The organism is [Clostridium] scindens ATCC 35704 (genome assembly GCF_004295125.1).
Classification (GTDB): domain Bacteria; phylum Bacillota; class Clostridia; order Lachnospirales; family Lachnospiraceae; genus Clostridium_AP; species Clostridium_AP scindens.
On the sequence record NZ_CP036170.1, the window covers coordinates 1,190,001 to 1,247,671 of the forward strand.

Annotated in this window: 49 protein-coding genes, 8 tRNA genes, 1 rRNA gene and 1 pseudogene (2 of these 59 cut by a window edge); 46 read left to right on the top strand and 13 right to left on the bottom strand. The window is 45.9% G+C overall.

All coding sequences use genetic code 11. The annotated features are described in order from the left end of the window. The 11 genes from HDCHBGLK_RS06145 to HDCHBGLK_RS06200 all read left to right on the top strand — a co-directional run. Nucleotides 1–38 (top strand) — tRNA-Ala (locus HDCHBGLK_RS06145) (it extends 35 nt beyond the left edge of the window). Between the two features lie 227 nt (nt 39–265). Next, a 23S ribosomal RNA gene (locus tag HDCHBGLK_RS06155) occupies nt 266–3,161 on the top strand. A 93-nt stretch (nt 3,162–3,254) separates the two neighbouring features. After that, nucleotides 3,255–3,328 (top strand) — tRNA-Asp (locus HDCHBGLK_RS06160). Nucleotides 3,329–3,335: 7 nt separating this feature from the next. Next, nucleotides 3,336–3,408, top strand: a tRNA-Val gene (locus tag HDCHBGLK_RS06165). Nucleotides 3,409–3,420: 12 nt separating this feature from the next. After that, a tRNA-Tyr gene (locus HDCHBGLK_RS06170) sits at nt 3,421–3,502 on the top strand. Nucleotides 3,503–3,542: 40 nt separating this feature from the next. Next, nucleotides 3,543–3,615, top strand: a tRNA-Thr gene (locus tag HDCHBGLK_RS06175). A 19-nt stretch (nt 3,616–3,634) separates the two neighbouring features. Next, nucleotides 3,635–3,708, top strand: a tRNA-Met gene (locus HDCHBGLK_RS06180). Nucleotides 3,709–3,746: 38 nt separating this feature from the next. Next, nucleotides 3,747–3,819, top strand: a tRNA-Phe gene (locus tag HDCHBGLK_RS06185). A gap of 24 nt (nt 3,820–3,843) precedes the next feature. Further along, nucleotides 3,844–3,916: transfer RNA gene (locus tag HDCHBGLK_RS06190), tRNA-Lys, on the top strand. Nucleotides 3,917–4,191: 275 nt separating this feature from the next. Beyond that, nucleotides 4,192–6,732: a cation-translocating P-type ATPase gene (locus HDCHBGLK_RS06195; protein ID WP_004605541.1), complete on the top strand. Its 2,541-nt coding sequence runs from the start codon at nt 4,192–4,194 to the stop codon at nt 6,730–6,732. A 14-nt stretch (nt 6,733–6,746) separates the two neighbouring features. Continuing rightward, nucleotides 6,747–7,907, top strand: coding sequence for an AI-2E family transporter (locus HDCHBGLK_RS06200; protein WP_004605542.1), 1,161 nt, complete (start codon nt 6,747–6,749; stop codon nt 7,905–7,907). A 127-nt stretch (nt 7,908–8,034) separates the two neighbouring features. Here the strand turns inward: HDCHBGLK_RS06200 and HDCHBGLK_RS06205 are convergent, their stop codons facing one another. The 4 genes from HDCHBGLK_RS06205 to HDCHBGLK_RS06220 all read right to left on the bottom strand — a co-directional run bounded on the left by HDCHBGLK_RS06205 (nt 8,035) and on the right by HDCHBGLK_RS06220 (nt 11,779). After that, nucleotides 8,035–8,643: a hypothetical protein gene (locus HDCHBGLK_RS06205; RefSeq protein ID WP_004605543.1), complete on the bottom strand. Its 609-nt coding sequence runs from the start codon at nt 8,641–8,643 to the stop codon at nt 8,035–8,037. A 118-nt stretch (nt 8,644–8,761) separates the two neighbouring features. After that, on the bottom strand, nt 8,762–9,736 hold the full coding sequence (locus tag HDCHBGLK_RS06210; RefSeq protein ID WP_004605544.1) for a dipeptidase: 975 nt from the start codon (nt 9,734–9,736) through the stop codon (nt 8,762–8,764). A gap of 101 nt (nt 9,737–9,837) precedes the next feature. Further along, nucleotides 9,838–11,076, bottom strand: coding sequence for a DUF819 family protein (locus tag HDCHBGLK_RS06215; RefSeq protein ID WP_004605545.1), 1,239 nt, complete (start codon nt 11,074–11,076; stop codon nt 9,838–9,840). A 232-nt stretch (nt 11,077–11,308) separates the two neighbouring features. After that, nucleotides 11,309–11,779: a hypothetical protein gene (locus HDCHBGLK_RS06220; RefSeq protein WP_039909377.1), complete on the bottom strand. Its 471-nt coding sequence runs from the start codon at nt 11,777–11,779 to the stop codon at nt 11,309–11,311. 147 nt (nt 11,780–11,926) lie between these two features. On the opposite strand from HDCHBGLK_RS06220, the gene HDCHBGLK_RS06225 reads away from it, so the two are divergent. The 5 genes from HDCHBGLK_RS06225 (at nt 11,927) to HDCHBGLK_RS06245 (ending at nt 19,250) form a co-directional block, all read left to right on the top strand. Further along, nucleotides 11,927–12,460 carry a spore maturation protein gene (locus HDCHBGLK_RS06225; RefSeq protein WP_004605547.1) on the top strand — a complete coding sequence of 178 codons (534 nt, stop codon included), beginning with the start codon at nt 11,927–11,929 and terminating at the stop codon, nt 12,458–12,460. A gap of 124 nt (nt 12,461–12,584) precedes the next feature. After that, the gene (locus tag HDCHBGLK_RS06230; protein WP_039909378.1) at nt 12,585–13,949 is read left to right on the top strand and encodes a Wadjet anti-phage system protein JetA family protein; all 1,365 of its coding nucleotides are present in this window, start codon (nt 12,585–12,587) and stop codon (nt 13,947–13,949) included. Further along, nucleotides 13,946–14,590: a DUF4194 domain-containing protein gene (locus HDCHBGLK_RS06235; protein WP_004605549.1), complete on the top strand. Its 645-nt coding sequence runs from the start codon at nt 13,946–13,948 to the stop codon at nt 14,588–14,590. Before HDCHBGLK_RS06230 ends, HDCHBGLK_RS06235 begins: the two co-directional genes overlap by 4 nt. Then, nucleotides 14,541–17,885, top strand: a complete 3,345-nt coding sequence (locus HDCHBGLK_RS06240; RefSeq protein WP_009248952.1) for an ATP-binding protein — start codon at nt 14,541–14,543, stop codon at nt 17,883–17,885. The genes HDCHBGLK_RS06235 and HDCHBGLK_RS06240 overlap by 50 nt, the downstream gene beginning before the upstream one ends. Before the next feature lie 126 nt (nt 17,886–18,011). Beyond that, nucleotides 18,012–19,250 carry a Wadjet anti-phage system protein JetD domain-containing protein gene (locus HDCHBGLK_RS06245; protein WP_004605551.1) on the top strand — a complete coding sequence of 413 codons (1,239 nt, stop codon included), beginning with the start codon at nt 18,012–18,014 and terminating at the stop codon, nt 19,248–19,250. A gap of 613 nt (nt 19,251–19,863) precedes the next feature. Here HDCHBGLK_RS06245 and HDCHBGLK_RS06250 read toward each other — a convergent pair. Continuing rightward, complete coding sequence (locus HDCHBGLK_RS06250) at nt 19,864–21,600, bottom strand: DUF885 domain-containing protein (protein WP_004605552.1); 1,737 nt, start codon at nt 21,598–21,600, stop codon at nt 19,864–19,866. A 124-nt stretch (nt 21,601–21,724) separates the two neighbouring features. Here HDCHBGLK_RS06250 and HDCHBGLK_RS06255 point away from each other — a divergent pair, with 124 nt between their 5' ends. The 21 genes and pseudogenes from HDCHBGLK_RS06255 to HDCHBGLK_RS06355 all read left to right on the top strand — a co-directional run bounded on the left by HDCHBGLK_RS06255 (nt 21,725) and on the right by HDCHBGLK_RS06355 (nt 38,014). Continuing rightward, nucleotides 21,725–22,432, top strand: a complete 708-nt coding sequence (locus tag HDCHBGLK_RS06255; protein ID WP_004605553.1) for a LytR/AlgR family response regulator transcription factor — start codon at nt 21,725–21,727, stop codon at nt 22,430–22,432. A gap of 58 nt (nt 22,433–22,490) precedes the next feature. Next, on the top strand, nt 22,491–22,751 hold the full coding sequence (locus tag HDCHBGLK_RS06260; protein ID WP_009248947.1) for a hypothetical protein: 261 nt from the start codon (nt 22,491–22,493) through the stop codon (nt 22,749–22,751). A 40-nt stretch (nt 22,752–22,791) separates the two neighbouring features. Beyond that, on the top strand, nt 22,792–22,965 hold the full coding sequence (locus tag HDCHBGLK_RS18930) for a hypothetical protein (RefSeq protein WP_004605555.1): 174 nt from the start codon (nt 22,792–22,794) through the stop codon (nt 22,963–22,965). 95 nt (nt 22,966–23,060) lie between these two features. Then, entirely contained in the window at nt 23,061–23,684 is a 624-nt protein-coding gene (locus HDCHBGLK_RS06265; RefSeq protein WP_004605556.1) for a hypothetical protein, read from the top strand. Between the two features lie 129 nt (nt 23,685–23,813). Beyond that, the gene (locus HDCHBGLK_RS06270; RefSeq protein WP_004605557.1) at nt 23,814–23,963 is read left to right on the top strand and encodes an ATP-binding protein; all 150 of its coding nucleotides are present in this window, start codon (nt 23,814–23,816) and stop codon (nt 23,961–23,963) included. A 157-nt stretch (nt 23,964–24,120) separates the two neighbouring features. Then, nucleotides 24,121–24,285: a DUF3788 family protein gene (locus HDCHBGLK_RS06275; RefSeq protein ID WP_004605558.1), complete on the top strand. Its 165-nt coding sequence runs from the start codon at nt 24,121–24,123 to the stop codon at nt 24,283–24,285. 217 nt (nt 24,286–24,502) lie between these two features. Beyond that, on the top strand, nt 24,503–24,871 hold the full coding sequence (locus HDCHBGLK_RS06280; protein ID WP_004605559.1) for a hypothetical protein: 369 nt from the start codon (nt 24,503–24,505) through the stop codon (nt 24,869–24,871). 400 nt (nt 24,872–25,271) lie between these two features. Further along, nucleotides 25,272–25,563 (top strand): annotated as a pseudogene (locus HDCHBGLK_RS19965) (MBL fold metallo-hydrolase); the annotation flags it as partial. Between the two features lie 87 nt (nt 25,564–25,650). Continuing rightward, the gene (locus HDCHBGLK_RS06295) at nt 25,651–26,115 is read left to right on the top strand and encodes a VOC family protein (protein WP_004605563.1); all 465 of its coding nucleotides are present in this window, start codon (nt 25,651–25,653) and stop codon (nt 26,113–26,115) included. A 138-nt stretch (nt 26,116–26,253) separates the two neighbouring features. Further along, nucleotides 26,254–26,496 (top strand): GyrI-like domain-containing protein, encoded by a 243-nt coding sequence (locus tag HDCHBGLK_RS20250; protein WP_174722014.1) that lies wholly within the window; start codon nt 26,254–26,256, stop codon nt 26,494–26,496. An 84-nt stretch (nt 26,497–26,580) separates the two neighbouring features. Beyond that, a complete protein-coding gene (locus tag HDCHBGLK_RS06310; protein ID WP_039909380.1) occupies nt 26,581–27,099 on the top strand; it encodes a dihydrofolate reductase in 519 nt (172 codons plus the stop codon). Nucleotides 27,100–27,773: 674 nt separating this feature from the next. Next, the gene (locus tag HDCHBGLK_RS19270) at nt 27,774–28,073 is read left to right on the top strand and encodes a YdcF family protein (RefSeq protein ID WP_230104855.1); all 300 of its coding nucleotides are present in this window, start codon (nt 27,774–27,776) and stop codon (nt 28,071–28,073) included. Nucleotides 28,074–28,237: 164 nt separating this feature from the next. Continuing rightward, nucleotides 28,238–28,360: a hypothetical protein gene (locus tag HDCHBGLK_RS19545; RefSeq protein WP_004605572.1), complete on the top strand. Its 123-nt coding sequence runs from the start codon at nt 28,238–28,240 to the stop codon at nt 28,358–28,360. A 476-nt stretch (nt 28,361–28,836) separates the two neighbouring features. Continuing rightward, complete coding sequence (metG, locus tag HDCHBGLK_RS06320) at nt 28,837–30,750, top strand: methionine--tRNA ligase (protein ID WP_004605574.1); 1,914 nt, start codon at nt 28,837–28,839, stop codon at nt 30,748–30,750. Nucleotides 30,751–30,851: 101 nt separating this feature from the next. Further along, nucleotides 30,852–31,838, top strand: a complete 987-nt coding sequence (locus HDCHBGLK_RS06325; RefSeq protein ID WP_009248942.1) for a diaminopimelate dehydrogenase — start codon at nt 30,852–30,854, stop codon at nt 31,836–31,838. Nucleotides 31,839–31,857: 19 nt separating this feature from the next. Further along, nucleotides 31,858–32,619, top strand: a complete 762-nt coding sequence (locus tag HDCHBGLK_RS06330; RefSeq protein ID WP_004605576.1) for a TatD family hydrolase — start codon at nt 31,858–31,860, stop codon at nt 32,617–32,619. Between the two features lie 191 nt (nt 32,620–32,810). Further along, the gene (gene rsmA / locus HDCHBGLK_RS06335; protein ID WP_004605578.1) at nt 32,811–33,686 is read left to right on the top strand and encodes a 16S rRNA (adenine(1518)-N(6)/adenine(1519)-N(6))-dimethyltransferase RsmA; all 876 of its coding nucleotides are present in this window, start codon (nt 32,811–32,813) and stop codon (nt 33,684–33,686) included. Between the two features lie 50 nt (nt 33,687–33,736). Further along, entirely contained in the window at nt 33,737–35,116 is a 1,380-nt protein-coding gene (locus HDCHBGLK_RS06340) for a citrate/2-methylcitrate synthase (RefSeq protein ID WP_004605579.1), read from the top strand. Then, entirely contained in the window at nt 35,117–36,055 is a 939-nt protein-coding gene (locus HDCHBGLK_RS06345; protein WP_004605580.1) for an alpha/beta fold hydrolase, read from the top strand. It begins immediately after the preceding gene. Nucleotides 36,056–36,148: 93 nt separating this feature from the next. Next, on the top strand, nt 36,149–36,949 hold the full coding sequence (gene hdhA, locus HDCHBGLK_RS06350; RefSeq protein ID WP_009248940.1) for a 7alpha-hydroxysteroid dehydrogenase: 801 nt from the start codon (nt 36,149–36,151) through the stop codon (nt 36,947–36,949). 576 nt (nt 36,950–37,525) lie between these two features. Continuing rightward, nucleotides 37,526–38,014 (top strand): IS3 family transposase, encoded by a 489-nt coding sequence (locus HDCHBGLK_RS06355; RefSeq protein WP_004605582.1) that lies wholly within the window; start codon nt 37,526–37,528, stop codon nt 38,012–38,014. Between the two features lie 135 nt (nt 38,015–38,149). Here the strand turns inward: HDCHBGLK_RS06355 and HDCHBGLK_RS19275 are convergent, their stop codons facing one another. The 4 genes from HDCHBGLK_RS19275 to tnpA all read right to left on the bottom strand — a co-directional run bounded on the left by HDCHBGLK_RS19275 (nt 38,150) and on the right by tnpA (nt 41,026). Then, nucleotides 38,150–38,245, bottom strand: coding sequence for a putative holin-like toxin (locus tag HDCHBGLK_RS19275; RefSeq protein ID WP_268258599.1), 96 nt, complete (start codon nt 38,243–38,245; stop codon nt 38,150–38,152). 202 nt (nt 38,246–38,447) lie between these two features. Further along, nucleotides 38,448–40,070, bottom strand: coding sequence for an IS66 family transposase (tnpC, locus tag HDCHBGLK_RS06360; RefSeq protein WP_130574567.1), 1,623 nt, complete (start codon nt 40,068–40,070; stop codon nt 38,448–38,450). Between the two features lie 289 nt (nt 40,071–40,359). After that, on the bottom strand, nt 40,360–40,719 hold the full coding sequence (gene tnpB / locus HDCHBGLK_RS06365; protein ID WP_004605487.1) for an IS66 family insertion sequence element accessory protein TnpB: 360 nt from the start codon (nt 40,717–40,719) through the stop codon (nt 40,360–40,362). Further along, nucleotides 40,709–41,026, bottom strand: coding sequence for an IS66 family insertion sequence element accessory protein TnpA (gene tnpA / locus HDCHBGLK_RS06370; protein ID WP_233440741.1), 318 nt, complete (start codon nt 41,024–41,026; stop codon nt 40,709–40,711). Before tnpA ends, tnpB begins: the two co-directional genes overlap by 11 nt. Nucleotides 41,027–41,739: 713 nt before the next feature. Here tnpA and HDCHBGLK_RS06375 point away from each other — a divergent pair. Beyond that, nucleotides 41,740–42,120, top strand: coding sequence for a GNAT family N-acetyltransferase (locus HDCHBGLK_RS06375; protein ID WP_009248914.1), 381 nt, complete (start codon nt 41,740–41,742; stop codon nt 42,118–42,120). A gap of 408 nt (nt 42,121–42,528) precedes the next feature. On the opposite strand, the gene HDCHBGLK_RS06380 is transcribed toward HDCHBGLK_RS06375, so the two are convergent. Then, nucleotides 42,529–42,879: a sporulation initiation factor Spo0A C-terminal domain-containing protein gene (locus HDCHBGLK_RS06380; protein ID WP_004607125.1), complete on the bottom strand. Its 351-nt coding sequence runs from the start codon at nt 42,877–42,879 to the stop codon at nt 42,529–42,531. Between the two features lie 186 nt (nt 42,880–43,065). Between HDCHBGLK_RS06380 and HDCHBGLK_RS06385 the strand changes: the two genes are divergently transcribed. From HDCHBGLK_RS06385 to HDCHBGLK_RS06405, 5 genes are all read left to right on the top strand, one after another. Then, a complete protein-coding gene (locus HDCHBGLK_RS06385; protein WP_004607126.1) occupies nt 43,066–43,440 on the top strand; it encodes a GH25 family lysozyme in 375 nt (124 codons plus the stop codon). 66 nt (nt 43,441–43,506) lie between these two features. After that, nucleotides 43,507–44,202 (top strand): response regulator transcription factor, encoded by a 696-nt coding sequence (locus HDCHBGLK_RS06390; protein ID WP_009248916.1) that lies wholly within the window; start codon nt 43,507–43,509, stop codon nt 44,200–44,202. Nucleotides 44,203–44,214: 12 nt separating this feature from the next. After that, on the top strand, nt 44,215–46,890 hold the full coding sequence (locus HDCHBGLK_RS06395; protein ID WP_004607128.1) for a sensor histidine kinase: 2,676 nt from the start codon (nt 44,215–44,217) through the stop codon (nt 46,888–46,890). Between the two features lie 92 nt (nt 46,891–46,982). Then, on the top strand, nt 46,983–48,134 hold the full coding sequence (locus HDCHBGLK_RS06400) for a class I SAM-dependent methyltransferase (RefSeq protein ID WP_039909733.1): 1,152 nt from the start codon (nt 46,983–46,985) through the stop codon (nt 48,132–48,134). After that, complete coding sequence (locus HDCHBGLK_RS06405) at nt 48,135–50,576, top strand: hypothetical protein (RefSeq protein ID WP_004607130.1); 2,442 nt, start codon at nt 48,135–48,137, stop codon at nt 50,574–50,576. 82 nt (nt 50,577–50,658) lie between these two features. On the opposite strand, the gene HDCHBGLK_RS06410 is transcribed toward HDCHBGLK_RS06405, so the two are convergent. The 3 genes from HDCHBGLK_RS06410 to HDCHBGLK_RS06420 all read right to left on the bottom strand — a co-directional run bounded on the left by HDCHBGLK_RS06410 (nt 50,659) and on the right by HDCHBGLK_RS06420 (nt 54,718). Then, nucleotides 50,659–51,153, bottom strand: a complete 495-nt coding sequence (locus tag HDCHBGLK_RS06410; protein ID WP_004607131.1) for a QueT transporter family protein — start codon at nt 51,151–51,153, stop codon at nt 50,659–50,661. Nucleotides 51,154–51,426: 273 nt separating this feature from the next. Then, nucleotides 51,427–52,956, bottom strand: a complete 1,530-nt coding sequence (locus HDCHBGLK_RS19575; RefSeq protein ID WP_004607132.1) for a response regulator transcription factor — start codon at nt 52,954–52,956, stop codon at nt 51,427–51,429. Next, complete coding sequence (locus HDCHBGLK_RS06420) at nt 52,934–54,718, bottom strand: sensor histidine kinase (protein ID WP_004607133.1); 1,785 nt, start codon at nt 54,716–54,718, stop codon at nt 52,934–52,936. Before HDCHBGLK_RS06420 ends, HDCHBGLK_RS19575 begins: the two co-directional genes overlap by 23 nt. A gap of 211 nt (nt 54,719–54,929) precedes the next feature. On the opposite strand from HDCHBGLK_RS06420, the gene HDCHBGLK_RS06425 reads away from it, so the two are divergent. The 3 genes from HDCHBGLK_RS06425 to HDCHBGLK_RS06435 all read left to right on the top strand — a co-directional run. After that, on the top strand, nt 54,930–55,982 hold the full coding sequence (locus HDCHBGLK_RS06425) for a substrate-binding domain-containing protein (protein ID WP_004607134.1): 1,053 nt from the start codon (nt 54,930–54,932) through the stop codon (nt 55,980–55,982). Nucleotides 55,983–56,057: 75 nt separating this feature from the next. Continuing rightward, nucleotides 56,058–57,524 carry a sugar ABC transporter ATP-binding protein gene (locus HDCHBGLK_RS06430; protein ID WP_004607135.1) on the top strand — a complete coding sequence of 489 codons (1,467 nt, stop codon included), beginning with the start codon at nt 56,058–56,060 and terminating at the stop codon, nt 57,522–57,524. Continuing rightward, nucleotides 57,521–57,671, top strand: partial view of an ABC transporter permease gene (locus HDCHBGLK_RS06435; RefSeq protein WP_004607136.1) — the start only. It continues 839 nt past the right edge of the window; the window shows 151 of its 990 coding nt (coding positions 1–151); the start codon lies at nt 57,521–57,523; its stop codon lies beyond the right edge, outside the window. Before HDCHBGLK_RS06430 ends, HDCHBGLK_RS06435 begins: the two co-directional genes overlap by 4 nt.

Sequence of the window (57,671 nt, forward strand, 5' to 3'; positions counted from 1 at the left end):
CAAGCAGGAGGTCACGAGTTCGAATCTCGTATTCTCCACTCGATGCGCGACGCGCATCGCATATGTACCTTGAAAACCGCATACATGGAAATAGAAAAAAGATCAAGATCAATATCTAGATCAAGACATCCGAGGTAATCGCGGAAGCGATTATTCAGAACAAACCAGATTCGAGGCAACGAATAGAAAAAATGCCAACTGGCCAACGCCGGCAACGCTATGCCGACGTAGGATCGAAGCGCCGCCCGTGCGCTTAAGTCCGCTTGGTCATGCTAGAAAGAGCATATGGTGGATGCCTTGGCACTAAGAGCCGATGAAAGACGCGATAAGCTGCGAAAAGCTTCGGGGAGGGGCAAATACCCTTTGATCCGGAGGTGTCTGAATGGGGAAACCCGCATGAGGAGCCCTCATGCATCCCTGCGCCAATCCATAACGCAGGGAGGGGAACCCGGCGAACTGAAACATCTAAGTAGCCGGAGGAAGAGAAAACAACAAGTGATTCCGTAAGTAGCGGCGAGCGAACACGGAGGAGCCCAAACCGGGGCGCGTGCGCCCCGGGGTTCGGACCGCGGAAGTGATTCGGGAAGGCTAGCAGAACGGCTTTGGGAAAGCCGGCCAGAGAGGGTGAAAGCCCCGTAAGCGAAAGCCTGACAGACACGGCGGTATCCAGAGTACCACGAGACACGAGAAACCTTGTGGGAAGAGGCGGGGACCACCCCGCAAGGCTAAATACTCCTTAGTGACCGATAGCGCATAGTACTGTGAAGGAACGGTGAAAAGAACCCCGGGAGGGGAGTGAAAGAGAACCTGAAACCATATGTTTACAAGCTGTGGAAGGGCCTTACGTGCCCAACCGCGTACTTTTTGTAGAACGGTCCGGCGAGTTACGCCGGCTGGCAAGGTTAAGGGCTAAAGGCCCGGAGCCGAAGGGAAACCAAGTCTGAATAGGGCGAAGGAGTCAGCCGGAGTAGACCCGAAACCGGGTGATCTATCCATGTCCAGGTTGAAGTTGCCGTAAAAGGCAATGGAGGACCGAACCCACATCCGTTGAAAAGGGTGGGGATGAGGTGTGGATAGGGGAGAAATTCCAATCGAACCCGGAGATAGCTGGTTCTCCTCGAAATAGCTTTAGGGCTAGCCTCATACGAGTCTTGCGGAGGTAGAGCACTGAATTTCCTAGGGGGCGTCAAAGCTTACCGAAGAATATCAAACTCCGAATGCCGCGTAGATGATGTATGGGAGTCAGACTGCACGAGATAAGTTGGGCAGTCGAAAGGGAAAGAGCCCAGACCTGCGGCTAAGGCCCCAAAATGTGTGTTAAGTGGAAAAGGATGTGGGATTTCGAAGACAACTAGGATGTTGGCTCAGAAGCAGCCATGCATTCAAAGAGTGCGTAATAGCTCACTAGTCGAGAGGTCCCGCGCCGAAAATGTCCGGGGCTGAAACACACTGCCGAAGCCCGGGGATGTACCAAGTACATCGGTAGAGGAGCATTGGATGCGGGAGGAAGCGGCACCGGAAGGAGCCGTGGACCGCATCGAAGAGAGAATGCCGGAATGAGTAGCGAGAGGAAGGTGGGAATCCTTCCGGCCGAATATCCAAGGTTTCCAGAGTAAAGCTGATCTGCTCTGGGTAAGTCGGGGCCTAAGGCGAGGGCGGGAGCCGTAGCCGATGGACAACAGGTTGAGATTCCTGTACCGCGATATGACAGAACTGTGGGGACACGCGTGGAAAGCATAAGCCGGGAATGGAAAGACCGGCGCAAGCGGGGCAGGGGCTGCATAGGCAAATCCGTGCAGCGTAACCCGAAGCCGTGACGCGTACCGAACTGCAAGTAGGGAAGTATGCGAGCCATGCGTCAAGAAAAGCCGCTATCGCTCATATCGCGCCCGTACCGCAAACCGACACAGGTAGATGAGGAGAGAATCCTAAGGCCGACGGGAGAAGCATTGTCAAGGAACTCGGCAAAATGACTCCGTAACTTCGGGAGAAGGAGTGCCATAGAGATATGGCCGCAGAGAATTGGCCCAAGCAACTGTTTAGCAAAAACACAGGTCTATGCGAAGCCGCAAGGCGAGGTATATGGGCTGACGCCTGCCCGGTGCTGGAAGGTTAAGGGGAGAGGTTAGAGCGATCGAAGCCTTGAACTTAAGCCCCAGTAAACGGCGGCCGTAACTATAACGGTCCTAAGGTAGCGAAATTCCTTGTCGGGTAAGTTCCGACCCGCACGAAAGGCGTAATGATTTGGGCACTGTCTCGACAATGCACCCGGTGAAATTGAAGTACCAGTGAAGATGCTGGTTACCCGCGCCAGGACGGAAAGACCCCATGGAGCTTTACTCCAGCTTGATACTGGGATCCGGTATTGCATGTACAGGATAGGTGGGAGGCTAGGAAGCGGGGACGCCAGTCGCCGCGGAGCCGCTGTTGGGATACCACCCTTGCAGTGCTGGGTTTCTAACCAGCAGCCGTGAACCGGCTGGGGGACAATGTCAGGCGGGGAGTTTGACTGGGGCGGTCGCCTCCGAAAGGGTATCGGAGGCGCTCAAAGGTCCTCTCAGAATGGTCGGAAACCATTCGCAGAGCGCAAAGGCAGAAGAGGGCTTGACTGCGACACCGACGGGTGGAGCAGGTACGAAAGTAGGACTTAGTGATCCGGTGGTATAAAGTGGGATTGCCATCGCTCAACGGATAAAAGCTACCCTGGGGATAACAGGCTTATCACTCCCAAGAGTTCACATCGACGGAGTGGTTTGGCACCTCGATGTCGGCTCATCGCATCCTGGGGCTGAAGTAGGTCCCAAGGGTTGGGCTGTTCGCCCATTAAAGCGGTACGCGAGCTGGGTTCAGAACGTCGTGAGACAGTTCGGTCCCTATCCGGCGCGGGCGTAGGATATTTGAGAGGAGCTGTCCTTAGTACGAGAGGACCGGGATGGACTGGCCGCTGGTGGATCTGTTGCGCCTCCAGGCGCATGGCAGAGTAGCCAAGCCGGGACGGGATAAACGCTGAAGGCATCTAAGCGTGAAGCCCCCCTCGAGATGAGATATCCCTGGCGTTAAGCCAGTAAGACCCCTTGAAGACGACGAGGTAGATAGGATAGAGGTGGAAGTGCAGCAATGCATGGAGCTGACTATTACTAATCGGTCGAGGGCATGACCAGAGAGGCTGGAAGGCAGAAAAAGACTCGGAGTTGGAGTTTCGGATGGAAGTATTTCCCGTATGCGGTTTTGAAGGTACATGTGCCTTTTAGTAAGGCCCAGTGGCTCAGTTGGTTAGAGCGCCGCCCTGTCACGGCGGAGGTCGAGAGTTCGAGTCTCTTCTGGGTCGTTTAAATGGGATCATAGCTCAGCTGGGAGAGCATCTGCCTTACAAGCAGAGGGTCATAGGTTCGAGCCCTATTGGTCCCACTTAAACAAAATGGATGGATTCCCGAGTGGCCAAAGGGGGCAGACTGTAAATCTGTTGGCGACGCCTTCGAAGGTTCGAATCCTTCTCCATCCACTAAGATGTAGAATATACATCTTTTTAGCCAAAGGCTTGTGCCGATGTGGCTCAATTGGCAGAGCAGCTGATTTGTAATCAGCAGGTTATCGGTTCGAGTCCGATCATCGGCTTAGTCTTCAAATATTATATCGCGGGGTGGAGCAGTCTGGAAGCTCGTCGGGCTCATAACCCGAAGGTCGTAGGTTCAAATCCTGCCCCCGCAACTCGCACGAATGTGCATAATTGAATACTTTATGTATTAGCCCAGATAGCTCAGTCGGTAGAGCAGAGGACTGAAAATCCTCGTGTCGCTGGTTCGATTCCGGCTCTGGGCATTTTATTTACCAAATATTTGATATGGGCGTGTAGCTCAGGTGGTAGAGCACTTGACTTTTAATCAAGTTGTCCGGGGTTCGAATCCCCGCACGCTCATGGAATGAGAGGGAGACAGATACCGTAATAGGTACTGTCTCTTTTTACTTTAATACGTAAATGTGTTGACAGAATGCATATTTTCTTGTATATTAGGTAATAATAAAAGGGAGTAACTGGCGCTTAGGTCTAATAGTCCGGCGTTTGCGATGTCGTCAGTACGATGAGCAATCATCCGTATCGTAATGAAATGGTGAGACTTTTATTGCATAGTGGTTCTGTGCAATAGGGGTCTATTTTTTTACCCCATTGCAGGAGGAAAGAGAGGGCAAGCAATGCTAACAAGTTTACAAGCAAGAAAAAACCAAGAGATTTATGGGTTTAATGAACTGGTAGAAGGCAAGAAAAAAAGCATGATCCAGATATTCCTGGAGCAATTCAAAGACTTTCTTGTCATTATTCTGATCATTGCAGCGATCGTATCAGGTTTTCTTGGAGATGCAGAGAGCGCGGCCGTTATATTTATCGTCATTACTATCAATGCGATTCTAGGGACCGTACAGACGGTAAAGGCAGAGCAGTCGCTAAACAGTTTAAAACAACTGTCAGCACCCGAGGCAAAGGTAATCAGAGATGGCGTGGTGATACAGATACCATCCAGAGAAGTAACTGTTGGAGATGAAGTAGTAATTGAGGCAGGTGACTGTATCCCTGCAGACGGAAAACTTTTGGAGTGTGCAAGCCTCAAAGTCGATGAGAGCGCGCTGACAGGAGAGAGTCTGTCCGTGGAGAAGTCGTTGGAAGAAGCGTCGGAAGGCGCTGCATTGGGAGACCAGACGAACAAAGTGTTCTCTGGAAGTTTTTCCACATATGGAAGAGGAACGTTCGAAGTTACGGCTATTGGAATGGAGACAGAAGTAGGGAAGATTGCCAAGTTATTGAAGACGACATCGGAAAAACGAACACCCCTCCAGATAAATCTGGATGACTTTGGAAAGAAACTGTCTATCATTATACTTGTATTCTGCGCAATTTTATTTGCCATTAATGTGATAAGGGGCGGTTCTGCTGTGGATGCATTCCTATTTGCGGTAGCCCTGGCCGTAGCAGCGATTCCGGAGGCGCTTAGTTCTATCGTAACGATCGTACTGTCATTCGGCACCCAGAAAATGGCCAAGGAACATGCAATTATAAGAAAACTTCAGGCGGTTGAGGGCCTGGGGAGCGTATCCATCATCTGCTCGGATAAAACAGGAACTCTGACGCAGAATAAAATGACAGTGGAAGACTACTATGTGGATGGAAAGAGAATCTCCGTGGCTGATATTAATCTTGATGACAGAAACCAGAAGATGCTTCTTAATTGCAGCATGCTCTGTAACGATTCCACCAATACAGATGGACAGGAAATAGGAGATCCGACGGAAACGGCACTGATCAATCTTGGAAGCAATCTTGGCATGGAAGCGGCTATGACCAGGGAAAGGTATCCTCGTATGTCGGAAGTCCCATTTGACAGTGACAGGAAATTGATGTCTACAGCACATGTCTTCGGAGATCGATATGTGATGGTAGCCAAGGGGGCGGTAGATGTACTTCTGAGGCGTATGAGCCACATCAGGATTGGCGATACTGTTAGAGAGATAACGGACGAGGACCAAATGCAGATCGAGATACAGAATCTGGAGTTTTCCAGAGACGGGTTGAGAGTGCTGGCATTCGCATATAAAGAACTGGATGGAGAGAAAGAATTATCTATAGAAGATGAAGAGGGTCTTACATTCCTGGGATTGATCGCAATGATGGATCCGCCGAGGGAAGAATCCAAAGCGGCGGTGGAAGAATGTATAAAGGCAGGAATCAGGCCTATAATGATCACCGGTGATCATAAGATTACCGCAGCGGCAATTGCAAAAAGGATCGGTATACTGAAGGATGAATCAGAGGCTTGCGAAGGCGCTGTGATAGAAGAAATGTCAGATGAAGAACTGAAAGATTTCGTAGAGAAGATATCAGTATATGCCAGGGTATCCCCGGAGCATAAGATCAGGATTGTGCGGGCTTGGCAGGAGAAAGGGAATATCGTAGCCATGACTGGGGACGGGGTAAATGATGCGCCAGCTCTGAAGCAGGCCAACATAGGCGTTGCCATGGGAATTACAGGAAGCGAAGTATCCAAAGATGCGGCGGCAATGGTTCTGACGGATGATAACTTTGCAACAATTATTAAGGCAGTTGAGAATGGGCGAAATATATATCAGAATATCAAGAATTCCATTCAATTTCTGTTGTCCGGAAACTTTGGCGCGATATTGGCCGTGCTGTATGCATCAATTGCCGGACTTCCGGTACCATTTGCGCCAGTGCATCTGCTTTTTATCAACCTTCTGACCGATAGTCTTCCAGCCATTGCATTGGGACTGGAGCCGCATTCCAAGGAAGTCATGAAGCAGAAGCCGCGCCCCATGAACGAATCTATATTGACGAAGCAGTATCTTCTCAGCATAGGCACCGAGGGGCTTAGCATAGGCATTATGACGATGGCAGCATTTCTGATCGGATACAGAAGCGGTGATGCCATTCTGGCAAGCACGATGGCATTTGGCACTTTGTGCACCAGCCGGCTTGTCCATGGATTTAACTGCAAATCCAGCCGCCCGGTACTATTTACAAAAAGATTTTTTAATAATATCTACCTGATCGGAGCATTTTTAATTGGGCTTGTGTTGATTACAGGCGTATTGGTGATTCCGGGGCTGCAGGGTATATTCAAAGTAGCAAGCCTTAATATGGGGCAGCTGCTGACTGTATACGGACTAGCATTATTGAATCTGCCTGTGGTACAGTTGTTGAAATGGATTAGAAATTCTAGATAGGAACAGGAGATTTTATGGAATTAAGTAGAGAGACGGTAAAAAGAATAAAAGGACTGATCGTTTTTGCCGCATTGGTTGTGGCCTGCCTGTGGAAGTATGATGTGGTGGTATCGGTTCTTGCGTTTATCTTTCATGTCATATTTCCATTCGTGCTTGGCGGAGCGATCGCATTCATTTTGAATGTGCCGATGAATTTCATCCAGAGGCATCTATTCGCGCCGGAGAGGGTAGAAAGGCATAAGATACAGAAGAAGATTGCCCGTCCGGTCAGTATGCTGATCGTAATATTCGGAGTGTTTGGCATTGTGGCGCTTGTAATGTTTGTTCTGATACCGCAATTAGGAGATACATTCTCTAATCTGGGAAGCAGCATTCAGGCGTTCATTCCAAAGGTACAGGAATGGGCGGAAAAATTATTCCATGACAATAAGGAGATTATGACCTGGGTCAACAGCCTGAAATTCGATTGGAATAAGATCATGGGCGCAGGCATAGATTTCTTCAAGAATGGGGCAGGAAGCGTGCTTGATTCTACGATTACTGCTGCAAAGAGCATTGTGAGCGGAATTACTACCTTCTTTATCGCATTTGTATTTGCGGTCTATATCCTGCTCCAGAAGGAAAAACTAGGCATTCAGGCTAAAAAGGTCCTATTTGCCTTTGTAAGAAAAGGCCGGGCTGAGGCTGCTATGGAAGTATTGTCGCTGACCTACAATACATTCTCAAGTTTCCTGACTGGCCAGTGCCTGGAGGCCATTATCTTAGGGAGCATGTTCGTCGTAACCATGACGCTTTTTAAACTGCCTTATGCTTTGCTGGTAGGGATTGTCATCGCGTTTACGGCCTTGATTCCAATATTTGGTGCATTTATCGGCTGTGCTGTGGGAGCATTCCTGATATTTATGGTAGATCCATTTAAGGCGCTTATATTTGTAATTTTGTTCCTGATACTCCAGCAGATAGAGGGGAATCTGATCTATCCTCACGTAGTAGGTAATTCAGTAGGGCTTCCATCCATCTGGGTACTGGCGGCAGTCAGTATCGGAGGAAGCCTGATGGGGATCGTTGGAATGCTGATTTTTATACCGATTATCTCTGTAGTATATGCGCTGTTCCGGGAAATCGTCTACTTGAAATTAAGACAAAAAAAGATAAATCCCAAAGAACTTGAATAACCTATCGAAGAAAATCTGTTATCAAAGGCATCTTTGGAATCCACTATTATTATGTGCATCTATAAAGAAGACAGACGGAGCAGGGCCATCAGATAGGATCCTGCTCTATCTTTTTCTACTCAGCCTGCTACGAACGGTCCATGATCTTACAGTAAATGACGGCAACAGCCGTACTTATGGCTGTGGATATGATTCCGGCGCCGACGATGGCAGCAGGATTGACGCTTCCATACTGGCTCCGGTAGGCAATGACATTTACCGGGATTAATTGTAGGGAGGAAATGTTGATAATCAGGAAGGTGCACATCTCATTACTGGCAATTCCCTTTGGGCGCACCGTACCTGGAAGCCGGTGGCTACGCCTGTCTTCCTCCAATTTACCGAGTTCGTCCATGGCACGCAGTCCGGCTGGCGTTGCGGCCCAGCCCAGGCCCAGGACATTGGCTATAATATTGGTGGTGATGTGTTCCTCGGCTGGGTGCCCGGTGGGGAGTCTTGGGAATAAGAAGCGTATGATCGGACGGATTTTTTTGGAAGCGCCCTTAATGATTCCGGCTTTCGTGGCAATCTCCATAAGACCCACCCAGAAGGACATGACGCCCATCATAGTGATGCACAAGGTAATGGCCTCTTTGGAAGAGTCAATGGCAGCATTGGTAATATCCGGCATGCGTCCGGTAAAGGCGGCAAAAATAATGCCAATCAGTATCATGCCGGCCCACAGATAATTCAGCATATAAAATCCTCGTCTGGCTTTTTAATATATCGTATGAGCCGGGATGGATATTTAGCACAAAGACATAAGAAAGAGGCGGAAGCAGTTGGTTCCTAACTTCCGCCATCCTTTATGTATACTATTTGACTACTTCTTTGATGATTCTGTGCCAGTTCTTATAGGCGATCTTTTCAATCTCATCTTCGTGGAATCCGACGCGCTTCATTTCCTCAATGACATTTGGTACATAAGAGGCATCCTCAAGTCCGATGGTAAAAGGAGTAGACTGGCTGCTGAAAGAGCCCAAGGTATCTCCCTCCAGGAATTCAGAAAAGTCAAATCCGAAACCGACATGATCAATGCCCATTACTTCCACCATATGGACAAGATGTTTTACCAGGTTTTCCAGAGTCTGCTTATCTTCCTCCATATGAACGAATTCATTAAATGAATTGAGCCCGACTATGCCGCCTGTGCGTGCCAGTTCTTTTAACTGGTCATCCATCAGATTCCGCGGGCGGTTGCACAGTGCCCGGCAGTTAGAGTGGGTTGCTACAACAGGGCCTGTGGCAGTGTCAAGGAGATCCCAGAAGGATGCATCATTTAGATGGGACACATCCAGTATCATTCCCAGATCCTGAATCTTTCTCACAGCCCTGCGGCCCACGTCTGTTAACCCGCGCTCCGGGGTGCCAAGGGCTCCGGTAGCCAGAGGATTTTCCTCATTCCAGGTAAGCCCTGCATGCCTTGCGCCAAATTGGTAGAACTCGTCGATAAGGTCTAAGTCTTCCCCAATACTCTTTAAACCTTCCAGTCCGATAAATGCATACATCTTTCCTTCACTTCTTGCAGTCATCATATCGGAATATGAGTGCGATACCTTAAGGATATCAGCACAATCAGGTTCTTCGCAGGCAATGGCCTCCATCATCTGGCGGGTACGCTTCAGCGGGTCCTTGTCATAGGGAGGATCATTCCATATGACGAAGATGCCTCCTTCGATCTGCCCTTTTTTCAGCCGTTCATAATGATATTTACGGAAGATATCACGCTCTCCCTTTAGATGATGCTGCGTTACATCGGTCCAAATATCAGAATGTGCATCAAAGTTCATAAAAATACTTCCTTTCTTTTGTTTGAAGAAATATAAATAAATCAGAGACGGACAGTTGTCCGGCCCTGATCATTTTCCTAAATTCAGGATGTTATTTAGTTTTATAATCCTAAGATGCTGCCTACGATCAATCCAAAGTATGTTCCAAGAACATATCCCAGAGTACCAATCAGTACGATAGGTCCTATCAGCTTGGTCCAGCCCTTAGATACAGCCATAGCAACGGCCGTTGTTGGTCCGCCGATGTTGGCATTGGAGGCAAGGATAATATCTTCCAGATTGAACTTCAATAACTTTCCGGCGATCAGGCTGAAAAGCATATTTACAATTACGATGATAGCCGCAAATAAGAGCAGTAACGGCGAATTCTTGATAATCATAGGTACGGATGCCGGAACACCGATTACGAAGAAGAACAGGTAGATTAAGAATGTACCTAGTTCCTGCGTACCCTTGATTTCGCCAAAGAACTTAGGTGCAAATGTTGCACAAAGCATGGCAATTGTCGTAATCCATAAGTACATATTTCCGAACAGTGTATTCAATATCTGCAGGAATGTATTAGATTTCGGTATCACGCCTGCAAGTCCTGTAGATATTACGTTAGACAATGCAACAATAACAAATCCTGTTGCAGCGGCCAATGCGATATCTTTTAGGGAAATTTCTTTTCTGCCCCAGAACGCGGAGGCATTTGTCTCATTTTCCTTTACATTAACTCCGGCAGCCGCTTCCACTTCATCCACATATGGATGCTTGAAATGCTTGCGGAAGAATCCGATAGATGGCATTGCTATCAATACGAAGAAGTACAGTACCATCAGTAAGTTATCTGCAACCGTTGCGGCAGATATCATGTCGCCAGATACATCGAACGCTGCTCCAAGAGCGGCAAAGTTTACCGTACCTCCGATATAGGTTCCGGTAAATACGCCCGCAAGTCCGGCAAGTTCCGGAATAAATTTGTGGAGCGCCGTATAAGCGAGCAACGCGCCGCAAGCGGTACCTACCGAGCCAATTAGGAATATAATCAGGATACGCCCTGATTCCTTTCCAATCTTTCTCATATCGCACTGCAGCAATAATAGTGGAATAGAAAGCGGTACAACGTAACCCCATACGGCATCCCATACAGGAGCGTCCATTGGAATGATTCCAAAGTTCGATAAGATGATTGCGAAAATCAGTGCAACGATGGCACCGGTCATTTTTGCTGCCCATTTATACCTCTGCTCCAGATATATTGCGGCAGCGGCGCCGGTAGCACAGATAGCCCACAGCACCCAGGTGTTATCCGCTCCAACCAGCGGATTTTGTAGATCGAATATATGTCCCCACATACTCTCGTCCTCCTTTCAAAAATCCCTTTTTGAAGAATTTTCGTCAATTTTTACAATTGAACTAATAACAGTATATATAAATTGTCAATAAAAGTCAATAAATATAAAGAAAGGACAGGATAGGCTTGGAAAATCAAAGGAAATCCTCAAATTTTACAGAATATTTTAGTGTTTGTTCAGAGTCCTCCAAACAATCAGAAGCATAGCGCCACAATTTTCTTTGTTCATGAAATCACCGCTTTTTCCAGATCCAAAGTGCAGCAATAATTCCAATCGTATACAGGATGCTGACTAGGATGGAAGGATTATCTTTTAATAAATAAGTAACTGCAACGACAGCTGCAAGAGAAACCGTAAGCTGGAATGCAGTGAAGATACGTTTTTCGCGGGTTTCTTTTGCCTGCTGGCTCATTTCCGTTCTTTTCTGCTCTAATTCCAGGTATTTGATAAGGTCCTTTTCATTGAGGTGGGAAAGGATCCATTGATCTCTGGAAAATCCGTCCTCATCGTCTTCCGATGAGTAAGAATCCATAATTTTTTTATCCGATTTTTCCTTTTTAAAAAAGTGAAAGTCTTTTCGCTGCTCATCAGGCGCCGTGGCTGCCTTTGGCTCATCAGAAGTATCCGGGGCTTTCTTCGGTTCTTCGGATGCCTTAACTTCTTCAGTGGTCTCGGATGCTGCGTTCTTTTGTTCTTCAGTCATAGGATGTTCCTCCGTTAGGTATTTTATATATATTACATGAATTGCAGATTTATCTTCATGATATAGATTGTAGACGTTTTTCCACATATTTTCAAGGTTATTCAGCATATATTGGGAATAGACTTCACACGGAAATGAGGATGCCCGATGAAATTATTCATGTATGTCACGGATTTTATCGTTCCGCTGGTAATATTCGGAATTGTCAGTTATGGAGTGCTGATGAAGGTAAATGTCTATGATACCTTCATCAAAGGCGCCAAAAGCGGCTTTTTCACGGTAATTAAAATAATGCCGACGCTGATCGGGCTTATGGTGGCAGTAGGAGTGCTGCGGGCTTCGGGATTCCTTGATTTTCTGTCAGGAATTATCGGGCAGTTTACGGAATACATAGGATTTCCAGGAGAACTGGTGCCGCTTACAGTGGTAAAGATGTTCTCTTCTTCGGCGGCCACGGGGCTGCTTCTGGATGCGTTCAAGGAGTATGGAACGGACTCGTACATAGGGCTGGTGGCATCCATCAGCATGTCCTGCACGGAGACTATATTCTACACCATGAGCGTCTACTTTATGACAGCCAAAGTCACGAAGACCAGATATACTCTGGGAGGCGCCATGCTTGCGACCTTTGCAGGGCTTGTGGCCAGCACGGTGCTGGCTGGGATGATGGTGGCCGGGTAATAGTAATTCTACCAGAAAAGGGTAACTGTGCAAGGCCCAAAAGTCAGGAATTGGTAGAAATAGCGTTTCAAAAATGATAAAATTAAAAAGACCTATGAAATCAAGGACAAGTTGGAGAATACAAATGCAGTTACGCAATGAGATCCCAGACACGTTCTGGAGCCTGTTCCGGTCCGTGAACCGGGAGATATACATTGATGCGCTATTATATATCAATGAAGAATACCAATATAATAACTATTTCCTTACCAAAGAGGCATGCATCCAGATTCTAGGCGATATGAATGCCAGGAAGCGGTACGAACTTCAATGGGAAGAAAGCGAGTCTGAATTCGATATGCTGGAGACGCCGTCATCCCGTATCTTGAACTGGCTTCTTCGGACCGGATGGCTTAAACGGATAGAGGATTATAATACGCTGGTGACCAATATCGTGATCCCGGACTATTCCGCCATATTTATTGATGCTTTCGAACGCCTCAGTTCCGAGGATATGGAGGAGACAGACATCTATATCCAGAATGTCTATGCCACGTTATTTTCCTTTCAGAACGATGCAAGAGCCAATCTGGGCATGCTTCGCACGGCTTTGGTGAATACACGCAGGCTTAATAAGGCGCTGCAGGATATGCTCCATAATATGGACAAGTTTTTTGCACGGCTCTTGGATCAAAAGTCTTATGGCGATCTTCTAAGAGAGCATCTGGACGGGTATGTGGAGGAAATCGTGAGGAAGAAGTATCATATCTTGAAGACTTCGGACAATTTCTATATCTATAAGATGGATATTAAGAAGTGTCTGCGCGATATGCGGGAGGATGAAGCGTGGATAGAGCAGGTAAGAGAACGTTCAAGGGCCATGGGAGATACAGGGGAGGATGTATTGGAACTTCTGGATCTGATCGAGAGGGGATTCGATGATATTGAGCATAGGATCGCCAACATGGACAAGGAACATACCAAATACGTCCGCGCGACGGTAACCAGGCTTAACTATCTGCTTAGCGGAGAATCGGATACGAAAGGACTGGTCGTAAAACTTCTGAACCGAATGTCAGAGAGCGCGGATTATGATGAGGTGCTGGCAAAGACGGGGGAGAAGATGAATCTCTCCCTGCTGGAGATATTATCGGAGAAGTCCTTGTATAAAAGGCGGAAGGGGCGAAGATACTTTATCAGCCAGATGGAGCCGGATGAAGAGATTGCGGACCTTGACAAGGAAGATGTGCTGAAGCTTAACCGCATCCAGGTACGCTATACCAAGGAACAGATTGAGGCCTTCATTGAATCCCACATGGATCAGAACGATATTATGGATGCGGCACAGGTAGATATAACGGATGAGGAATCCTTTGAAAAATTGATCTTGGCCTATGATTACAGTACCAGAGGGAGCAGCAAGTACATGGTGCTGGAAGAAGAGCCAAAGATGATAGAAAAAGGGCCGTATAAGTATCCGGCGCTGAAGTTTGTAAGGAGAAGATTATGATAGACTATTTTGAACAGCTAAGCCAGGAAGAGCAGGAGGATATCACGGAGGTAATCCAGATCCTGTACCGCCAGACATTTCTGCTGGAGAGGAAGTATGACAAAAGGTCGGGGCGCATGCAGTATGTGCGGGAGTATCGGATATGCAGCAAGCATCTGGAATTCTTAAGGGCATATTATAAAGTTGCGGGCATTACATTGAAAGAGAATGCCCATATGGGCCTGATCTATATCCAGGGGGAGGCTTTGTGGGGAGAGAAGCTGCCAAGGCTTGCAACCATCTATCTGCTGGTATTAAAACTCATCTATGATGAGCAGATGGCGTCGGTATCTTCCAGCAGTTATATTGTCACCACGTTGGGGGCGGTCAACGGAAAGGCAGGAGACTTCCGGGTGCTCCATGGCCTGCCTTCTCCTACGGAAATGCGCCGGACCATCGCGCTTCTTAAGAAATATCAGATCATAGAGCCGCTGGACGTTCTGGAGGAATTGAACGAGCACACGAGGCTTATCATATATCCCTGCATTCACGCGGTGCTGATGGGGGATGACATTAAGGAACTGTTAGAGACATTTGGCGAGGAGGAGAACATTGGAGACGAAGCAGCCATTCAAAGCACTTTCGAGGATATGCCTGAATAACTGGCATTATATAGATAAGAAGATATTGACTTTAAGCGAAGGGATTAATTTCTTTACCGGCCATTCCGGAAGCGGCAAGTCTACGGTGATCGACGCGATCCAGATCGTTCTGTATGCCAATACGGATGGCCGCGGGTTCTTTAACAAGGCGGCGGCAGACGATTCTGACCGGAGCCTGATCGAGTACCTGCGGGGCATGGTAAATATCAGTGAGAATAATGAATCCCAGTATCTTCGGAATAAGAACTTTTCCAGCACCATCGTACTGGAACTGGAACAGACCAATACCAGAGAAAAGCAGTGCGTGGGCGTCGTATTTGACGTGGAGACGGCTACCAATGAGATTAGCAGGCTGTTCTTCTGGCATACGGGAGAACTTTTAAATAACCATTACCGCACGGAAAAAAGATGTCTGACGACCATAGAAATGCGGGAGTATCTGCAAAGGACGTTTCCGCCGGAAGGATTCTACTGCGGCCCGAGCAATGAGAGATTCCGCCGCCAGCTCTATGACATTTATCTGGGCGGGCTTGACATGGATAAATTTCCCAGGTTATTTAAACGGGCGATCCCGTTCCGCATGAATATCAAGCTGGAGGACTTTGTAAAAGAGTATATCTGCATGGAGCAGGATATCCAGATTGAGGACCTTCAGGAGAGCGTCATGCAGTATGGACGGATGCAGAACAAGATTGAAGAGACGCAAGAAGAGATCAGAAGGCTTAATCTGATTCGGGAGCAGTATGAGGAATTCTGCAAAGAGCACCGGGAGGTGGAAGCCTGCACGTACCAGATTGACCGGCTGGAAGAACTCTGGCTGGAAGCAAAGATCCAGGAATGCCGGGATAAGTCGCTGGGGCGCCAGGGGGAGATCGGCAAACAGGAAGCGGTTAAGGAACAGCTGGAATCACAGGCCAGAATCCTACAGAAGGAGTATGAGGATATTATTCTCAGGATCGCCGACAGCGGATATGCCAATCTGGAGTCAGAACTGGCTGGCCTTAATGAGACGCTTGAGAGGCTGGGGGCCAGCAAGGCACGCTGGGGGCAGACAGCCGACCGCCTCAAAGAGTGGAAGCAGCAGGATGTGACGCCCAACCAGTCCATCTGGGATATCGACAAATTCGCGGACGGAAGCATTTCCGAAGGGGAACTTGAGAGGCTCAAAGAGAGCCTTCTGGATATCCAGGAAGAATTAGAAGAGCAGCGCCGGGAGGCAGACTCGGACCTGCGCAAGATCAAGAAGGAAGAAAAGGATGCCAGAGAGGAATTAAAGGAACTGAAGCAGGGGAAGAAGGCGTATCCCAGGGAACTGGAAGAGGCCAGATACGAACTGCGCAACCGTCTTCACGAGCGATGCGGGAAATTCGTCAACGTACAGATACTCGCAGACCTTCTGGATATTAAGGATGAGCGGTGGCACAACGCGATCGAAGGCTATCTGGGCAGCAATAAGCTGCTGCTTGTGGTGGAACCGGGATATGCCAGGGAAGCCATGGACATCTACCAAGGGATGGACAGAAAGAAATATTACCGTGCGGCCGTTCTGGACACGGAGAAGGTCATGGAGGATGGGCACCAGGCAAAGGAGGGCTCCCTTGCAGAGGAAATTGTGGCAAAAGAGCCTTATGTCAGGGCTTACATCGACTTTTTCCTGGGAAATGTGATGAAATGCGAATCTATAGAGGAACTGCGGGAGCACCGGATCGGAATCACGCCGGACTGCGTCTTGTATCACAGCTACCGCCTGCAGCATATCAATCCGGATAATTATACCAGGCGGGCCTATATCGGAGAGACGAGTATGCGAAAGCGTATCCGCCAGTTGGAGGAGAAGTGCCAGCATCTCCAGGAAGAGCGTCTGCCTCTGCAGGAGATGCTGGAGGAAATCCGAAAGACTATGCAGCTGGAAATGCTGATGCAGCCGATCTCCGATTATCTGGGCTGGCTGTCTGATATAGAGCAGATTCCGGCAAAAGAGCGAAGGAAGAAGCAGATCGTAGAGAAAATGCAGCGCTTAAAAGAGGAATCCGTGGATACCTGGAATCGTCAGAAAGAGGAAATCCAGCGGCAGCAGGAGGATAAAAAAGCGCAGATCGATCAGGTGCAGAAGGACATCTGGAACAACCAGAAGGATATTGAACGATTCCGGGAGGAACTTATACAGTCCGAGTCCGCATTGGTGCAGCAGAAGCAAAAGACTGTGGAAAACCCTGAATATGAGCAAGAATTCCAGGAGTACCTTGCAGGGAAGAAATCATCCAATTATGAATATCTGAAGCGGCAGAGGATTGCAGAGCGCTATCCGAAGCAGGAAAGGGAGGAGCAGGCATACCAGAAACTGGTGGATATCCGAGGCGAATACCTGAGGAATTATCCAAACCGTACCTACTCCGCGGCAATTAAGAATAACGAGGCTTACGATAAACTGCTGAACACGCTGCAGTGCGACGATCTGGAATCTTACCGGGAGTCGGCGAAAGAACAGGCGCGCCAGGCGGTGGAACATTTTAAGGATGACTTTATCTTTAAGATACGAAGCGCCATCCGGGAAGCCTACCAGCGCAGGGACGAACTGAACCGCATCATCAGCAGGCTGGACTTCGGAAAAGATAAGTATCAATTTGTAATTACCAAGAATAAAGGGGCCGACGGGAAATATTACAAGATGTTCATGGACGATTCGCTGCAGATCAATCCAAGCCAGCTGACCAATACCATAGACAATCAGCTTAACATGTTCACCATGGAGCATGAGGATCAGTACGGGGATCTGATGAATGAACTGATCAACATCTTCATCCCGCCGGAAAACGCAACGAAGGAAGAACTGGACGAGGCGAAGAAGAACATGGACAAGTATGCGGATTACCGCACCTATCTGTCCTTCGATATGCAGCAGATCGTAAAAGGCGATAAAGATATGACCATCGGTCTTAGCAAGATGATCAAGAAGAACTCCGGCGGCGAGGGACAGAATCCGCTGTACGTAGCGCTTCTTGCCAGTTTCGCGCAAGTTTACCGTATCAACCTCTCGCCCAAAATCCACAGAAGCCCCACCATACGGCTGGTCGTACTGGATGAGGCCTTCTCCAAGATGGATGCGGAAAAAGTGGCCAGTTGCATCTCGCTGATCCGGGGACTCGGCTTCCAGGCCATTATCAGCGCTACCAACGATAAAATACAGAATTACCTGGAAAATGTAGATAAGACATTCGTGTATGCCAATCCGAACAAGCGGCATATATCGATACAGGAATTTGAGAGGAAAGATTTTGGGGAACTGAAAGATTGAAAGATAACACGTAACAATATTAAGATGTGCACGTAACACTTTTCAAAAATGTTACGTGCACATCTTAATATTGTTACGTGTCAAACCGCACTAACTGGTGTGTCAAATTGAAAGGAGCGTGCCAGAATGTATATTGTAGATAAAATTATAAATAAATGTGAAAAAAGCAGCAGGGATTGGCGAAGCGGTGCCTCCGGGCGCCGTACGATACAGATTATGCAGTCGGATTATGACAGATGTGGGAAATCAGTGCTGATAAGCGAAGTGAAGGAATTGGAATTCCGGGGGCTGATCGAGATTGAAAAGTGGGTAACCAGAGGAAGCGATGTAGATATAATTGCTTTTCGGGTGGAAAAGCTGGACAAATTCTATGAATTAGCCAAAAGCGAGGGAAGAATGGTCTGGCCGAAACAGGAACGGGTTGATTATTATAGAGGGATGCTGGAGGCAGAACTTGGGAAGGGTATAGAAAAGAATTGGATCCGGGAGTATTACAGATACCTTATATCTAGACTGGATAAAGGAAATTTTCCAAAAGATGTGGAGAAATTAGAATTATATACTTGCTGCCTCAGAGGGATTGACGAATTGGAGGAGCCTGTATATAAACGCATATTCAGCAAAAAGTACCTTAACAATTCAAAAAAATTTGAAAAGGAGGTGCAGGGCCATCTCATATCTGTAGCAAAGAAGTATTGGGATGAGATCGAAGAAGATATGGATGACAAGACGGTGCTGTCGCAGTTACTGCTCGAGGAATACGCTCAGGAACTGGAAATGAAAGGGCCCCTCAGGCTGATTATCGAATCAGGGGGTAAGATGCAATCGGAAGAAGGAACAGAGATAGAAGGAGAGACACCGCCAGATCAAGAAATAGATATATCTGCCTTCATTTATGGCGTTACATTAAACAGTGCGATGCTGAAATATAGCAGAATCGCGCCTAAGCAGCCGGATATCAGACGTATCATTACCATAGAAAATAAGGCAAATTTTGTATCTGTGCCCTATGATCCTCACACATTATATATTTTCAGCCATGGATACTTTTCGCCAAAAGAAAGGGAATTTTTGAAAAAATTGGCGTATATTTTGAACGAAGAGGATGTGGGATATTATCACAGCGGCGATCTGGATTACGGCGGTATTAAGATATATGAATATATTAAGAAACGTATTTTCCCGGAATTAAGGCCTTATCTGATGGATGTAGAGACTTATGACAGGTATTTGGAATATGGAGAGGAAGCGCCGGAAAGTGTCCTGAAGAAGATAAAAACGGTGGGATTGCCGGAGTTTCAAGGGCTGATAGGCCGTATGCTGGAGACGGGGCTTATGATTGAGCAAGAAAGTTTTTTGATTTAAACGCCGATATCGAGTTTGTAAAAGATGAGATAGAGAAGATAAATAAGTGCAAAAGAACCGCTGCCGTTGGGGTGAGGACAGCGGTTCTTCTTTTACGATGTTATACGCTTTCTGCGATTTTTGGGTTATTCTCAGGAATTCATCGATAGCTTCCGTGCTGTTGCAATGCAGCGGGGATACGCGGATCACGCCTTCGATCTCGAGGGCTTCTACGATTCTCTTGGAGTACATGCTGCTTCTTAAGCGCTCGAATACGGTAACGCCGTGATCGAGATATTTTTGTACGCATTCAGAGTACTCAATTCCTTTAATGCCCATGGCGACAATCAGGTCTTTATATGTAAGGTCTTCCATATCTACAGATACTTCGACATTATCAATGTGTCTTAAGCCTGGAACTTCGTCGGTTCCTTCCAGCATGCGGTAGAGAAGCGCTCTTTCCTGGAGATGGCTCCGGTTCATGCCTTCCACATACAGGGCACGCTTATCAGCCTTATCGGCATCCTCTAAGAAATGCGCGCCGATGTCGCATACATAGTCGATGACAGCCATCATTGCCGCATAGTTTGCCGGCAACGGGGTTCCGAGATTTCACACATCCATTCGCCGTCCTTTAGAATATATGCTTTCTGATTACGTCAAAGGATGCCGGTCCTACATCCAGTACGGCCTTGTGGAACCGCTTCTGGGTGAATCCGTCTCCCCACTTATCCATGGCATCTTTTTTCAGTTCCAGGAATTCCACATAGCCGATGTAATATTTCAAGTAGTTGGCAGGGTCCGCAATGATCAGGTCATAGATGTCTTCTATGGTATTCGTATCCGTGATACCATAGCCGCGGAAGAAGGATACTGTATCCAACAGCGTCCATCCGTCATAGTGGATGCCCATGTCCGCCAGCGCATACAGGCCCAGGATGACGGAGGTATTCTTCTGCATCAGAGTTGCCTGCTCCTTGGTAAGCGGCGTATAGTAGTAGCTCATCATCTCGCTGTAAGTAGCCCAGCCTTCCGTGTATCCGCCATAATTGAGAAGATTGCGGATGGGGTCTGGCTTTCGGCTCGCATAATAGACCGTCTGGTACAGATGGCCGGGATATCCTTCGTGGGCCAGGGTCGTAAACAGAGAGATGTCGTCAGGCATGTGTCCCTGGTTAATATAGATGACGTTATTCTTGGTACTGTCGATGGCAGGCACCATATAGAATGCAGGGCTTAGATATTCTTCCATGGACTTCTGCACGTATTTAATCTGGGTGCTGACTTCGGGAGGAGCAGGGAAAGAGTCCTTAAGCATTCCTTCCAGACCTGCCAATATGGAGGCAGGATTCGAATCTTCCAGTACCGTGCCCTGGGTCTTAAAGACATCCGAGGAGATAGAGGAGCCCTGCGTGGAAGCTGCCAGCACGGTCTGCATGGCTCTCAGGTCATCCAGCATCTGTGTCTGCGTCAGCTGCTGAAGCTGGGGGATCGTACGGCTGGATCCGGTCTCGTTTGCAACGACGTTTTCATAGTATTCACGCCCCTTTGGCAGATAGCACAGTCCGTTATTGTTCTTGCCGCTGGTGCGCAAGGCAGCCAGTCCGTCTTTTAACAGACTGTAAGAGGGAAAAATATATTCTTTGATAGCAGAAGCATTTTTCTCTATGTAGGATGCCTGCTCTTCCTCCTTCAGTTTTAAGGACTTCAGACGTTCCTCAAAGGAGGAATAAAGGTAGTTCTCATCCCCCATATCGATAAAGGCCTGACATTCCTTCATGATATCGTCGGCAGAATAGGAGGCCATAAAAAGCCCGGCCTCGGACTTGGCCTTCTCGAATTCAATGATGGACTGGAAGTATTCGGGCGTCTTGGACAATAGTTTTAAATATGTATCGACATCGGAGACATCGTAGAACTGATACTCTGATAAAAGCACCGGAAGCTGGGACTGGGTACCGGTAAGCGGAGCCAGGGGCTCGTCGTACAGGGAGAATTTGGCCTCCTTTACCGAAGAAGAGAGATAATCTTCCAGTACATCGTAAGTGAGTTTGTTCTTAGAGGAAAGTTCTTTGCGGTCGTAAGACTGAAGCAGTGCCAACGCGTTTTCCACAGAAGCGCATATGGCGGAGGTATCCGTGCTGCAAGCGCCATATGTGATGGGCGTATCTTTGATCCCATAGGCAGAAGGATCTTTTAAGGTATAGTGGAGTGTGATCGTGCTTCCGGATACCTCCTGGCAAAACAGGGATCTTGTATAGCTTTCAAAGCGTTGGTCTTCATCCTGGTGAAAATGTCGGAAGACTCCTATAGATAGGAAAATGGCGGCTAAGAAGAGAGATACTATGATGGCAGAACGTTTTTTTGACATAGTGGTCCTTGAAGTTTTTTTACATTTATATGCCGATAAAACAGGTATCATGCCGGGAAGCCATAGAATTCCTGCCAGTCCTGTGATAAAATAAAGAATTAAGAGATGGTATGGGGGTGACGTTATGCTGCACATATCTATATGCGACGACGAGCAGATGGCAGCAGAGAGGATACAGGGACTGATCGAGAAGGAACTTAAGGAACAGGGAATTGTCTATCAGATGGACCTGTTCAAAAATGGGGAAGAATTTCTCAGCCAGTATCAGATCCGCAGCGAGGAACTGATTTTCCTGGATATAGATATGCCCGTCAAGTCGGGGATAGAAGTAATTGAAGAATTAGAAGAGATCGGAAAGAACAAGGATGTGATCCTGATTACAAGCCACGACCATCTGGTGCTAAAGTCCCTTACATATGGGCCGTTCCAGATCATCCGTAAGATGAGCATGGCAGAAGATATTCCGAAGGCTGTCAGACGATATCTCCGGGAGAAGAAGCAGGAAGATATGATCATAGAATTTGTGGGAAAAGGATTTGTCCGGCATGTGAAGAAGGAAGATATCGTCTACCTGGAAAAGTACAGGCACAATATTACCGTTCATCTAAAGAACAGCGAGAATCTGTCTATCCGGGGAACTATGCAGGATTACGAAATTATGCTTGCCAGGCAGGGATTTGTCAGGATTCATCTGGGATATATCGTAAATCTGCGGCAATGTTATTCTATAGAAAAAAGCGAAATGATCATGACAGACGGAGCCAGGCTTCCCATCAGCCGGGACCGTCACAAGGCAGTCAAAGAGCAATTTATGATCAGCAGGAGAAATTGATACGAATCAGGGTATTCTATTCATTGGAGAGGCTGCGAACATAGCAGAGACAGGAATCGTGGTATATTTACTCGCCAGGTGCTTTCATTGGAAGGAGAAGTATATAAGCCCCAGAATGCTCTCGGCAATACTGTGGATCATGCTGTTTGCGCTGAGCCAGTTAAATGGATATTTTGTTTACAGCCATTATCTGGTGATCCTGGCGGATATCGTTCTGGTTTTTGCGTATACGGGAATCTTTATGCAAGGGGACATCCATCTGAAGCTCCTGGGGTGCCTGCTACCCTTTCTTACGGTGAGCATCATCAACATTTTGTGATGCAGAAATTGGCAGTGTTAAATTTGCAGCCAGCAGGCTGATGCTTGCGGCGGCTGTAGGATTCGCGTTGATCTGCCTGTATATTGGCTACTCCATCTTCTGCATCGGTCAGCAGAACAGCCAGTTGCTAAGATATGAGCTGCAGCAGTTTAAGAGTCGGGAGAATGAACGCCAGATCCAGGAAGCAGAGCGTGCCGTTTCAGCGGCTTTTTAAGCCGCAGATATTGAGCGGGCGCAGAGATTTGGTAAAATTGTCATAGGAATGCGAATCATTTGAGAAGAAACGGCATTCCAGAGGGAGGACGTAGGATGAAGAATATGAAAAGATGGATGGCGGCAGCGCTTGCCGTTATGCTGTGCTTAAGCTTGGCAGCCTGCAAAGGAAAGGATTTTGACGCGAAAGGCTATGTAAAGAGCGTACTGGATGCGCACTATCACGGAGAGTATAAGGACTACGCGAAATATCTGGATATCTCTGAGGAAGAGGCAAAGGCCGATCTTGACAAAGATGTGGATCAGCAGATCGATCAGGAGGTTGGCGCTATCATTGACCTGGGTGATGAAGGCAAGGCCAGATATAAGGAGATGCTTGTAAAAGTTGAGAAATTGGCAAAATATGAAGTGAAAGATGTCAAGAAGCAGGACAATGGCAACTACGTAGTGACCGTGGAAGTAGAGCCTTCCAACATATACCAGACGCTGGAGCAGAATTCCACTTCCGTGACGGAAGAGAAAGTGAATCAGGGACTGACCCCGTCAGACCCGGCAGTATTTGCTGATATCCTGGTTGAAAGCATCCAGAAGAGTATTGACGGCAATACTTATGGAGATGCGACGACGGTTGAGGTAAACGTGACTAAGGATGACAACGGCGCCTATGGCCTGGAGGAATCCGAAGTGCAGAAACTGGCAGACGCATTATTCCCACAATAGAGAAAAGAATATGTGACGATAACCAAAAGGATATTTCCCGGACTTGTGCTATGGGAGATATCCTTTTTCATTTTACCGTTAATGGCCTTTATATTAGCAGAATAGGGGATGAACTGAGGATATCGCGGAATGGAACCAGAATTCATCAGCAAGATATTCCGTCCTTTTGAGCAGGAGAGCGCGGATATTATTAAGAAATATGGAGGCTCCCGTCTTGGCATGGCAATTGCCGATCAGATGGTGCGCCTGATGGGCGGCGAGATCGTCATAGACAATTGAAACCATGCGTTCTCACTTAAAGTATAACTGGCAGCAGAATCACTCTCTTACTGAGTTTCGGGAAGGAGTTTGGGACACAATCAGACATAAGGTTGGAGACAAAAGCAGTTTTATGGTATGATGAAGAATACGAATAAGGGAGAACTGCATTGGCTTTATGGTGACCCTGGGAAAGGACGAGCGGGCAAGATTTGAAGCCGACCGAAGCGAATATTCTGAAAGCGTCCAGAAGGTTTACGATGACTCAAAAACCTATCATGATGGGAAATGGATGATGTTTGAGCCTGTTGACACATATTTGTTTGGCATTGATTTACATTAAGCAAGTGAGCGATCAGGGCAATATGAAAGGGAAATTCGACATTACCGTTGCTATTATTTGGTCATAAGTGTATTATTTGGTCATAAGTGTATTGACTGCTCAGTGGAATTTACTTGGATTATAGGGGTTGGATATGCCGTGTATTGTTTCCTTGAAAGTTAAATCCACACCCGAGTGCAATGATAAATCAATAATAAGTATGTGCGGAGGATAAAAAATGAAAAGAGAATTGGGAATCGCCCGTTGCGGTTTAGCTTGCTGCCTGTGTTCAGAAAACTGTTCCGGCTGCAATTCAGGAGAATGCCCGGACAAGGAATGGTGTGAAAACAGGAAATGTTCTCTTTCCAAAAGCATAGAGCATTGTTATGAATGCGAAGAAGAATGCAGAAAAGGCCTGTTAGCCAAAATCAAGCCCTATGGATTCACAGCATTCGTGAAAAAATATGGCGAGAAAGAGCTATTGGATTGTCTTGAACGAAATGAGGCAAACGGAATTGTCTATCATCGTAACGGTATAACAGGTGATTACGATGATTTTGATGATGTTGAAACGCTTATAGATTTTATAAAAACAGGCAAAAAATAACTTCCGATTTGTCGGATAAACCTTATTAGTGATCAGCAATCAGAAGGAGAATAGGTTTATGAATGAAAAGTTTCCGCAAGAAGCGAAAAAGATAATGGATGAAAGATTTGGACAATATACATTACTGTCACTTGCCACTACGGACCCAAACATTCGGTATGACATAGATTTCTCCGGTAACTGATGACTGTTGAAGTCCAAGATGGATGATTTTGGAGGAGGCGAAGAAGATGGTTCAATAGGCTATCGGGGAAGCGAAGGCGAGTGTGGAAGAATTGCAGATAACTTGAAAGATTTTTGAGGAAAACGCTCAAGAAAATGATTTCGATTTGTGTGAAGCGCAACAAGTTTGATAGATGAATACCTCTATTTCCGTTTATCGAGTAGTCAGGGCAAGGAGGGAGAGCAGTGTTTCTGGGAATCATCCAGCGGCTATCTGTTTACCGGAAACCGGGTTTACAAGGACGCTTTATTTGCCTATTATCCGTCAACGAACCCGGAGTCATACTTTGATTCTCTTGAAAAGATTTCGGAACTTCCGGTCGAAAAGGTTTTCCGGGGCATCATAGTTTAGTATTCAGCCGGAGATTTTAAGCAGATTGAGAAATGCGTTCAGGCAGATGCGGGAAGATGGTAAATTATATCACGGTAGCGGCACATTTGATTATGGGGAGTGGGCGGTATGGTTATAAAGAGAATGAATATCATTTGTCTGTGTGCTATGCAAAAAGTTTTGTCAGATAAAGAACAGCTAAAAAGAGATTGAAAGGAGCATTTATATGAAGTATGTATGTACGGTTATATCAGTAGCAGACATCGGCACCGCAAGAAAGTTTTATGAGGAACTGTTCGGGTTAGAAGTCTATCAGGATTACGGAAAGAATATCGCTTTTTCCTGCGGTCTGGCATTACAGCAGGATTTTGACTGGCTGGTAAGTATACCAAAAGAAAAGGTGTTGAAGAAATCCAACAATGCAGAAGTCGTTTTTGAGGAACAGGATTTCGATGGTTTCCTGAATAGGCTGAAAGAGTACCCGGAGATTGAATATCTGGGAGAAGTCATAGAGCACAGCTGGGGGCAGCGTGTGATCCGGTTCTACGACTTGGACGGGCATCTCATAGAGGTTGGCGAGGATATGAAAATGGTGGTCAGGCGGTTTCTGAATACTGGCATGACAATGGAAGAAGTGTCCGAAAGAATGGACGTTTCCATTGAGGATTTAGGAAAACTGCTGGATAGATGAGAGGGTTTGGATGCTTCTTTGCTGGCAATTGGCATATACGCTCAAAATGAGTTACAAGATGGATTACAGTGATAAATCCACTTTCAACTGGATCTCCGTTCTCAGACTGCCCGATTTCGTCAAAAAAGAGGATTGTGATTGGGTCGTTGCAGCAGCCACAAAAAAGAAAGGGATAGACTGCTCCATCGCGGAGTTTTGACGATTGACGAAGGCTTGTGCGTTCAGATCATGCACATTGGACCCTATGATACTGGGTCGGAATCGGTGGCGTTGATGGATGCGTTCCTTGCAGAGAACGGGTATGCAAATGATATGGCGGATGGGCGGCTGCATCATGAGATCTACTTATCAAACCAAAAAAGAGTGTTTCGGAAAAGATGAAAACGGTAATCCGGCATCCGATAAAACGAGCCTGATGATATTGGTAGCTGAAAAACATAAATTAGAAATTTGTGGAGGATGACGATGATAGGATTGATAGTAGCACGCTCCAAAAATAATGTCATAGGGAAAAATGGGAAAATACCATGGAAAATCAAGGGAGAGCAGAAACAATTCAGAGAGTTGACAACAAATAAAACTGTTATTATGGGACGAAAATCTTACAATGAAATTGGACATCCACTTGCAAACAGATTAAATATTATAGTATCTAATACAGCAAATTATACAGGAGAAAACTTGATAACAGTTCATTCTCTCAATGAAGCAATTCAAGTCGCTGGAAATAAAGATATCTTTGTGATCGGCGGATATAGTTTATATAAAGAAGCGTTGCCAATTGTAGATAAAATGTATATTACAGAAATTGATATAGAGGTGTCAAATGGGGATGTCTTTTTCCCACAATTCAATATAGATAATTTTGAATTGTCTATTGGAGAAACATTTGGAAATGATATTAAATATACTCGCACGCTTTATACTAGAAAAAGATGGATTCCAAATTGCGTGGCAAAGAATATGCTTGAATCATCTGGATAAGCTACATACGACTGAATTGAGTGTATAATGAAAAATCAGAGAGTGTTTTATTATCATATGACATCATTGGACAAACTCTGTTCCATTGCAGAACAGGGATTGATTCCCAAAAACGAACGCAACGGAAAACTTATTGGAGGAGAAAATCTGAAAGTCTTTTTTCTGAGGGGGTTGAAGGTGCAATTGCTCTGTTTGTGGACTTTCAAATTGTCTACGATAAAATCAAAACGAAACAGATGACTGTAGCAGACAAGGATATTGAAAACCGGTTGTTACAGTCTCTAATCTTTTTTATGTTTTAAATATCCTTTTGTATATTTACAGGAATCCTGATTTTCCTATTTACTTTTGCTATAGGTTGTATACTTGTGTTCCCGGTAACTTTGACTGCGGTGTTTTTCATAAAGGGACTAAAAGTAGCCGGGCATGAAGGAATGAAACGATCCAACTTATTGTCATTGCCGTTCTCTATCTTGCTATATGTATATTTGGCAGCCTGGCCAATGATTGGAAATCTAAACAAGAATACATTAGGAACAATCATTTATGTAATTATTGGTTTTCATCGGTGTATGTATTTTCATTAATGGCCATGTATTCACTCTCTGCTATTCTAAATCTTGTTCATTTGAAAAAGAAATGCAGATTATATTGTTGTTCTTGGATGTGGAGTAATTGGAAAGCGGGTTACATCGCTACTTGCAGCCCGGATTGAAAGAGGAATAGGATTGCTGAAGTGGAATCCAAACGCTGTATTAATTATGTCCGGTGGACAAGGCTCTGGCGAAGATATTCCAGAAAGCGAGGCTATGGCCGCATATGAAGTAGATAAAGGAGTGGATGCAGATAGGATTATAAAGGAACAAAAATCTGTATCAACGAAAGAAAATCTGTTGTTTTCAAGGAAGTTGACGGAGAAAAAAGCCCTAAAATTACCATCGTTACAACGGCGTATCATGTGTTCAGAGCATTGATTCTGGCAAAGCGGCAAGGAATAAAATGTGTGGGTTTTGGGACAAAGACAATTTGAACGATTGGGTGAATGAAGAAAAAATCGTGCCTATTATCCAAATGATAACTGCAAGGACAGGGCTGCTTCTCTCCGAAAGCAAATTATTCAAGAAAGAGGTAAATCGAAATGGACTTACGAAATCATAAGAAAAGAGCCCTGGCTAGCCTCATTGAAAAGATGAACAGGGAGAGAAAGAAATTAAAACTGCAAAGGCGGCTTCGCACTCGCTATTGCAGATGGAGCCTGTAGACGGCGCTTGCGGATGGCGTTTACAGATGGCGCATAAAGCAAAAGATATAGGCGCAATCCCTTGACAGTTCGGGCTATGTTATGCTACGATTTTTAGTACGAATCATATGCAAACGCAGTGACGGAGAGAGTACGTGGTAGGAGGTCCTACAGAGAAGTCCCCGGTTTCCGGACAGGAACAGGCTGAGAGGGATGGGCGGAGTACGGCGGAAGATGGCTTCCAAGCGGTGCAGTCGATAGGCTACATATAGTTAGTTCAGGTAGGCTGCAAAGGGTCCGCCCTTTAACGCGGTAGGGTGTAGTTTAATGCACCTGCTAAGGCTTCCTGCCGCGAGGCGGAAGCGAACAGAAGTGGTATCACGGGATAGTCTCGTCTTCTCCGATTTTTCTTATCAAGAAGAATCGGAGATTTTTTTCTTCATGGAGAACTTCAGCGTGTGCATATTTCAGCAAAGAGGACAAGGAGAGGATTAGAAATGGATAAACAGAAGTACTATATTACGACGGCCATTGCTTATACATCGGGGAAGCCGCACATTGGGAACACGTATGAGATCGTGCTTGCGGATGCGATCGCCAGATACAAAAGGAGCCAGGGGTACGATGTATTCTTCCAGACCGGCACGGACGAGCATGGGCAGAAGATTGAGTTAAAGGCAGAAGAGGCGGGGGTTACGCCAAAGGAATTTGTAGATGGAGTTGCCGGACAGATTCAGACGATCTGGGATCTGATGAATACTTCCTATGACAAATTTATCCGTACTACGGATGCTGACCATGAAAAGCAGGTTCAGAAGATTTTCAAGAAGTTATATGACCAGGGGGACATTTACAAGGGATATTACGAAGGAATGTACTGCACGCCCTGCGAGTCCTTCTTTACCGAGTCCCAGCTGGTGGACGGCAAGTGTCCTGACTGCGGCCGCGAAGTGCAGCCGGCAAAGGAAGAGGCGTACTTCTTCAAGATGAGCAAGTATGCGGATCGTCTGATCGAGCATATTAACAGCCATCCGGAATTTATCCAGCCGGTATCAAGAAAGAATGAGATGATGAACAACTTCCTTCTTCCGGGACTGCAGGATCTATGCGTATCCAGGACGTCCTTCAAATGGGGAATCCCGGTAGACTTCGATCCGGAGCATGTGGTATACGTGTGGCTGGACGCGCTGACCAACTACATCACGGGCATAGGCTATGACTGCGGCGGCGAGAGCACAGAGCAGTTCAAGAAGGACTGGCCGGCGGATTTGCACCTGATCGGAAAGGATATTATCCGCTTCCATACCATTTACTGGCCGATCTTTTTGATGGCGCTGGATCTGCCGCTTCCAAAGCAGATATTCGGCCATCCGTGGCTGCTGCAAGGCGACGGCAAGATGAGCAAGTCCAAGGGAAACGTGCTCTATGCGGATGAACTGGTAGACTTCTTCGGCGTAGACGCGGTGCGCTATTTCGTGCTTCATGAGATGCCATTTGAAAATGACGGCGTGATCTCCTGGGAACTTATGGTGGAGCGCATGAATTCGGATCTTGCCAACACCTTGGGCAATCTGGTGAACCGGACCATCTCCATGACCAACAAGTATTTTGACGGCGTTGTCACGGATAAGAAAGTGGCGGATGACGAGGACGCAAAGGCCGTGGACGCAGACCTTAGGGCAGTTACAGAGAATACGCCAAAGGCCGTGGAGGCCAAGATGGATGAACTGCGGGTAGCGGATGCCATCACAGAGATCTTCAATCTGTTCAAACGCTGTAACAAGTATATAGATGAGACCATGCCATGGGCGCTGGCCAAAGATGAGGACAAGAAAGACCGTCTGGAGACCGTGCTTTACAACCTGCTGGAAAGCATCAAGGCAGGCGCCGTGCTGCTGGAATCCTTCATGCCGGACACTTCCGCCAAGATTCTGGCACAGCTGGGCGACGGTAAAGTAACCGATAAGCCGGAAATTCTCTTTGCAAGACTCGATGTGGAGGAAGTCATGAAGAAGGTGGAAGAACTGCACCCGCCGGTTGCTGAAGAAGCAGCAGAGGAAGAAGTCATCGATATCGAGACAAAGCCGGAGATCACATTTGAAGAATTCGGCAAGATGCAGTTCCAGGTGGGCGAGATCATCGCCTGCGAGGAAGTGAAGAAGTCAAAGAAACTGCTGTGCTCCCAGGTAAAAGTGGGAAGCCAGGTGAAGCAGATCGTATCAGGAATCAAGGCACATTACTCCGCAGAAGAAATGGTCGGCAAGAAAGTCATGGTGCTTGTGAACCTTAAGCCGGCAAAACTGGCAGGAGTATTATCCGAAGGAATGCTGCTGTGCGCGGAAGACGCAGAAGGCAATCTGGCGCTGATGACCCCGGAAAAAGAAATGCCGGCTGGCGCACAGATCAGTTAAAATCTTCAAACAATAACAAAAAGGGACAGGATATGATGCAAAGTGACACGTAACACTTTTTAAAAGTGTTACGTGTCAAATTAACAAAGGAGATGAAGAATATGGATAAAATCAGAATTGGTATCGTGGGATATGGCAACATTGGCAGAGGCGTGGAAAAGGCCATCGCCCGCAACGAGGATATGGAACTGACGGCTGTATTTACGAGAAGAGACCCTTCAGGCGTAAAGATTGCAACCGAGGGCGTTGAGGTAAAGCATATCGATGACATGTTATCCATGAAGGATAAAATTGATGTGATGATGCTCTGCGGAGGCTCTGCTACAGATCTTCCGGTTATGGGGCCTCAGATCGTCCAGAATTTTAATACAATTGACAGCTTTGATACCCATGCCAGAATCCCGGAATATTTCGCAAATGTGGATAAGGCGGCAAAATCCGGCGGACATGTAGGAATCATCTCGGTTGGCTGGGATCCGGGAATGTTCTCGCTAAACCGTCTGTATGCAGAGTCCATCCTGGTACAGGGAAGCACCTATACATTCTGGGGAAAAGGCGTAAGCCAGGGGCATTCTGACGCCATCCGGCGCGTGGAAGGCGTAAAGAATGCCATCCAGTATACCGTGCCGGTTGAGGATGCCGTGGAACGCGTAAGGAGCGGAAGCGAGCCGCAGCTTACCACAAGGGACAAGCATCTGCGGGAATGCTATGTAGTGCCGGAAGAAGGGGCAGACCTTAAGAAGATTGAAGAGGCCATCAAGACAATGCCGAATTATTTTGATGATTATGATACGACGGTTACCTTTATCACAGAGGAAGAACTGAAAGAGAACCACAGCAAGATGCCTCACGGAGGATTCGTAATCCGAAGCGGCGAGACGGGGACGGATGGAAGCAAACATATTATCGAGTATTCCCTGAAACTGGATTCTAATCCCGAATTCACGGCCAGCGTGCTCGTGTGCTATGCAAGAGCGGCTTATCGTCTGGCAAAGGCGGGCGAGACAGGGGCAAAGACGGTATTTGATATTGCGCCGGCACTTTTATCTATGAAGACGCCGGAACAGCTGCGCGCCGAGTTGCTGTAACAACAGGTTTGGAGGAGACATGATATTCGAGACACATGCGCATTATGATGACGAGCAATTTAATGAAGACCGCAGGGAACTCCTGGAATCTATGGCAGCGGGAGGGGTAGGCACGATCGTAAATGTGAGCGCTACTTATGAATCCTGCCAAAAGGTGGTGGATATGGTCCGGGAATATCCCTTCATGTATGCCTCCGTGGGCGTCCATCCGGACAATGTAGGCAGCCTGAATGAAGAGACGTTTGCAAGCATGAAGGACTTATTCCAAAAGGATAAGGTAGTGGCAGTTGGAGAAATCGGCCTTGACTATTATTGGGACAACGAGTCCCATGAGACGCAGAAGAAGTGGTTTGTCCGCCAGCTGGATCTGGCCAGGGAACTGGGGCTTCCGGTCCTGATCCACAGCCGGGACGCAGCGGCGGATACGATGCAGATTATGAAAGAGCACGCACAAGGGCTTAAAGGCGTGATCCACTGCTACTCCTACTCCAAGGAAATGGCAAAGGAGTATGTGAAGATGGGCTTCTACATTGGAGTGGGCGGAGTGGTTACGTTCAAAAATGGCAGAAGGCTTAAAGAGACGGTGGAAGCCATACCGCTTAAAGCCATTCTTCTTGAAACAGACTGCCCATACCTTGCACCTGAGCCATACCGCGGCAAACGCAATCACTCTATGTATATCAAATATGTGGCAGAGGAGATTGCGAGGCTGAAGGGAACGACTTATGAAGAGGTCGTGGCGCAGACTGAAAAGAATGCCAGGAAAATGTATCGCTTATAAATTTTATAAAACCCAGAACGCGGATGGCTCTTTCAGCCATCCGTTTCACAGTAAACGGCGGGTTTAAGAACCGGCAGTCGTCTCTGAAAATTCATATTTTCTTAATATTATTTTATTCTTTTTGTATATCATATAAGCCCAGAGTATTGTATAATAATGAATATTACACAGGACTGGGGGAGTAAAGTTTCATGAGCAGGCCGACTTTGGGGAATCCGCAGAATACCATCGAGATCTTACAGAAATATCAGTTTACATTTCAGAAAAAATTCGGTCAGAACTTCTTAATTGATACCCACGTATTAGATAAAATTATCCGTGCCGCTGACATCGGCAAAGACGATATGGTGCTGGAGATAGGGCCAGGAATTGGCACGATGACGCAGTATCTGGCAGAAGCGGCGGGAAAGGTGATCGCGGTAGAGATTGACAAGAATCTGATACCCATTCTAACAGATACGCTAAGCGGGTATGAGAATGTACAGATTATCAATGAGGATGTGCTAAAACTGGATATACAAAGGCTTGTGGAGGAAGAAAATGCCGGGCGGCCGATCAAGGTCGTGGCCAACCTCCCTTACTATATAACAACTCCGATTATTATGGGGCTATTTGAGAGCCATGTGCCGCTTTACAGCGTTACCGTTATGGTACAGAAGGAAGTAGCGGACCGTATGCAGACGGGGCCGGGCAACAAGGATTACGGAGCACTGTCACTGGCTGTCCAGTATTATGCCGAGCCTTATATTGTGGCGAATGTGCCGCCCAACTGCTTTATGCCTAGGCCGAAAGTGGGGTCTGCGGTGATACGGCTTACACGGTATGAGAAGCCGCCGGTGGAAGTAGAAGATGAAAGACTGCTATTTGATATAATCCGGGCGTCCTTTAACCAGAGACGCAAGACGCTGGCGAATGGGCTGAATAACTCGGACAGGCTGGATGTTCCCAAGGAGGCGATCACAGAAGCCATCCAGCAGCTGGGAAAGGGGCCGTCCGTCAGGGGAGAGACGTTGACGCTTGAAGAATTTGCTAAGTTAAGCAATAGTTTGTGGCAATATATGCAGTAAGGCTATTGACTTTACTATAATAACCTGAAACACAACAACGAACAGAAAGGATGATGACTATGCCGACAAAAAGAGAGTATGCATTATTTGAGATCACACCGGAGATTGAGCATTTCGCTCAACTTTGCGAAGACAATAATGCAATTGATAAGGAACTGTACACGAAGTATGAGGTAAAAAGGGGCCTGCGTGATGTGAATGGCAAGGGCGTCCTGGCCGGACTGACCAACATATCTGACGTATGCGCCACCAAGATCGAAGATGGCAAGGAAGTCCCGTGTGCAGGCAACTTATACTACCGTGGCTACAATATTAAGGATCTGGTACAGGGATTTTTAAAAGATGAACATTACGGATTCGAAGAGATCGCATATCTTTTACTGTTCGGAGAACTGCCGAATGAGAAGGAACTGTCGATGTTCCATGAGACGCTGGTAGAACGGCGCACACTTCCGCCTACGTTTGTAAGGGACGTAATCATGAAGGCGCCAAGCCGGGACATGATGAACAGCCTGTCCCGCTCCATATTGAATCTGTATACTTATGATGCAAAGGCGGACGACACATCCATACCGAATGTGCTGCGCCAATGCCTGAATCTGATCAGCCAGTTTCCGATGCTGATGGTCTATGGATACCATGCATATAATTACCGCATGGGCGATGATCTGTTTATCTATGCGCCGTCCCCGGAACTGTCAACAGCAGAGAATATCCTGATGATGCTCAGGGAGGACCGAAAGTATACGAAGCTGGAGGCAAAGATCCTGGACATGGCCCTTGTGCTTCACATGGATCATGGCGGCGGAAATAACTCCACGTTTACCACCCATGTTGTCACCTCATCCGGCACCGATACATATTCCACTATCGCCGCGGCCATGGCATCCCTTAAGGGGCCAAAGCATGGCGGCGCTAACATCAAGGTAACCCAGATGTTCGAAGATATGAAGGAAAAACTTTCCGACTGGGAAGACAAGGATGAAGTGCGCAAGTATCTCAATGACCTGCTGGAGAAAAAAGCATTTGACAAGAAGGGCCTGATCTATGGAATGGGACATGCGATCTACTCCGTATCTGACCCAAGAGCGGATATCTTCAAGGTGTTCGTAAAGCAGCTGGCAAAGGAAAAGGGATGCGAGAAAGAGTATGCCCTGTATGAGATGGTCGAGCATATGGCTCCGGAAGTAATCGCAGAGAAGCGCAAGATATATAAAGGCGTTAATGCCAATGTAGACTTTTACAGCGGCCTGGTATACAGCATGCTGGATCTGCCGCCGTCATTGTACACGCCGATATTCGCGGCGGCGCGTATTGTAGGATGGAGCGCCCACAGGCTGGAAGAGTTAAAGAACGTAGATAAGATCATACGTCCGGCATATAAGCCGCTGGCTGCCCACAGAGATTATATTAGAATGGAAGACAGATAAATGGAAAATGAGTTTTACTACCCCTCCAGAGACTCCAAAACCAAGATCCACGCGGTGGAATGGGTTCCGGAAGGTGAGATAAAAGGCGTGCTGCAGATTTGCCACGGCATGGTGGAATATATAAAAAGATACCGGGAACTGGGCGAATATCTGGCGGAACGCGGGTATTACGTGACCGGCCATGACCATCTGGGGCATGGGCAGTCCGTACAGAATGAATCCGATTATGGATATTTTAATGAGACAAAAGGCAACCAGTATGTAATAGGCGACATACATAAGTTGAGAGAGATTACAATGAAGAAATACCCGGATGTGCCTTATTACATGCTGGGCCACAGCATGGGCTCCTTCCTGCTGCGGCAGTACCTTACCCTATATGGAAAAGGGCTTTCTGGCGCCATTGTTATGGGCACCGGCTACCAGGGTGCGCTGATTCTCTCGGCAGGACAGTGCATTTGCCGCATTATTGCAACATTCAAGGGATGGAAATACCGGAGCAAGTTCGTAGACCGGCTTAGTTTCGGCGGATACAATAAGAGATTCGAGCCGGGAGAGACTTCCAAGGAATGGATTACCTCGGATAAGGAAAGGTGCCGGAAGTATGCGGAAGATCCCCTGTGTTCCTTTATGTTTACTCTGGGCGCATATTACCAGATGTTTGAAGGGATGAAGGTGCTGACCAAGAGCGAAAGCATGGAACGCATTCCCAAAGGCCTTCCGATGTTATTCGTGTCCGGCAAGGACGATCCGGTAGGCGGGTTTGGCAAAGGAGTCGAAAAGGTCTTTGCCAAATATAAGGAGGCCGGAATGCAGAAGTTGTCCCTGCGTTTTTATGAAGGCGACCGGCATGAGATATTGAACGAGACAGACCGGGAACAGGTATATGAAGACCTGTTCCAATGGATTGAAGATCAGAAAATGACGCAGCAAAATTAGGACGCTATACTTAAGAAAAGTATCCGGATAATGATTACATGAATATGAAAGATATCTGGAATACTAAAAATAAATCATATGGAGGGATTACACATGAGGTTAAAAGACAAAGTGATTCTGGTTACAGCATCCACCAGAGGCATTGGCCTGGCTATCGCTCAGGCATGTGCGAAAGAAGGAGCCAAAGTCTACATGGGCGCCAGGAATCTGGAACGCGCCAAGGCACGGGCTGACGAGATGAATGCGGCAGGCGGCAATGTAAAGTATGTTTACAATGATGCGACAAAAGAAGAGACATACGTGACGATGATTGAGGAAATCATCGAGCAAGAAGGGCGCATAGACGTGCTTGTAAATAATTTCGGCTCATCAAATCCCAAGAAAGATCTTGGAATTGCCAATACAGACCCGGAGGTATTCATCAAGACGGTAAATATCAACCTAAAGAGCGTATTTATCGCAAGCCAGACGGCTGTTAAGTATATGGCGGAAAATGGAGGTGGAAGCATCATCAATATCTCATCCGTAGGAGGCCTGATACCAGATATCTCTCAGATTGCCTATGGAACCAGCAAAGCGGCAATCAACTATCTGACGAAACTGATAGCCGTACACGAGGCAAGGCATAACATCAGATGCAATGCGGTACTTCCAGGAATGACGGCAACAGATGCGGTGCAGGATAATCTGACGGATGACTTCCGAAACTTCTTCCTGAAGCATACGCCAATCCAGCGTATGGGGCTCCCGGAAGAGATCGCGGCAGCCGTAGTATACTTCGCAAGCGATGATGCCGCATATACCACAGGACAGATTCTTACCGTATCTGGCGGTTTCGGATTGGCAACGCCGATATTTGGAGATCTGTCGGAACGGTCTGATGCCCGCGGGTAGGATTTCATGGGTTAACTTAATCAAAAGCAGAATCAGGAAAAGAGACAGCCGGGAGCGGCTGTCTCTTTTATCTATAGTGCGCCTAGCGGCGCACGTTTCCAATGGGTGAAAGTCCCTAATCCGCCCTAGTAGAGGGAAGGATATAGCCGAACACCAAGGGTGTCCTATTTATAACAGAGATTATAATTAACGTGAGGGGAATCTGAAGGAAGGTGTACGCAAATCTCTGGTCTGACGAACAGAAATCACATCAGGCTACAGTTAAGGATAAGGTTGCTTTTCAAACCAAAGTCCAATAACTACTCGGAATTAGCTGTGGTAAATGTGGCAGATGGATAGAGAGAAGGAAGCGTGTGGTACCTAGGGAGGTCTTGTCAGCAAGCGGAAACGGAGTATGAAACTTGTAGTAACAACGAATGGCAAGAAGTCAGCAGAGGTCATAGTACCATTGTGGTTGCAAACATAATGGGAAGGACTGAACTTTAGGAGCTGTGAGTAAATGAATGTAACCAAAGATGGATACTTAATGAAGTTATTGCAGAAAAGATAATTGAAATTCATGGTGAGCATCCCGATATGGGATATAGGCTCATCAGGGATACGCTGGAGCATGATTATAATATAAGCGTCAATGATAAACGGGTCTCGCGGGTATGCCGTAAGAAAAAGATTCAGTCTCATATAACACACAAATATAATTGTTGCACAAAGCCAGCCACCGATCCGGCTTATATTGCCGAAAATATACTAAATCGAGATTTTAAGTCAGATATACCTAATGAAAAATGGCTTACGGATGTGTCTACTTCCAAAGCCTTTCGACAGAAGATAATTGATGCCGGAATGATACAAAGAATGTCAAGAGTTGCCAAATGTATTGATAATGGGCCAATGGAAGGATTCTGGGTAATCATGAAACGTGAAATGTATCATGGAAAAAAGTATAAAACCAAAGATGAATTAATAGAAGCCATTGAAGAATATATAGATTATTACACGAATAAGCGGGTGCAGAGAAATCTCTGCGTTTTAACGCCACAAGAGATTTATGAAAAGCGCTACTGAAAGTAGCATAAAAACTGCCCAGTATAATGCCGGGCAGAAAAATTTTTGTTTTTTAATTGTCTACTTGACGGGGAGCACACCAGTATAAGTTAGACATAAGCCTGCCTAGACTGCCAAGTACAAAGGTAGGCTTATTTATTTTCGCTTGTTGTTCCTATCTATGTAGGCAAGCAGTGTGAGTATAAAAATACCAAAAGAAATCATCAAAGAGATTGCTTCAAATACAGTCATTCACACCCCCCGTCTTATGTAGTTCCCATGACGGGATAAATGCCGATTGGCATTCATACCGATTGGTACTTATGAAGTGAGGGAGGCATTTATGCAGATTCGCATATGAAATAACTTATTAATGCCTATTTATGCAAATAAAAGGTATACGGTAGACCATGAGTATCAGTTCATTTTATGACCGCCGTTTCCGGCGGTCGGTTTACACGTTTGTTGTTTTTGTTTTGCTTATGCAGATTTCCGGCAGCTGCTCAGACCATGGAAGCAGTTCTTCCATAAAACAATAATCCGTATCCTCCTGATGGTCTTTCATCACGGTTAGGATATATTCCAGATAGCGGAAGGGATTTAGATGATTCGCCTTTGCTGTTTCCGTGATACTGTAGATGATCGCACTGGATTGTGCACCGTCAATACTGTCGATCAGCTTCCATGCATGTTTGTGCAGGCAGAAGCTGCGCAGAGCCCCTTCCGTTGCGTTATTATCAAGCGGGACTTCACCATCATCCAGGAATACTTTTAATGCCTCTTCCTGATTGATGCAGTAGTTGATCCCTTCCAGAGTTTTACCCTTGGTAAGGCGACCGGAGAACTGGATTTCTTTTGCCCACACAAAGAAAGCCTCCACCAGAGGTTTGAGATTGATCTGCCGCTGTTTTTTACGGTCATCCGGCTTCAGATCAGCAAGCTGGTTGTCCAGATGGTAGATGGCGCCAATCCGCTTGATTGCCTCGTAAGCGATCGTATCTTTGGCTGCCTGATGATCTTTTTTTGGCAATGCCTTCAGGGCATCGGCAAAATACCTTCTCGCATGGGTCCAGCACCCTGCGAAAACGATGGTTTCGCTTTCCCGGTCCAGCTTCCGGTAGGCGGAGTATCCGTCACAGACAACAGTGCCTGTAAATCCTTTCAGGAATTCCCGCGGATGGTCTGCTTTCCGGGTCTTCTGGTATTCATACAGGATAATGGGGGGATCACTATATCCCTTTCCCGTCCGGTAGACCCACATGTAACTCTTACTGTTTGCCGGGCGCCCATCCTTCGATACCTTAACCGGAGTCTCGTCGGCCTGCAGCACATGGAAATGGTACATCCTGTTATGAAGGTAATCATAAAGCGGTCCCAGATACCGGTCCGCACACTGGATCATCCAGTTCGCCATTACCTGCCGGGAGATATGGATGTCGTTTCTCTGGAACTCCTGGCTGATCCGGTATAAAGGCAGTCCATTGACATACTTGGCATTCATGATGCTTGCACCCAGAGACGGTGTCAGAATGCTGTTGCGGAGCAATTCCCTTGGTCGGTCCGCTTTGACAATCGTCTGATTATCTTTTCCTGCATACACGGCCACATGATGTTCTTCCACCGTGTAGACTGCCGGCTGAACCCGGACTCTTTTATAAACTTCATCCGGGAGCTGCTTCCATCCAACGGAGCCAAAAATTTCCTGCAGCTTTGCTTCTGGAATGGTATGAGGGATCACTTCCACAGGAAGATCCTTAAGATCTGCCTCGCGCTTTCCTTTTTTCTTCCGGCGCGTGACCTGGATCACATCTTCTTCCCTAGGTTCGACAACATAAAGCGTCTCAGTCAAAGCTTCCGCTTCGTTAAAGATGAGCTCCAGTTCCAATTGTCCGGCGATAACGTCCAGCTTTTCGGAAGAACGCCCATAACGATGATTGTTTGCAGATGCGATCTGCTCAATCAGGCGTTCCATGTTTGTATTCAGTTGGGTAAGCTGGTTCTGCATGGACAGGATCACTGCCACGAGTGTTTCCCTGCTGAAACTGTTCAGTTCTTCCGGTGAGTAGATCTTCTGCATGTTCGGTGCTCCTTTGTTTTACTGGAACTATTGTACCGCAAACCAAAAGAAAAAGCGAACGGGATAATAAAGAAGGTTCGTCATTCTCACCAAAGGATAAACACTCTGAAAAGCCGAAAAAACTATTAGTTTTTTCAGTTTTTCAGAGTACTTATCCACACAGCAGCTTATAGCTGTGAAGTACTCTTGAGTGAATGAATGATATGAGATCTGGCTGTGGATAACTTCCGTCGCGTCTGTGGCAGGAGATACAAAAAGATTTTTTATTTTCCCCGTTTTGCACAACATTTCACAGAAGATCGCTGGGCTGCACTTCCTGGATTGGGTGTCTGGATACGATCTCCAGTCCCTGCATCAGTGCACGGTATTGCTCCTGGGTGATCTCCAGTGCTTCTTCTTTTGTGCGGGGCCAGCTGAAGCCGCCAAGTTCCAGTCTTTTGTAAAGGAGAAGGAATCCGTCTCCTTCCCATACGAGCCCCTTGATGCGGCCACTGCGTCTTCCGCAAAACAGGAAGAGGATATCCTTTTCATATGGATCCAGCTGGAAGTTAAATTTCACAATAGATGCCAGCCCGTCGATTCCGCGCCGCAAATCCGTATAGCCGGCAGCAACGTAAACCTTCCGGAAGCCGGATGCGTTATTCAGCATGAAGAATTCCTCCTACCCGGGAGAACAGTTCTGATGAGGCTGAATTGGAAATCTCCAGAACAAGATTCCCTTTCCGGATCACCAGATCTGGACGGAAAACAGGTGATGCGTCCGGTGACACGGCAGGAAGTTTGATTTCAGCGAAAGATACGGACTGCTGAACAGCAGACAATTGTTTTGTCTCTGCAGCTGCAGGCAATGATGGATTCTGAGATGCTTCATAAGCTTCCCGGCGCAGGATGCGCTGCCAGTAAAAAAACTGCTTCTCAGAAATCCCGTTTGCCCGACACCAGGCGGTTTTTGACATCCCGCTATTCATACATTCATTCAGGATCTTGGTCCAGTCCAGTGCTCTGCACGGACCTGATGTGTGATTTTATCCATGGTACTAACTCCTTTAAAAAACTTGTAGTTTTCTGGAGTTATTATCTCATGGAGCGAGGAAACTAGCACGGTACTCATGGTCTACCGTATACGAAGAAATAGAGTTTATGCTGGACTTAGATAATTTAAAAAAAGTTGATAATGAGATGAAAAGGGAAGTTTTTAGGGCAGTTCTTTACGGAGCGGATGGAGTCGATATGACCATGATAAAAAAGAGGACTTGTTCGGACCAGACTTAACAACAACGAAAACCCGCTAGCCTTACGGCTAGCGGGTTTTCGTTGTTGTTATAGTTATCTAAAGGAATGAGAGTAAAGTGCGCACCGGGCCTTCCCCGGTGTTTTACTTTATGAGGGGGGAGATAGTTGAGTGTTGATCAACTATCTGATATTTATTATAAAGGCTAATTGTGTCCAAAGTGTTTTCATTCTCTAAAAGAAAAAGAAAAGTTCTTAAAAACATATTAAGAAGGAGTTAAGCAATGCTTAGGAAGGCGTCTAAGAACAGACAAGAGGCCATCAGTCAAGCATGCCCGAATACAAATGAAGTGACTTTGAAAATGCGGAGTGTTACAATGGAAGAGATAATGAGGGGCTGTGATTTATAATTGATGAATTGAGAGAAAGGACAAGAGATATGAAATATAAAGTGAATGACCAGGAACTTAATGCTTCAATGTTTATTACGTTTGTGAATAGGGTATGGCCAGGGGATTATGATGTGGATAAGACGCAGGCTGCGTTATCGAGAACATTGAATATCACTGCTTACGATGAAAAGGAACTTGTGGGCTGTCTGCGGATTCTTTCAGACGGCTATTATTTTGGAACCATTACAGAGCTGCTTGTTCTTCCAAAATATCAGAAGCAGGGAATTGGGAGCAGGCTTCTAACGCTTGCCAAAGATAACACCCCGACCATGCTGTATTTCGGCGCACATCCAGGAGCAGAAGGATTTTATGAAAAAAACGGATGTCAGAAGAGTCTGCAATCCTATTTGATAGATAAGGAAGACTAATTTTTGAAAGGCATTTTAGATTATGAAAGAACATAGGTATGAGGTTATTGCTGGCATCCGTTATTGCTGCCCGCACTACATCATTAATTAGAAAAAGTCAAGTGTAATATTTCTTTGGAAAACTATTTCACCGAGATTTGACCGAAAGATATTCCGGACAATCCCCAAGACAGCAAAAATCCGTCAACCACGCGGGGTGACGGATTCCTGTTGTTATAGTTATCTAAAGGAATGAGAGTAAAGTGCGCACCGGGTGTTCCCGGTGTTTTACTTTATGAGGGGGGAGATAGTGAGTGTTAATCAACTATCTGGGTATTAGTATAAAAGAAAAATATGTCCAAAGTATGTTGAATCTCTAAAAGAAAAAGAAAAATTCTTAAGAAGGACTTAAGAACTTGGGAAGAAAACCTAAACCAGCATTTCTGCGGCTTCTTTCTGCCTTAAATGAGCAGTAAGAATATCTAAAAATTCACTGGATGTAGGCTGCGAGTCAAGAGGATGCAAGGCAATTTCCTGAAGCAGACGGCGGTTTCCTCTTTCCCAACAGACTCTGATAACGGTTCTTATATCTCGTTCCACGCTGCTGCTTGTAGTATGATAGTTTTTTGCAATCTGAGGATATAATAACTTGCTCACGGACAGAAGGTAGTCTTCGTCTCTCAAACATAGTTTCACCCCATAGTTCAGATATCGGTATCCACGGTAGGTTGCGCCGATGCCAAGAGCACGTATAAGATATTCGATTTCTAGTTCACTCATGTGATTTTCCTCATCGAATGCCTTACATTGAAAAACAAATATGCTATGTGCTTCTATTATATAGGATATTTCTCCGATATGTTGCGACTTAGACGCAATAAGTAAGAGTTCGACTCATTTCGACATATCCAGGGTAACAAAAACAGAAAAATCAACATATAGAATATAAAAAAGAAGGTGGACATTATGAGCATTCATGGAATAGATGTAAGCGGATTTCAGGGCAGCATAGACTGGGAGGCCGTAAGAGCGAGCCAAATACAGTTTGCCATGATCCGGGCCGGCTATGGAGAGGGGACCGTGGATCAGGAGTTCAGGAGAAATGCCAGCCAGTGCAACCAGGTTGGGCTGCCGTTCGGAGTGTACTGGTTTTCCTATGCGTATACCCCGGAAATGGCCAGGCAGGAGGCTAACGACCGTGGCAGAACGACAGCGCCTGAACGGCATTCGCAATCCCAACCTGATCTATGCGGGAACTACGATCAGAGTATGAGAGGAAGAAGAGAAAATTGGCCCGGAATCCAGATTCTGGAAGCCGGGCCTTTTTTCATTATATCTTAAGAAAATTCCCAGATTGCTCTTAAAAAATCCCTGCTATTCTTGTATAGTATAAGGGAGGTGATGAAAATGTCTAAAATATTAGTATGTGATGATGATAAGGAAATCGTAGAGGCCATCGATATATATCTGTCCCAGGAAGGGTATGAAGTATTAAAGGCATATGATGGGGAAGAAGCACTGAAGGTATTGGGCAAGGAGAAGATAGACCTTCTGGTAATCGACGTCATGATGCCAAAACTGGACGGGATCAGAGCCACCCTTAAGATCCGGGAAGCCAACAATATGCCAATCATTATTCTCTCTGCAAAATCCGAAGACGCAGATAAGATCCTTGGCCTTAACGTAGGTGCGGATGATTATGTGACGAAGCCTTTCAATCCATTGGAACTGGTTGCAAGAGTCAAGTCGCAGCTTCGGCGTTATACGCAGCTTGGCAGTACTGCGAATCATAAAAATGAAGCGGTCTATGAAGTTGGAGGCCTGTCGATCAACGATGACTTAAAGGAAGTAACGGTGGATGGCGGGCCAGTGAAACTTACGCCGATCGAATATAATATTCTGCTACTGCTGGTAAAGAATCAAGGGAAAGTCTTCTCTATAGACCAGATCTATGAAAGTATATGGAATGAGGACGCCATTGGCGTAGATAATACGGTGGCGGTACATATCAGGCATATACGTGAAAAAATAGAGATCAATCCAAAAGAGCCCCGTTACCTGAAGGTAGTATGGGGAGTCGGATATAAGGTGGAGAAGCTTTAGAAGGGAGTTTATATGAAGCAACAATGGTACAAATCAAATGTTGCAAAAGGGATATTGATCGTGACCCAGCATATACTGCTGGTCGTAATGATAACCAGTTTTCTGTGGATGATGTCCTACCCGGCCCTTAGAGGGGAATTGTTTGTAGGAAAGCCTGCCAAGAAATACGAGGACACCGTAAGTTTTGGCAATCAGTTGAACAATATCAGCCATGACGTGGTAAACGGAGTCGAACTGCGCAAGAAGTTTGAGACGGATGGCATCTATGATCCACTGAGGGTTGTCGATATTGAGAATTATTATTTGAATTCTAAGATCAGCGATGAAGACGCAAGCGGCCTGGCCTATTCTTTGCAGGACTTATATAACTGGGGAGAGGAACTGTATGACAAAGGCGAGATAAGTTATGACTCGGGTCTTGAGATGGCATATACTTCTGAGGAGACGCCGGGCGATGATAATATCATAGTGTGCAAGCGGTCAAACGATACGTATCACTATTACTATTATAGTGAATTTAAAGATCTGATCGACAGCGACATGCTACGGTTCGTTATAAGCAATGAAAGCGAAGGAATGTCCGGAGAGGACATTTTGGATGAACTTCATAATGGAAGCCGCAATGAGGGAGAAAACCGGGGGCAGCAGTTTAAAGGGCTGCAGGACGCGGAAGGAAGAATTGAATATATTGACTGCTGGAGTTACGATGGCACCTGGATGGAAGAGAAGTACCCGCCGCTTGGCGAGAAAAGTATTATTGATATTGTGAATAACAACCCAAAGTGGAACGGCAGGCTGAACGAAGCCTTTGACATGCTGCACAGTACTATAAATGCGGTGTTCGGCGAAGTGTCTGCCTATAATGAATTGGAAGAATTGTATCAGGAAGGAGATACGAACCTGGCCTATATGTATGTGGATGAGGACACAGGGCAGGTATATACCAACCGCAAGGAGTATGAGGACTATTCCAAGGTGGAAGAGAACCTTAAGAAGATACGCGGAATGGGAAAATATACGATTGTAAGACCCAAACTGGCGGATTTTGAGTCAAATCTTAAAGACACGGATGCGACGCAGTGGAGGGATGCGATCAAGTATTCTGTAGGCGGAAAAAATTTTGTATATGCGGTAGGGGTTGATACCTCTTATCCGATTCAGGATGATTTTCATGCGGAGAATATCATGTATGAAAAGTACGGATCTAATGCTAGAAGCATAGCAATCCTCGGGGTTTTTGCGGCTATCCTGTTCATAATATTCATGGTATGGCTTACAAGCATAGCGGGAAGGAATATGAAGGATGAAGAACTGCATCTGAACTGGTTCGATCATATTAAGACAGAACTGGCAGCTGTGATCATAGGGCTGCTTTGGGGAATTCCTCTTATGTTGGCTTATTCCGGAATACCGGTCTCATCGTTTAAAGCTTATGACGATGGCAGAACGCTCGTCTATCAGGCTGATTATATATACAATGCCCTGCCATATATGATGGCAGGAGGAATTATAGCAGCATATACCTGCGGCATGTTCCTGATCGGATACCTTAGCCTGGTTCGCCGGATTAAGGCCAGGACTCTCTGGTCGAACAGCGTGCTGAAATGGTTCTTCGGGTTTGTGGGACAGTTATTCAGGAATCTGCATGCTATATGGAAGGTTGTCTTGCTGTTTGGTGTGTTCGCTGTGATTCATTGGATTGCCTATATCAGTATGGGAGATGGCATCTGGCTTTTCCTGGCACTGACGGTGGAGGCTGTGGCATTTGTGTTCCTGATCCGGCAGACTATTGGCAGGCAGAGGATCAAGAAGGGAATTGAAAAGATATCCGGCGGAGAGGTGGATTACAAGATTCCGATATATGGCCTGGGAAATGAGCAGAGCGATATTGCGCAGCGAGTCAACTCCATCGGAGAAGGACTGGATGCGGCGCTGGAAGAGAGTATGAAAAGCGAGCGCCTGAAGACGGACTTGATCACGAATGTATCCCATGATATTAAGACGCCGCTTACTTCTATCATTAATTATGTGGAACTCCTGAAGCAGGAGAATTTTGAAGATCCGAAGATTCAGAGATATCTGGAAGTGCTGGAGGCTAAATCCCAAAGGCTTAAGACCCTGACAGAGGATGTGGTAGAGGCATCCAAGGTAAGTTCCGGCAATATCACGCTGGAATATATGAATATTAATCTCGTAGAGATGATCCAGCAGACCAGCGGAGAGTTCGAGGAGAAGTTTAAAGCCCGCAACCTTAAGGAGGTCCTGACGCTGCCGGAGCAAGAAGCAATCATCAGAGTGGATGGACGCCGGATGTGGCGTGTGCTTGAGAATATCTACAACAACGCGGCCAAGTATGCGATGGAAGGAACCCGTATATACGCGGATCTGGAAGTCAGAGACTTATCAGCGGTATTCAATCTGAAGAATGTATCGGAACAGCAGCTGAACATTACGGCAGATGAACTAACTGAGCGGTTTATACGCGGCGATATCTCCAGAAGCACGGAAGGAAGCGGTCTGGGCCTGTCTATTGCCAAGACGCTCACACAGATGCAGGGAGGAAAATTCGACCTGTATGTGGATGGCGATCTGTTCAGAGTAACGATCACATTCCCCATCGTATTGGCAAAGGCAGATAACGAGCCTGCAGATGATGGACGGATAAATGACGGACAGACAGAAGCATAATGCTGCAAATGAGTAAATATGGACGCGGCACTTTTCAAAAGTGCTGCGCCCTACTTGCGCTTATTGAAAAAAAACATTACAATAATAATATTATGGATGAATTAAGAAAATTATTACAGGAAAATCTAAATATAGAGTTTATCTCAGCAGTTCTGAGCAATCCACGGCAAAAGGAGGAGGCATCCAAGATTAAGGTGCGTCCTTTGCTTAAGAAGGAGCAGTTGGTGTTCCAGTTGGAGATATTCCGGAACAATCAGGTATTTCATAAAAACGCCGATCCCGGTGAAACCTGCCAGTTTCTGCTTGGGTACATGGAAAATATGCGCCAGATGCAGATGGAGACGAAGAAATATGCTTATACGGTGCTGGTAAGCAAGAAGGGCAAGGTAACGGTGAAGAGGAAGGCTGCAAAAGGTACGCCGGCCAGTGTGGATCTAAGCCATAACCGAAAGAAGCAGTACATTCTGGAAGAGGACGTGCCGGTGCCATTTCTTCAGGACTTGGGAGTTATGACGCCGGAAGGAAGGATCGTCCATGCAAGATTCGACAAATTCCGCCAGATCAATCGTTTCCTTGAGTTTATCGAGGATATCCTTCCTGTCCTTGATGAGGACCGGGAGCTTACGATCCTGGATTTTGGCTGCGGGAAGTCCTACCTGACGTTTGCCATGTATTATTATCTGCATGAGAGGAAGGGTTATGATATACGGATTATCGGCCTGGACTTAAAAAAGGATGTCATCCGTCACTGCAATGAACTGGGCAGGAAATACGGCTATGACAAGCTGACATTTTTAGAAGGCGATATTGCCGACTATGAAGGCGTCAGGAAGGTGGATATGGTGGTTACCTTGCATGCCTGCGACACGGCTACGGACTTCGCCCTGGCAAAAGCCATTGGCTGGGATGCGAAGGTGATCCTGTCTGTTCCCTGCTGTCAACATGAACTGAACCGGCAGATGGACAATGAGACATTGAAGCCTATACTTGGATATGGGCTGATCAAGGATCGCATGGCAGCGCTGGTGACGGATGCGCTTCGGGCCCAGTATCTGGAGCGCGAAGGATATGATACCCAGATATTGGAATTCATCGATATGGAGCATACGCCTAAGAATATCCTGATACGTGCGGTCAAGACCGGGAAAAAGGGGGAGAACCTGGATGCGATCCGCCGGTGCGAGGAGTATCTTCATGTAGAGCCGATGCTTGGGAGGCTGCTGGATCATAAAGGGGAATTATAGATGAGATTAAAGAATCGATTGATAGATGCGGGAATCCTGATAGCTGTATTCATTGTGGCAGTCATAGCCTTTAGTTATTTTACCAACAAAGGAAATAACAATATGACTGCGGATATGGGTGCGGCCACCTATCCCCAAGTATCATTTTCATATAATGGGTTTAACTTAAATACGCTGACCGGATATGCGAAAGAGATGGACATACCCGCCATGAGGGATACGGCAACTCCGGTTACAGACCAGAAGGTGGACGTTGGGATCCAGGCGTATGAAAATAAGGTGTCCAGCGTGAACTATATCGTGTATACGCTGGATGGAAAAGAAGAACTGAAAAAAGAGAAGGTTAAGAAGCCAGGAGAGGAGTTCTCCATAGACTTAAGCGCCGAAGGGCTTATGAAGGAAGAACGGGTTCTTGAAATCGTGCTCCATATGCCGGATGAGAAGTCTGTATATTTCTACACAAGGCTCGTGGATGCCACTAACGCGAATATGCTGGAATGCCTGAACTACATTAGTGATTTTCATGAGAATGCGCTGGGCAAGGTGGAGGGCGCCGGGGTCGGCGCGGCGATCGAGCCGAATGAGCAGGGAGATAACACAACGCTGCAGCATGTGACGATCCACTCGGATTATGACCATGTTTCCTGGGGCGAGTTGGAGCCATCCGTAGAGCAGGGCGAGCGGTGGAGCATTAAGGAGATCAACAGCAACTATGTTTCCGTACAGCTGGAATACAGGGTCAGGTGCAAAGGAGAGGAAAATGATACCGATGTCTATAATGTGAAGGAGTTTTTCCGCGTCCGCCATATACCGGATGTGGCAAAGACGTATCTTCTGGATTATGACAGAACAATGGATCAGATATTTGACCCGACGAAGCACGTCCTGAATGAGAAGGGCGTACTGCTTGGAATCGTACCTCATGACATTCCTTACATGGTTAATAAGGATGGCTCTGCCGTATCCTTTGTAGTAGCAAATGAACTATGGAATTACAATAAGGGAACAGACCAGATATCCCTGGTATTTAGTTTTTCTGATGCGGAGAATACGGATGTACGCAATCTTACCGCCCAGCATGAGGTCAAGCTGCTGGAAGTAGACGATACGGGAAATACGACGTTTGCCGTCTATGGATATATGAACCGGGGCGAGCATGAAGGCGAGGTAGGAGTAGCCATCTACTACTATGATATGGAAAAGAATTCCGTGGAAGAAAAGGTATTCATTTCCAGCAATCAGTCTTCCGGAAGCGTGTCAAATGAGCTTGGGAAACTAGTTTATTACAGCGTGAATCGGGATATGCTGTATGTCATGGTAGAGGGAACCTTGTATGAATATAATGTAAAGAAGGAAGAAGAGGGAACGCTGGTAAAAGGGCTGGAGGACAGCCAGTACGTGGTGTCGGATGACGGGCATCTGGTGGCTTATCAGTCTGGCGGGGCCTTGAATGAAGCCAGAAAGATTATCGTCAAGAACCTGTCAAACGGAAAAGAGCGTACGGTGGAATGCGCCGAGGATGAGTGCATAAGGCCGCTTGGATTTGTAAAGAATGACTTTGTATATGGAGTTGCCAAGACTGCCGATACTGGAAAAACGGTTTCCGGCGAGATGGCAGTGCCAATGTATAAAGTAGAGATCCAGAACAGTAAGAGCAAGGTTGTAAAGACCTACCAGATAGACGGCACTTACGTGCTGGATGCGGTTTCTGAGGACAATATGATCACGCTTAGCCGGGCTACGAAGGAAGGCGGGACATATACCAATATAGCGCCTGACTATATTACCAACAATGAAGAGAAGGAAAAGAGCAATATATATCTGGAAACCTATACTACGGAGTTAAAGGAATCCCAGGTGAGGCTGGCATATAATGATGGAGTGACGGATAAGGAGCCGAAGGTATTGAAGCCAAAGCAGGTGCTGTTTGAGAATCCTACGGTGATAACATTTGACGATGTAGATATCGGTAATAAGTATTATGTCTATGGCTATGGAAAACTAAAGGGGATCTATGACCGGGCAGGCGAGGCTATCAGGAATGCCAATGGCTGCAACGGCGTGGTGGTGGCATCGGACCAGTCCTATGTATGGGAGCGCGGCAACCGCAATCTCCAGTATATCATCAGCGACAAAGATGAGATCCTTCAGTCCATCCGGGACCGGCTGAGCCAGAAAGAAGCGCCGGTAGATATTATGAAGGATATAAACGACGGCAGGAGCCTGGATCTCACCGGGTGCACGACAGAGGAACTTCTGTATATCATCAGCCAGGGCAGGCCGGTCATAGCAATGCTGGATACGGAAAATGCAGTGATACTGATCGGATACAATGAGGCAGATGTAATCTATATAGACGTTGCCAGCGGCGAGAGATTAAGCGTTCCATATGAGCAGATGGATCAGATGACGCAGGGAAGCGGCAGCACTTATGTAGGCTAGTCAGGCAGACTGGAAGAAAGAATGGCGCAAAAAAGCAGGAAAACAATCATAAGTTTTCCTGCTTTTTGTCGCAAAGCCTGTATTATACCGCAGTAGGCCGAAAGAAGATATTCTTATACTTGCGCAATGCGAAGTACAGAACCAGTCCAAGCACCCCGCAGGATAAGGCCTCTCCGATCCCAACAGTCAGCATCATAAAAGGGATAGGCAGCGCCACGCTGTAGCCGTAACGCAATACGAATGGAACGACAATCGTATTGGCGGCAATTGGCGGAAGCGGAGCCAGGAACGGGCTCTTGCCACGTAACTGATAGGTGAAGATTGCTCCGATCAGGGTTGCAAGACTTCCAAATAGGATATCCGGAAGAAGCGCGCCTCCCAAGATGTTGCCCACCAGACATCCTACAAACAGCCCGGGTATCGCAGCCGGGGTGAATAGAGGCAGGATAGTAAGGGCCTCGGAAATCCTGACTTGGACCTCTCCAAAAGAAAACGGCGCAAATACATAAGTAAGCACCACATAGATGGCAGCAATCATAGCTGCCTGGGTCAGAAAAGTAACGTTTTTGTTCTTCATAATATTGTCTCCTTTAGTTTTGTTTTACGTGTGGAAGGTCTCGAACACACGATTCATTTTACGGCGGGAATCGCCGGCAAGCCCTTAAGACCTTAGTTTTATTGGCTTTGGGACGGTTGATAGTATAGCATGCGGGAAAAGAAAAATCAATGGATCAACCTAAATTCTCTAAATGAGAACAAATTATGGATTTGTTAAGACGGACACAAGAATTAGAGACGCAAAAAGTCATATTATTATGGAAGAATGGTGCTGTACTGGCAGCCCTGCCACTTACTCGCCGCGTATCATTTTGATATATTTACTAGGTGTCATCCCTGTGGATTTTTTAAATATCTGGCTGAAGTACTGTGGATTATTCTCACATCCAACCATATCTGCAACACATTGGATGGAGTCAATATTTCCAGACGCCAATATTTCCTTTGCTTTCTTTATCCGTGTATCTGTCAAGTATTTTGAAAACTTACATCCTGTTTCTTTCAGGAACTTTTTACTCAGGTAATCTACATTCATAAACAGGTAATTCTCTGCTATCCATTTTAAAGACAATTCTGCGTCCTCTATATGCTTTTCTACATACTCCATGATCTTCTGGCTGATATCCCCCGTATGCTTTGACGAATGGTATTCTTCATAGGAAGCAGCCAGGTGTTCCTTAAGAAGCGCGAAGATGGTGCTGCAGTCATTTTCCTGATCCAGCTTTACCAGGAATTCCGCGGCTGTCACCATGTCATACGTATGGTTATTAGAGACCGAAAATATGATAACAGAAGCAGCCAGCTGCTTTAAAAAATCAGCATCCGATATGGACTGTAAGGTGCAAAGCAGCGACTGAAAAGCTGGGTTTGATGAATCATCCTGTTCCGAAAATGCAGAAGAAGTAAGCTTTTGCACTTCTTTGATAATGTTCTGGTAATTATATATTGAAAAAGTAGTGGTGTCTTCTGCAAAATAAATGATCTCGTATTTTCTTAAATGCTGTATTAATTCTTTTAGCAGTTCTTGGAGATTGGGGTATGATTCATGCCTGTATTCAATAGAAACCGGCTGGTTTAAGCTGAGTGTATCTAAAAAATGATAAATACTGCTCAAATCAAGCTGCATGGCTGGAAAAAAGAAAACCAATGTATTGTAGACGTAAATCACGCTGAATCTAATACCGGGAAAGTGCTTATTGCGAAACTGGCGCAGCTGTATTAGCACATCTTTATAATTGTCCGGAATTACATAATAAACATAAAACATCTCATAACGAGTATCTTCGAAATCAAGATACTGCTTATAATTACAGGCAATCTGGGAGATACCGGTGTCTGCTTCCTGTGCTTCAAGACTCAGGCTGTCATTGATAATTCCGACCATCAAGTTCTGATTGATATTGCGGCTTATGAGAGTCTGGGGAGTCTCGCCTCTGGTGGCAAGATAATTTGTATAATCTTTTATTACATCCTGCAGGCTCTCAATAATCTGTTCTTCATTGCAAGGCTTAAGCAGATAATGTTTCACTCCATACTGCATGGCCTTTTTTGCATATTCAAATTCCCCATAACCCGACAATATTATAAAATGAGTGTCTTTATTGATCCCGTGGATCTTCTGAATCAGGTCCAGCCCGGAGAGTCCCGGCATCTTGATATCAGTAAGAACAATGTCCGGGTATTCATCGAGGATCATATTATAAGCTTCAATTCCATCCCTGGCTGTACCAATCAGCTGGATTCCAAGAGAATTCCAGTCAATCAGTCCGGCCATAGTTTCACGGATAATCTTTTCGTCATCAACAATCAGTAGTTTTAACATGTTCTCCTCCTGGTATAATAATTCTGGCTACTGCATGCTCGTCGTCTTTATTAAATAGATGAAGTCCGTACTCTGAACCGTACGTGAGCTGGATGCGCTTGTGGATATTGAGCAGGCCGATCCCGAATCCATGGGGGGTTACCAGCCCCTGATCAAGCTTTCTTAACAAATCTTGTTCAAACTGGGAATCATTATTGACCACATCTATATATACGTAATCCCCGGAACGGGTACCTTCAATCTGGATATGGCACACTTCCGTGCTTTCTTCCATCGCATAGTTGATTGCATTTTCCACAAGGGGCTGTATGGTCAGGTGGGGCAGACTGATATCCATGATAGAGTCATCTATTTGCTTTGTATATTCAAGGCGGTCTTCAAAACGGATCTGCTGTATGGTCAGGTAGCTTTTAACAATTTCGAGTTCACGGCGGACCGTAAAGGTCTTATCTTTTGTATTTAAGGTTTCCCGCATAAGTGTGCCCAGCGACTCTACCATGGATGATATATCTTTTTCACCGATAGCTTTTGCGCGCCAGTTGACAGCCTCCAGTGTATTGTAAAGAAAATGAGGGTTGATCTGGTTTTCTAATGCCTTTAAACGGGCATCTTTCGAAAGAATTTCATTTACATAGTTCTCCTGGATTAGATTCTGTATCTTTAAGGCCATATGGTCAAACTGGTTGTGCAGTACCCCGACCTCATCTGTGCGCCCGCTATAATCGTATCCTGTATCCGGAGGCGTGGATTCATCTCTTCCGAAGGCCTTCATTTTTTGGATAAGCCGACTGAAATCGCTGGTTACAGAACGGATGAGCATCCTGGACAGCAAGAGGGAAATGAGAACAGAAACAAGGATTACCACCAGTGCCATGAGTTTTGTAAAGTTTAATGTAGCTGATATATGTCCGTATGGGACAAGGCAGATATAATTCCAGGACGTGTTCCCAATGGAGCCTTTCACTGCAAAATATTTACCAGCATTTACAGAAATCACACCATAGTCGGTCTTCAGCTTCTTTCCAATTGTGTTGATCTCGTCGGAATCCAGACTTTCTGAGTGGTAAAACTCTGTATCTGTGTCAAATAATATATATTGTGTTTCATCTGAATGCAGGACAGAGTTGGTAGAAGAACGTACCAGACGGTCCATGTCTACGCCTACGACAACCGTACCTAATGTCTGGAAATTCATCTGGTCAACCCTGCGGCATTCACGTCCAAGAAAGAGCCCGTAGGAATTGCAGTAATCTGTAACCCAGTATGGATATCCGGAGTTGTTATTAGCAGCTTTAACCACATTTTGGTGGACCGCATCCGGCACTTGAGAACTTCTGGCCTCATAGCTTTGGGTTGCACCCTGTGCATGATATAGATTAATGTAACTAATATTGTTATCTTTATACGTCTGATAATAATCTGCAATCAATGTGTTTAGTGAATTCTCAGCATTTTTTATACGGATATCAGGATCTTCTTCTGCCAGAGTGATCAGGTTTTTTCTTATGTTAGAGTTGGAGACGACCGCGCTTGTCATAGATTCGATGTTTGACAGCTTTTTTGATATATCCTGGGAACTATATGTGAGTGAACCCGCAAGAGCCTGGTACAGCAGTTTATTACTGGAATTTAAGACCAGCAGTATACCACTGACCGAAGCGGATATCATTAAGAACACAACAATTAAAATGATACATACGATCTTTGTGCTCAACTGGGAATTTGTGATTTTACTGATAAAAGATTTTTTACTTCTTAGCATAAATATACCTGTTTCCTTATGTGAATAATGTTAGTATTGAGGTTTTTCTTATTATAATGCATATTTCAACAGGGAAAAAGGGATTTAGAAAATAGAACGGAATTTTGAAAAAGGATGTCGGAAAAGTTTATATTAATTTTATAATACTGTCTTTATAATGTGCTTATACAAAAGAAACTCATAAATCACACAATGTTAAGGAGGAAAGAAAATGAAAAAGATTGTTTCTGTATTGTTATGTGTAATGATGATTGCAGTACTAGCGGCAGGATGCGGCAGCAGTGATGCAGGATCAGGAGGCAAGTCTGACAGTTCGAAGACAAAAGACACTGGAGATGATAAGACAGCAAATCCAGAAGAGTATCAGGTAGTTATGATTGTAAAACAGAGTGATTCCTGGTTCGATGATATGACTACTGGAGTAGAGCAGCTTAAGAAGGATACCGGTTTAAATGTATCTGTACAAGTACCGGAGACAGGGGATGCAGCAAGCCAGATCTCTATTATGGAAGATCTGATAGCACAGGGCGTGGACGCTATCTGTATTGTACCAAATGATCCGGATGCGCTTGTTCCTACGATCGAAAAAGCAAAAGAGTCTGGTATTGTTGTTGTAACGCATGAGGCGCCTGGTATTGCAGAAAATGTTGACCTGGATGTAGAAGCTTTTGTCAATGAAGAATTTGGTAAGTTATTCGGAGAGAAGCTTGCAAAGTCTATGGACGGAAAAGGCCAGTATGCTGGTTTTGTCGGCGGTCTTACGATGGAGACTCATATGGCCTGGTATAAAGCAGCAATCGAATATATTAAAGAAAACTATCCAGATATGGAATGTGTGACAGAAGAACCTTATGAGGATGGTAACAGCGTTGACGGCGCACATGATAAGACATTAGAAATCCTGAAAGCATATCCAGATATCAAAGGGCTCTTTGACTGTTCTGCACATGGCGGCGGAATCTGTGAGGCACTGCAGGAAAAGAATAAGACAGATGACGTATCAGTCGTATCACTGGCACTGCCTTCTATGTCTGCCACATACCTGGAAGATGGATCTATGAAAGCAGGACTTGCATGGAGACCGGCGGACGCAGGTTATGCAACATGCTATGCTGCATATCTGCTGGCATCTGGACAGAAGGTAGAAACAGGTACTGACCTTAAGATTACTGGTTATGAAGATATCCAGGTAAAAGACGGTGTGGCATATGGTAATGCGCCTCTGGAATTTTCAGCTGATAATATAAACGATTATAAATTCTGATAAGAAAAGGGTGCCGCAAAATAACAAGAGAATAGTTATTGGGCGGCACCTGAATTTATTCATGGAGGTGAGATCATGGGAACAGTTTTGGAGGCAAAACACATAAATAAATCTTTTATTGGCGTTCAGGCGTTAAAAGATATCAGCATCAAAATCAACAGTGGGGAAATTCACTGCCTTGCAGGGGAAAACGGGTGCGGAAAGTCAACCCTGGTCAAGAATATATCCGGCGTCTATACACCGGATTCAGGGGAAATCATACTTGGCGGGAATACATATCATAATCTGACCCCAATGCAGGCTATGAAGGAAGGTATACAGGTAATATACCAGGACTTGTCACTGTTCCAGCACCTGACTGTGGCAGAGAACATTGCAATCAGCAGACTTAAGTTTGATAGAAATAAGATGATAAGCTGGAAAAAGGTATATGCCATAGCACAGGAGCAGTTAGACAAAATAGGAGTAAAGATGGATCTTGGCCAGACTGTGGGGGAGATCTCAATGGCGAACCGTCAGCTGACGGCAATCTGCCGGGCGTTAGCGCAGGATGCGAAAATCCTGTTTATGGATGAGCCGACCACAGCCCTTACAAAGACAGAAGTAGAACGTCTGCTGAATATTATGGTGGACTTAAAGAAAAAGGGGCTTGCAATTATATTTATCAGCCATAAGCTTGATGAAGTTTTCTCTGTGGCAGATACGATAACCATATTCCGCAATGGAGAGAAAATCGGTGATTTTAAAAGCGAGGATTTAGATAAAAAGAGCCTGTCATATTATATGACGGGACGGGAAGTGGAGTATCCAAGATACCACCGCACGAGTAAGGAAGATACTCCGATACTTGAGATTGAGAACCTGACCAGAAAAAACCAGTACGAAAATATATCACTGTCCATACGCCCAGGCGACATTGTGGGAGTGACCGGGCTGCTTGGATCAGGAAGGACGGAGCTTGCATTGTCTTTATTCGGATTAAATCCTACGACCAGCGGCCGGATTAAGGTGGATGGCAAAGAGGTAAAACTTAGTTCACCAATGAAAGCAAAGAAATGCGGGATTGCATTGCTGCCTGAGGACCGCTTTAATCAAGGGCTGTTTATGAAACGAGAGATTAAAGAAAATATATCCTCTTCCATATTAGATGATATTTCTAATAAAGGAGTACTGAATAAGCAGTCTGAGGAACGCACAGCAGAGACATACGTGGAGCAGTTAAAGGTAAGGACGCCTTCTATTGATACGGTAATAGGGACGCTGTCAGGGGGAAACCAGCAGAAAGTGGTCATTGGCAAATGGACGGCCACATGTCCAAGGGTTTTTATTATGGACACGCCGACAGTAGGTATTGATATTGGGTCAAAGGCTGAGATCTATGAACAGATACATAAATTTGCTGAGGAAGGAATGGCTATTATTTTTATCTCAGACGAAGTACAGGAGATTCTGGCAAACTGTAACCGGGTTATGGTGATGGCTGAGGGGAAATGTGTAAAAATGCTGGAAGAAGACGACTTAAAAGAGGAGGCACTTGTATGAGGACGAAAAAAATAGACCGGTTTCAGGGAATACTGCTGTTGATTATTCTTCTCTATAGTATATTTGTCGCAGTGAAGAATCCGGCCTTTATACATATAGAGACAATATTTGATATTATCCGTGTGGCGTCCACTACTCTGATGGTTG

Bases quoted from the DNA above. Each gene is read 5' to 3' on its own strand.
- HDCHBGLK_RS06195 (WP_004605541.1), top strand. From the start codon at position 4,192: ATGCTAACAAGTTTACAAGCAAGAAAAAACCAAGAGATTTATGGGTTT.
- HDCHBGLK_RS06200 (WP_004605542.1), top strand. From the start codon at position 6,747: ATGGAATTAAGTAGAGAGACGGTAAAAAGAATAAAAGGACTGATCGTT.
- HDCHBGLK_RS06205 (WP_004605543.1), bottom strand. From the start codon at position 8,643: ATGCTGAATTATCTGTGGGCCGGCATGATACTGATTGGCATTATTTTT.
- HDCHBGLK_RS06210 (WP_004605544.1), bottom strand. From the start codon at position 9,736: ATGAACTTTGATGCACATTCTGATATTTGGACCGATGTAACGCAGCAT.
- HDCHBGLK_RS06215 (WP_004605545.1), bottom strand. From the start codon at position 11,076: ATGTGGGGACATATATTCGATCTACAAAATCCGCTGGTTGGAGCGGAT.
- HDCHBGLK_RS06220 (WP_039909377.1), bottom strand. From the start codon at position 11,779: ATGACTGAAGAACAAAAGAACGCAGCATCCGAGACCACTGAAGAAGTT.
- HDCHBGLK_RS06225 (WP_004605547.1), top strand. From the start codon at position 11,927: ATGAAATTATTCATGTATGTCACGGATTTTATCGTTCCGCTGGTAATA.
- HDCHBGLK_RS06230 (WP_039909378.1), top strand. From the start codon at position 12,585: ATGCAGTTACGCAATGAGATCCCAGACACGTTCTGGAGCCTGTTCCGG.
- HDCHBGLK_RS06235 (WP_004605549.1), top strand. From the start codon at position 13,946: ATGATAGACTATTTTGAACAGCTAAGCCAGGAAGAGCAGGAGGATATC.
- HDCHBGLK_RS06245 (WP_004605551.1), top strand. From the start codon at position 18,012: ATGTATATTGTAGATAAAATTATAAATAAATGTGAAAAAAGCAGCAGG.
- HDCHBGLK_RS06250 (WP_004605552.1), bottom strand. From the start codon at position 21,600: ATGTCAAAAAAACGTTCTGCCATCATAGTATCTCTCTTCTTAGCCGCC.
- HDCHBGLK_RS06255 (WP_004605553.1), top strand. From the start codon at position 21,725: ATGCTGCACATATCTATATGCGACGACGAGCAGATGGCAGCAGAGAGG.
- HDCHBGLK_RS18930 (WP_004605555.1), top strand. From the start codon at position 22,792: ATGCTTGCGGCGGCTGTAGGATTCGCGTTGATCTGCCTGTATATTGGC.
- HDCHBGLK_RS06265 (WP_004605556.1), top strand. From the start codon at position 23,061: ATGAAGAATATGAAAAGATGGATGGCGGCAGCGCTTGCCGTTATGCTG.
- HDCHBGLK_RS06270 (WP_004605557.1), top strand. From the start codon at position 23,814: ATGGAACCAGAATTCATCAGCAAGATATTCCGTCCTTTTGAGCAGGAG.
- HDCHBGLK_RS06275 (WP_004605558.1), top strand. From the start codon at position 24,121: ATGGTGACCCTGGGAAAGGACGAGCGGGCAAGATTTGAAGCCGACCGA.
- HDCHBGLK_RS06280 (WP_004605559.1), top strand. From the start codon at position 24,503: ATGAAAAGAGAATTGGGAATCGCCCGTTGCGGTTTAGCTTGCTGCCTG.
- HDCHBGLK_RS06295 (WP_004605563.1), top strand. From the start codon at position 25,651: ATGAAGTATGTATGTACGGTTATATCAGTAGCAGACATCGGCACCGCA.
- HDCHBGLK_RS06310 (WP_039909380.1), top strand. From the start codon at position 26,581: ATGATAGGATTGATAGTAGCACGCTCCAAAAATAATGTCATAGGGAAA.
- HDCHBGLK_RS19545 (WP_004605572.1), top strand. From the start codon at position 28,238: ATGGACTTACGAAATCATAAGAAAAGAGCCCTGGCTAGCCTCATTGAA.
- metG (WP_004605574.1), top strand. From the start codon at position 28,837: ATGGATAAACAGAAGTACTATATTACGACGGCCATTGCTTATACATCG.
- HDCHBGLK_RS06325 (WP_009248942.1), top strand. From the start codon at position 30,852: ATGGATAAAATCAGAATTGGTATCGTGGGATATGGCAACATTGGCAGA.
- HDCHBGLK_RS06330 (WP_004605576.1), top strand. From the start codon at position 31,858: ATGATATTCGAGACACATGCGCATTATGATGACGAGCAATTTAATGAA.
- rsmA (WP_004605578.1), top strand. From the start codon at position 32,811: ATGAGCAGGCCGACTTTGGGGAATCCGCAGAATACCATCGAGATCTTA.
- HDCHBGLK_RS06340 (WP_004605579.1), top strand. From the start codon at position 33,737: ATGATGACTATGCCGACAAAAAGAGAGTATGCATTATTTGAGATCACA.
- HDCHBGLK_RS06345 (WP_004605580.1), top strand. From the start codon at position 35,117: ATGGAAAATGAGTTTTACTACCCCTCCAGAGACTCCAAAACCAAGATC.
- hdhA (WP_009248940.1), top strand. From the start codon at position 36,149: ATGAGGTTAAAAGACAAAGTGATTCTGGTTACAGCATCCACCAGAGGC.
- HDCHBGLK_RS06355 (WP_004605582.1), top strand. From the start codon at position 37,526: ATGGGATATAGGCTCATCAGGGATACGCTGGAGCATGATTATAATATA.
- HDCHBGLK_RS19275 (WP_268258599.1), bottom strand. From the start codon at position 38,245: ATGACTGTATTTGAAGCAATCTCTTTGATGATTTCTTTTGGTATTTTT.
- tnpC (WP_130574567.1), bottom strand. From the start codon at position 40,070: ATGCAGAAGATCTACTCACCGGAAGAACTGAACAGTTTCAGCAGGGAA.
- tnpB (WP_004605487.1), bottom strand. From the start codon at position 40,719: ATGCTGAATAACGCATCCGGCTTCCGGAAGGTTTACGTTGCTGCCGGC.
- tnpA (WP_233440741.1), bottom strand. From the start codon at position 41,026: ATGTCAAAAACCGCCTGGTGTCGGGCAAACGGGATTTCTGAGAAGCAG.
- HDCHBGLK_RS06375 (WP_009248914.1), top strand. From the start codon at position 41,740: ATGAAATATAAAGTGAATGACCAGGAACTTAATGCTTCAATGTTTATT.
- HDCHBGLK_RS06380 (WP_004607125.1), bottom strand. From the start codon at position 42,879: ATGAGTGAACTAGAAATCGAATATCTTATACGTGCTCTTGGCATCGGC.
- HDCHBGLK_RS06385 (WP_004607126.1), top strand. From the start codon at position 43,066: ATGAGCATTCATGGAATAGATGTAAGCGGATTTCAGGGCAGCATAGAC.
- HDCHBGLK_RS06390 (WP_009248916.1), top strand. From the start codon at position 43,507: ATGTCTAAAATATTAGTATGTGATGATGATAAGGAAATCGTAGAGGCC.
- HDCHBGLK_RS06395 (WP_004607128.1), top strand. From the start codon at position 44,215: ATGAAGCAACAATGGTACAAATCAAATGTTGCAAAAGGGATATTGATC.
- HDCHBGLK_RS06400 (WP_039909733.1), top strand. From the start codon at position 46,983: ATGGATGAATTAAGAAAATTATTACAGGAAAATCTAAATATAGAGTTT.
- HDCHBGLK_RS06405 (WP_004607130.1), top strand. From the start codon at position 48,135: ATGAGATTAAAGAATCGATTGATAGATGCGGGAATCCTGATAGCTGTA.
- HDCHBGLK_RS06410 (WP_004607131.1), bottom strand. From the start codon at position 51,153: ATGAAGAACAAAAACGTTACTTTTCTGACCCAGGCAGCTATGATTGCT.
- HDCHBGLK_RS19575 (WP_004607132.1), bottom strand. From the start codon at position 52,956: ATGTTAAAACTACTGATTGTTGATGACGAAAAGATTATCCGTGAAACT.
- HDCHBGLK_RS06420 (WP_004607133.1), bottom strand. From the start codon at position 54,718: ATGCTAAGAAGTAAAAAATCTTTTATCAGTAAAATCACAAATTCCCAG.
- HDCHBGLK_RS06425 (WP_004607134.1), top strand. From the start codon at position 54,930: ATGAAAAAGATTGTTTCTGTATTGTTATGTGTAATGATGATTGCAGTA.
- HDCHBGLK_RS06430 (WP_004607135.1), top strand. From the start codon at position 56,058: ATGGGAACAGTTTTGGAGGCAAAACACATAAATAAATCTTTTATTGGC.